43 protein-coding genes and 2 tRNA genes (1 of these 45 only partly in view) are annotated in these 57,671 nt (G+C 43.6%); 24 read left to right on the top strand and 21 right to left on the bottom strand.

The window, feature by feature from the left end:
• The 5 genes from BSCG_RS14520 to BSCG_RS14540 form a co-directional block, all read left to right on the top strand.
• Positions 1–1,037, top strand: the 3' portion of a protein-coding gene (locus BSCG_RS14520) for a sigma-54-dependent transcriptional regulator (protein WP_008765500.1). The gene continues 271 nt to the left of window position 1, outside the view; only the last 1,037 of its 1,308 coding nucleotides appear in the window; its start codon lies beyond the left edge, outside the window; its stop codon occupies positions 1,035–1,037.
• A 312-nt stretch (positions 1,038–1,349) separates the two neighbouring features.
• Positions 1,350–1,766 (top strand): hypothetical protein, encoded by a 417-nt coding sequence (locus tag BSCG_RS14525; RefSeq protein WP_004311805.1) that lies wholly within the window; start codon positions 1,350–1,352, stop codon positions 1,764–1,766.
• A gap of 206 nt (positions 1,767–1,972) precedes the next feature.
• Positions 1,973–2,296 (top strand): helix-turn-helix domain-containing protein, encoded by a 324-nt coding sequence (locus BSCG_RS14530; protein WP_004311806.1) that lies wholly within the window; start codon positions 1,973–1,975, stop codon positions 2,294–2,296.
• A 12-nt stretch (positions 2,297–2,308) separates the two neighbouring features.
• Positions 2,309–2,602 carry a helix-turn-helix domain-containing protein gene (locus tag BSCG_RS14535; protein ID WP_004311807.1) on the top strand — a complete coding sequence of 98 codons (294 nt, stop codon included), beginning with the start codon at positions 2,309–2,311 and terminating at the stop codon, positions 2,600–2,602.
• On the top strand, positions 2,599–2,910 hold the full coding sequence (locus BSCG_RS14540) for a helix-turn-helix domain-containing protein (RefSeq protein ID WP_004311808.1): 312 nt from the start codon (positions 2,599–2,601) through the stop codon (positions 2,908–2,910). Before BSCG_RS14535 ends, BSCG_RS14540 begins: the two co-directional genes overlap by 4 nt.
• Positions 2,911–2,934: 24 nt before the next feature.
• Here the strand turns inward: BSCG_RS14540 and BSCG_RS14545 are convergent, their stop codons facing one another.
• Complete coding sequence (locus BSCG_RS14545) at positions 2,935–4,260, bottom strand: site-specific integrase (RefSeq protein WP_004311809.1); 1,326 nt, start codon at positions 4,258–4,260, stop codon at positions 2,935–2,937.
• Positions 4,261–4,280: 20 nt separating this feature from the next.
• Positions 4,281–5,504 carry a site-specific integrase gene (locus tag BSCG_RS14550; protein ID WP_032849512.1) on the bottom strand — a complete coding sequence of 408 codons (1,224 nt, stop codon included), beginning with the start codon at positions 5,502–5,504 and terminating at the stop codon, positions 4,281–4,283.
• Between the two features lie 405 nt (positions 5,505–5,909).
• Here BSCG_RS14550 and BSCG_RS14555 point away from each other — a divergent pair, with 405 nt between their 5' ends.
• A complete protein-coding gene (locus tag BSCG_RS14555; RefSeq protein ID WP_008775980.1) occupies positions 5,910–8,654 on the top strand; it encodes a SusC/RagA family TonB-linked outer membrane protein in 2,745 nt (914 codons plus the stop codon).
• 11 nt (positions 8,655–8,665) lie between these two features.
• The gene (locus tag BSCG_RS14560) at positions 8,666–10,384 is read left to right on the top strand and encodes a RagB/SusD family nutrient uptake outer membrane protein (RefSeq protein ID WP_004308802.1); all 1,719 of its coding nucleotides are present in this window, start codon (positions 8,666–8,668) and stop codon (positions 10,382–10,384) included.
• 86 nt (positions 10,385–10,470) lie between these two features.
• On the opposite strand, the gene BSCG_RS14565 is transcribed toward BSCG_RS14560, so the two are convergent.
• The 3 genes from BSCG_RS14565 to BSCG_RS14575 form a co-directional block, all read right to left on the bottom strand.
• Positions 10,471–11,610, bottom strand: coding sequence for a DNA alkylation repair protein (locus BSCG_RS14565; protein ID WP_004308801.1), 1,140 nt, complete (start codon positions 11,608–11,610; stop codon positions 10,471–10,473).
• Between the two features lie 138 nt (positions 11,611–11,748).
• Positions 11,749–12,933 (bottom strand): molecular chaperone DnaJ, encoded by a 1,185-nt coding sequence (gene dnaJ, locus BSCG_RS14570; protein ID WP_004307195.1) that lies wholly within the window; start codon positions 12,931–12,933, stop codon positions 11,749–11,751.
• Positions 12,934–12,972: 39 nt separating this feature from the next.
• Positions 12,973–13,554 carry a nucleotide exchange factor GrpE gene (locus tag BSCG_RS14575; RefSeq protein WP_004297892.1) on the bottom strand — a complete coding sequence of 194 codons (582 nt, stop codon included), beginning with the start codon at positions 13,552–13,554 and terminating at the stop codon, positions 12,973–12,975.
• Between the two features lie 265 nt (positions 13,555–13,819).
• Between BSCG_RS14575 and BSCG_RS14580 the strand changes: the two genes are divergently transcribed.
• The gene (locus tag BSCG_RS14580) at positions 13,820–15,439 is read left to right on the top strand and encodes an ABC-F family ATP-binding cassette domain-containing protein (protein WP_004297887.1); all 1,620 of its coding nucleotides are present in this window, start codon (positions 13,820–13,822) and stop codon (positions 15,437–15,439) included.
• Positions 15,440–15,545: 106 nt separating this feature from the next.
• A complete protein-coding gene (locus BSCG_RS14585) occupies positions 15,546–16,103 on the top strand; it encodes a YdeI/OmpD-associated family protein (protein ID WP_004297886.1) in 558 nt (185 codons plus the stop codon).
• A 167-nt stretch (positions 16,104–16,270) separates the two neighbouring features.
• Here the strand turns inward: BSCG_RS14585 and BSCG_RS14590 are convergent, their stop codons facing one another.
• From BSCG_RS14590 to BSCG_RS14600, 3 genes are all read right to left on the bottom strand, one after another.
• Entirely contained in the window at positions 16,271–18,493 is a 2,223-nt protein-coding gene (locus BSCG_RS14590) for a VapE domain-containing protein (RefSeq protein WP_008775978.1), read from the bottom strand.
• Between the two features lie 209 nt (positions 18,494–18,702).
• Entirely contained in the window at positions 18,703–19,044 is a 342-nt protein-coding gene (locus tag BSCG_RS14595; protein WP_008775976.1) for a hypothetical protein, read from the bottom strand.
• A 551-nt stretch (positions 19,045–19,595) separates the two neighbouring features.
• Entirely contained in the window at positions 19,596–19,841 is a 246-nt protein-coding gene (locus tag BSCG_RS14600) for a DUF4248 domain-containing protein (RefSeq protein WP_008775975.1), read from the bottom strand.
• 391 nt (positions 19,842–20,232) lie between these two features.
• Between BSCG_RS14600 and BSCG_RS14605 the strand changes: the two genes are divergently transcribed.
• The 6 genes from BSCG_RS14605 (at position 20,233) to BSCG_RS14630 (ending at position 29,915) form a co-directional block, all read left to right on the top strand.
• The gene (locus BSCG_RS14605; RefSeq protein WP_008775974.1) at positions 20,233–20,733 is read left to right on the top strand and encodes an HU family DNA-binding protein; all 501 of its coding nucleotides are present in this window, start codon (positions 20,233–20,235) and stop codon (positions 20,731–20,733) included.
• A 50-nt stretch (positions 20,734–20,783) separates the two neighbouring features.
• Entirely contained in the window at positions 20,784–21,251 is a 468-nt protein-coding gene (locus BSCG_RS14610; RefSeq protein ID WP_008775973.1) for an N-acetylmuramoyl-L-alanine amidase, read from the top strand.
• A 109-nt stretch (positions 21,252–21,360) separates the two neighbouring features.
• Positions 21,361–21,462, top strand: coding sequence for a smalltalk protein (locus tag BSCG_RS29995; RefSeq protein WP_149968995.1), 102 nt, complete (start codon positions 21,361–21,363; stop codon positions 21,460–21,462).
• Between the two features lie 104 nt (positions 21,463–21,566).
• Complete coding sequence (locus tag BSCG_RS14615) at positions 21,567–24,590, top strand: hypothetical protein (protein ID WP_008775972.1); 3,024 nt, start codon at positions 21,567–21,569, stop codon at positions 24,588–24,590.
• Between the two features lie 10 nt (positions 24,591–24,600).
• Positions 24,601–28,971 (top strand): RHS repeat-associated core domain-containing protein, encoded by a 4,371-nt coding sequence (locus BSCG_RS14620; protein WP_234116313.1) that lies wholly within the window; start codon positions 24,601–24,603, stop codon positions 28,969–28,971.
• 482 nt (positions 28,972–29,453) lie between these two features.
• Entirely contained in the window at positions 29,454–29,915 is a 462-nt protein-coding gene (locus tag BSCG_RS14630; RefSeq protein WP_032849511.1) for a hypothetical protein, read from the top strand.
• A gap of 63 nt (positions 29,916–29,978) precedes the next feature.
• Here the strand turns inward: BSCG_RS14630 and BSCG_RS14635 are convergent, their stop codons facing one another.
• Positions 29,979–31,028, bottom strand: a complete 1,050-nt coding sequence (locus BSCG_RS14635) for a leucine-rich repeat domain-containing protein (RefSeq protein ID WP_008770942.1) — start codon at positions 31,026–31,028, stop codon at positions 29,979–29,981.
• Positions 31,029–31,131: 103 nt separating this feature from the next.
• On the opposite strand from BSCG_RS14635, the gene BSCG_RS14640 reads away from it, so the two are divergent.
• Positions 31,132–32,028: a CPBP family intramembrane glutamic endopeptidase gene (locus BSCG_RS14640; RefSeq protein ID WP_008775967.1), complete on the top strand. Its 897-nt coding sequence runs from the start codon at positions 31,132–31,134 to the stop codon at positions 32,026–32,028.
• On the opposite strand, the gene BSCG_RS14645 is transcribed toward BSCG_RS14640, so the two are convergent.
• Entirely contained in the window at positions 32,000–34,132 is a 2,133-nt protein-coding gene (locus tag BSCG_RS14645) for a Tex family protein (protein ID WP_008644202.1), read from the bottom strand. The genes BSCG_RS14640 and BSCG_RS14645 overlap by 29 nt on opposite strands.
• 118 nt (positions 34,133–34,250) lie before the next feature.
• Here BSCG_RS14645 and BSCG_RS14650 point away from each other — a divergent pair, with 118 nt between their 5' ends.
• The 3 genes from BSCG_RS14650 to BSCG_RS14660 all read left to right on the top strand — a co-directional run bounded on the left by BSCG_RS14650 (position 34,251) and on the right by BSCG_RS14660 (position 38,922).
• Positions 34,251–36,185 carry a sensor histidine kinase gene (locus BSCG_RS14650; RefSeq protein WP_008775966.1) on the top strand — a complete coding sequence of 645 codons (1,935 nt, stop codon included), beginning with the start codon at positions 34,251–34,253 and terminating at the stop codon, positions 36,183–36,185.
• The gene (locus tag BSCG_RS14655) at positions 36,182–37,924 is read left to right on the top strand and encodes a bifunctional metallophosphatase/5'-nucleotidase (protein WP_008775965.1); all 1,743 of its coding nucleotides are present in this window, start codon (positions 36,182–36,184) and stop codon (positions 37,922–37,924) included. Before BSCG_RS14650 ends, BSCG_RS14655 begins: the two co-directional genes overlap by 4 nt.
• A 95-nt stretch (positions 37,925–38,019) precedes the next feature.
• Positions 38,020–38,922 (top strand): helix-turn-helix domain-containing protein, encoded by a 903-nt coding sequence (locus BSCG_RS14660; RefSeq protein ID WP_008022062.1) that lies wholly within the window; start codon positions 38,020–38,022, stop codon positions 38,920–38,922.
• Positions 38,923–38,924: 2 nt separating this feature from the next.
• Here the strand turns inward: BSCG_RS14660 and BSCG_RS14665 are convergent, their stop codons facing one another.
• The gene (locus BSCG_RS14665) at positions 38,925–39,509 is read right to left on the bottom strand and encodes a Crp/Fnr family transcriptional regulator (RefSeq protein WP_004316331.1); all 585 of its coding nucleotides are present in this window, start codon (positions 39,507–39,509) and stop codon (positions 38,925–38,927) included.
• A 15-nt stretch (positions 39,510–39,524) separates the two neighbouring features.
• Between BSCG_RS14665 and BSCG_RS14670 the strand changes: the two genes are divergently transcribed.
• Complete coding sequence (locus BSCG_RS14670) at positions 39,525–40,346, top strand: DUF3845 domain-containing protein (RefSeq protein ID WP_032849499.1); 822 nt, start codon at positions 39,525–39,527, stop codon at positions 40,344–40,346.
• Positions 40,347–40,373: 27 nt separating this feature from the next.
• On the opposite strand, the gene BSCG_RS14675 is transcribed toward BSCG_RS14670, so the two are convergent.
• The 4 genes from BSCG_RS14675 to BSCG_RS14690 all read right to left on the bottom strand — a co-directional run bounded on the left by BSCG_RS14675 (position 40,374) and on the right by BSCG_RS14690 (position 44,005).
• Positions 40,374–40,445 (bottom strand) — tRNA-Glu (locus tag BSCG_RS14675).
• Between the two features lie 67 nt (positions 40,446–40,512).
• Positions 40,513–40,599, bottom strand: a tRNA-Ser gene (locus BSCG_RS14680).
• A 429-nt stretch (positions 40,600–41,028) separates the two neighbouring features.
• Complete coding sequence (locus tag BSCG_RS14685; protein WP_032849498.1) at positions 41,029–42,456, bottom strand: hypothetical protein; 1,428 nt, start codon at positions 42,454–42,456, stop codon at positions 41,029–41,031.
• Positions 42,431–44,005, bottom strand: a complete 1,575-nt coding sequence (locus BSCG_RS14690; protein WP_008775962.1) for an AAA family ATPase — start codon at positions 44,003–44,005, stop codon at positions 42,431–42,433. The genes BSCG_RS14685 and BSCG_RS14690 overlap by 26 nt, the downstream gene beginning before the upstream one ends.
• A 213-nt stretch (positions 44,006–44,218) precedes the next feature.
• Between BSCG_RS14690 and BSCG_RS14695 the strand changes: the two genes are divergently transcribed.
• The 3 genes from BSCG_RS14695 to BSCG_RS14705 all read left to right on the top strand — a co-directional run bounded on the left by BSCG_RS14695 (position 44,219) and on the right by BSCG_RS14705 (position 48,778).
• Positions 44,219–44,665, top strand: coding sequence for a hypothetical protein (locus BSCG_RS14695; RefSeq protein ID WP_008644218.1), 447 nt, complete (start codon positions 44,219–44,221; stop codon positions 44,663–44,665).
• 388 nt (positions 44,666–45,053) lie between these two features.
• Entirely contained in the window at positions 45,054–46,718 is a 1,665-nt protein-coding gene (locus BSCG_RS14700) for a putative transporter (RefSeq protein ID WP_008022070.1), read from the top strand.
• A 65-nt stretch (positions 46,719–46,783) separates the two neighbouring features.
• On the top strand, positions 46,784–48,778 hold the full coding sequence (locus BSCG_RS14705) for a fructose-bisphosphatase class III (RefSeq protein WP_008775961.1): 1,995 nt from the start codon (positions 46,784–46,786) through the stop codon (positions 48,776–48,778).
• Positions 48,779–48,898: 120 nt separating this feature from the next.
• Here BSCG_RS14705 and BSCG_RS14710 read toward each other — a convergent pair whose 3' ends face one another.
• The 6 genes from BSCG_RS14710 to BSCG_RS14735 form a co-directional block, all read right to left on the bottom strand.
• On the bottom strand, positions 48,899–49,345 hold the full coding sequence (locus tag BSCG_RS14710) for a GNAT family N-acetyltransferase (protein WP_008644227.1): 447 nt from the start codon (positions 49,343–49,345) through the stop codon (positions 48,899–48,901).
• A gap of 25 nt (positions 49,346–49,370) precedes the next feature.
• Complete coding sequence (locus BSCG_RS14715) at positions 49,371–50,519, bottom strand: LA_2272 family surface repeat-containing protein (protein WP_008775960.1); 1,149 nt, start codon at positions 50,517–50,519, stop codon at positions 49,371–49,373.
• A 54-nt stretch (positions 50,520–50,573) separates the two neighbouring features.
• Positions 50,574–52,232 carry an AMP-binding protein gene (locus tag BSCG_RS14720; protein ID WP_008022073.1) on the bottom strand — a complete coding sequence of 553 codons (1,659 nt, stop codon included), beginning with the start codon at positions 52,230–52,232 and terminating at the stop codon, positions 50,574–50,576.
• Between the two features lie 292 nt (positions 52,233–52,524).
• Complete coding sequence (locus tag BSCG_RS14725) at positions 52,525–53,595, bottom strand: GDP-L-fucose synthase family protein (protein WP_008775959.1); 1,071 nt, start codon at positions 53,593–53,595, stop codon at positions 52,525–52,527.
• Positions 53,596–53,702: 107 nt separating this feature from the next.
• Positions 53,703–54,773: a GDP-mannose 4,6-dehydratase gene (gene gmd, locus BSCG_RS14730; RefSeq protein WP_004316341.1), complete on the bottom strand. Its 1,071-nt coding sequence runs from the start codon at positions 54,771–54,773 to the stop codon at positions 53,703–53,705.
• 93 nt (positions 54,774–54,866) lie between these two features.
• A complete protein-coding gene (locus tag BSCG_RS14735) occupies positions 54,867–56,036 on the bottom strand; it encodes a dicarboxylate/amino acid:cation symporter (protein WP_004316342.1) in 1,170 nt (389 codons plus the stop codon).
• Between the two features lie 109 nt (positions 56,037–56,145).
• On the opposite strand from BSCG_RS14735, the gene gnd reads away from it, so the two are divergent.
• Entirely contained in the window at positions 56,146–57,621 is a 1,476-nt protein-coding gene (gnd, locus tag BSCG_RS14740) for a decarboxylating NADP(+)-dependent phosphogluconate dehydrogenase (RefSeq protein ID WP_008775958.1), read from the top strand.
• Positions 57,622–57,671: the final 50 nt, after the last annotated feature.

The raw sequence follows: 57,671 nt of genomic DNA, 5'->3' as shown, positions 1-57,671 counted from the left end.
AAGCCATAAAACTGGGAGCCAAAGACTATCTGGCAAAACCGGTACAGATGGACGAATTGCAAAGACAACTGAAAGATATTTTCCGTCCCAAATCTGTGATATGCGACAAAAACAAGGATTTGCTCCCCAGAAACAGCCTTCAGATGCAGGAGGTCGAACATCTGGTCAGTACAGTCGCCCCATTTGACATTTCTGTGCTTATACTTGGTCCTAACGGTGCCGGAAAAGAATCGGTTGCACAGCGTATCCACTATATAGGAGAGCGGAAGGATATGCCGTTTGTCGCCGTGAATTGTGGAGTCATACCCAAGGAGCTTGCACCCTCCCTCTTTTTCGGGCACATAAAGGGAACATTTACCGGTGCCGACGCCAACAAGGACGGATATTTTGAAGTGGCAAAAGGCGGAACACTCTTTCTGGATGAAATAGGGATCTTGTCCCTGGACGTCCAAGCCATGCTGCTGCGGGTTTTGCAAGAAGGCACATACATCCCAATAGGTGGTAACAAAGAAAAGCGGGCTAATGTAAGAATTGTAGCCGCCACCAATGAAGATCTCCAACTTGCAATACAAGAAAAACGGTTCAGGGAAGACCTATACCACCGGCTATGCGAATTTGAGATTGTCCTGCCTTCCTTGCATGAATGCCCCGATGACATTCTGTCTTTGGCTCATCATTTCAGAAAAAAGTTTTCCGGAGAACTGAAAAGACCGACAGAAGGCTTCAGTTCTGAAGCGGAACAATTGCTTCTCTCTTACCGCTGGCCTGGGAACGTACGGGAACTGCATAACAGGATAAGAAGGGCGGTACTTATGGCTAAACAGCCGCTCATTGAAACCGCCGACCTGAATATCAAACAGGAAGCGGCGACCGAGGAAATCAATCTTTTTCCTGAAAACGATGCGGAAGAGAAACACTCGATAATACAGGCATTGAAAACCAGCCATGGGAGTCGCAAACAAGCAGCAGGCATACTGCATATTGATCCGTCCACACTATATCGGAAAATGAAAAAATATGGATTGAATGACAAATAACCGTCATTCCATATTTCTGTTTGGAATAAAATGCCTACATTTGCATATGATTGGAAATCTTTGTAATATAGGAATGACAGTCACAACATAAGGAGAAAATATCGGCATTGCTTTAAGCCTTGCCGAACATTACAACATAAGTCGCAAGACGTCTCAGGTAGAAATCTGGTAAATTGATATTGTAGAGGCTTTTGCGTGTAGCTTATGCTATGTCCTATAGCGTGAGCTCATGCATGATTCTACAATGGGCTTACCAGAGCCTCTACCTGATAGTGCGTGAGTTTCACGCTTTTCATTTAGAGGAAAAAAGGTATGGCCAAGTTACAGGTTCTGATAGCAATGACATTAGACGGTTCCATTCCGGCGGAAGACGACCCCTTATTACAATGGATGAGAGACGACAAGGACGGATTCTCATACGGGCGCGACAAATGTACCCGCCGGCTCTATCCGGGTTATCCGCTTGTGGATTTCATGTGCGAGAAAGACATGTCAGACCCATCCATCCTTTATCAAGCCGAGATACATGACGAAGAAAGCATAGAACTTTTGCGTGGTCTCTCAGTTTATCATCTCATAGATGAAATGATCATTTTCCTGTTTCCTTCCACTCGTCCGAACCATAAATCCGTCTCAAAACATCTGCCACGTGGAGAGTGGAAAACCGTAAAATCCAAAACATTCAAAAACGGAATTTGTCGCCTGGTTTATTGCAAGACATTGCAATAAGGCATTGCAACATATTGCATTTGCAATACTTCCATCAGTCTCATTTTTATGGGGCTGATTTTTTATTTTCCTATTACTCAATGACTTGTCATGCTTTTATGTGGCGATATGTTCCGTTGGTCTATGTTTTGGCCTATATCATAATGAAACCTGTTGCGCAACACGGTGTAAAAAATGGAATTATTACACTAAAAACAGAATTCATTATGATACAGATAAACAGGGAGACATTCCAGATGATGCTCCATCAGATAATGGAACGGTTTGACAGGATAGATGACAGGCTGAACCGCATGAACAGGCAGACGGCCGCTCTTGAGGGTGACAAGCTGCTTGACAACCAGGATATGTGCGAGCTCCTTGGTGTTACCAAGCGTACACTTGCACGCTACCGCCAGAAGAAACTCGTCACCTACTACATGATTGACGGACGTACCTATTACAAGGCTTCGGAAGTCCAGGACTTCCTGAGCAGGAAAGGAAAGGTACTTCCGGCAAAAATTAAAAAGGAACTCGGTATTCAATTCTAACAAAACGGCAGTATGGAAATTATATGTATAGACAAACGGACATTTGACGAACTGGTTGTCCGATTCAGCATGATAGAGAAAAAAGTCACTGGTATATGCAATCCGGCCAAAGATGCAGGACTGAAAAAATGGATGGACAATCAGGAGGTATGCGGGATTCTCCGCATATCAAAGAGAACGCTTCAGGTATATCGTGAGAAAGGGCTGTTGCCTTTCACCCGGGTCAAGAACAAGTTCTTCTACAAGCCGGAAGATGTGCAAAACATGTTGGAATCAAGTTATCACCCACAAAAAAGAAAGCCATGAGTTACGATCTTATAGACAGAAAGGACCAGCGGATTGATACTATTTTCAAAGGGCTGGAAAACATGGAGCGTATGATAGACGCAATAAGGACGGCTCCGAGACCCGCATTCCACAGTGATTATTTCCTCACGGACGAGGAACTTTCAAAGCTGTTGAAAGTAAGCCGGCGTACCTTGCAGGAATACCGGACCCTCGGTGTGATACCTTACTACCTTGTGCAGGGAAAAGCCCTTTACAAAGAGTCAGACATACAGAAAGTTCTTGACGACGCATATAAAAGATGCAGGGAAGAACAGCGATGGGTATGAAACAATGCAAAAGAAACGGCCTCGTTACAAGGTCGTTTCTTTATTTTCTGATAGCTGGCTTTGGGATTTTCGTCTCTGTTTCCTTACTATAATATCCTCCTCATATAAGCCGGATGTTTGGCTTAGACCAGCTGCCTTCAGACGTTTCATGTCTTCATCTACTTTCTTGTCGGTGACTTTAGCATAAAGCTGCGTAGTTTCAATTCGCATATGGCCCATCATTTTACCGACCGTTTCAATTGGAATGCCCATTGAAAGAGTTATATGAGTTCCGAAATTGTGTCGCGCCTTATGGAATGTGAGTTCAAAACCGTATACCTCACCTAACTTACGGGTAAGCATAATGAAATACTCACGCTTGTATAAATTGAAAACCTTGTCATCATGACGCTGTTCCCGATACTTTTCAATTATCTTCAACGGAATATCCAACAGCCGTACAGAAGACAATGTCCCTGTTTTCTGACGTTGGATATGAATCCACCACGAACCATCCTCAGATTGTATAATATCATTAACAGTCAGTCTTTTCAAATCTGCATAGGCAAGTCCGGTAAAGGTGGAGAAAATGAACATGTCTCGGACAAACTGAAGCTGTGGCTTCTCGACCGGGGTTGTAAGCAGTGTCTTCAGATCTTCCAATTTCAGATGACGACTTTTCCGTTTGGGTAATTCCGGATGAAGACGACAGTAAGGATCGCGGCGTATTGTTCCCTGACTGACAGCCCTCATAGTCATCTTCTTCAGTCTATAAAGGTGTTCATGTACTGTCTTCGGACTTAAGTTCCTGTTCGTCCTGAGAAACAGTTCAAAGTCATCATAAAAAACACGATCAAGATTCCGTAAAAGAACATCCTCTATACCACGTTTTTCCTGCACAAAAGCAGAAAGGTGCTTATATGAGCGCAAGTAGGAATCATAACTTTCCTTTATCCGATCCACCCCGATACGCTTCTTGAACTCCTCGTTATGCTCTCTGAAAAGAGCCAGCAGAGTTAGCGGTTTCTGACCGACTCCCATCACAGCATTCTTTACCTGCTCTGCCGTAATAAATCCCAGACTGTTCTTAATCCGCCTATAATGCTCCTTGATTTCTTTTGTCAGATCATCAATGGCCCGGTTGACGGTAATAGCATTCTCACTGCGGCCGTCAGCCCGTCCCTTTTCCGGATTCCAAACGGCAGGATTGACAGACACTTTCGTTCCTATCTGTTCCCATTTGGCATCTATGCTTATCTTGCACAGCAGCTGACATGTTCCGTCTTTACGGATTTTGGTACGGTTTATATAAAACAATATCGCAAATGTACTGCGACGTTTGATTTCCATATTATCAGTATTTCTTTTCATAATCCTATTTTTTGCCATTATCAAATAACTACAGAAAACCTCTCAGCAATTTTTTTATCCAATGCTTTTGTATCTGTATCTATCTTATTGTCTGTAACCTTTGCATAAAGCTGTGTAGTACCAATTCTGCTGTGTCCCAACATCTTGCTGACCGTTTCAAGTGGTACACCATGGGAAAGGGTGATTTCGGTCGCATAGGTATGACGGGCAGTGTGGAAGACCAGCTTGCGTTCTATGCCACAGAGTACGGCTATCTGTTTCAAATAATGGTTCAACGAACTGTTGGAATACATAGGAAGAAGCTTTCCCTCAGGAGCCACATCCCGGTACTTTTCAATGATATGAAGCGGCAATTCCATAAGCGGTATTTCAAAATCTACACCGGTTTTCTTGCGTGAACTCCTAATCCACCAAATGCCATCTTCAGCAAGGGAAAGATTCTCATTTGTCAGCATACACATATCGCTATAAGGAATACCAGTATAGCAGGAAAACAAAAACAAATCCCGTACATGATAAAGGGTGCGACTATGCAAAGGGGTGGTCATGATTCTGTTCAATTCCTCTGTTGTAAGATATTTTTGTTCCGGTTGCGGATGCGTCGGTTCATAACCCACAAAAGGAAACGCTGTAATGATACCGTCCGCAATCGCTTCTCCGACAATTGTTTTCAGCCTTACAGTAAGATTTACAATCGTTCCTGGAGCCAAATGACATTCCGTACGCAAATGCAAATCGAATTTTTCAATGAAAGAACGGTCTAATGCTGCAAAAGGAATGTCTGACAACTTGTATTGTGACTGTAAGAAACGAACCAGATGATCATAGGAATTTCGATAACCGTTCAAGCTGCTTTCCGTCCGGTTAATCCCAACACGTTTCTCGAAATTTCTCATGAAAAGCCTGAAATAGCTTAACAAGGTTTCCTGTTCCGAAGCCATTCCCAAAAGCTGGTGTTTTACTTCTTCTGCAGTAACAACTTCACGGTTTGCGGATTGTTCCGCATAGATACTGAAAGCAGCTGCACGTATTTCATCCAGCCTGTTATTTATGTCTCGGGCCGCAGCGCTTTTCCCACAGGCACGTCCAGATAACCACAAAGACTGTGGCACACGAAGCTTAACACTGAATGCTGTTTCAGAGTACTTGCCGACAATAAGCCGTGCCATTACGGGACAATTTCCCTTGGCATCCGTCTCGCTCTTTTTAAGGTAGAACGAAACCTTTACATCTGTTTGATTCATAATCTGTTCCATTGTTTGCAAAATTAACGGAGACAGAGTTAATCATCGGCATGTAAAATATCGTCAAACATAGACAAAGCTATCACCATTGACTTCCGGAACCTATATTTTTCATATCTCAAAAAAAATAAGTACCTTCGCTAAGCCAAAATGATAAAACTGCGTTCTTTATGGTCGGAGCAAAAAGGATTTTCAAACAACTCCATACAACTGGAATGGGCAACGGATAGGTAGCAATTTTTCCGCTTAACTATTCAAAAAACAGCTTCAAAGCACACGTTTACAAATGCGGAATAATGCTGCGTATCTCCCTGAAAACCCAATAGTTTACATTATTTTTCCTGAATCCATCCATAATCGGGCGAGTTTTTGTATATTTGTATTATTACCTTAAAAACTAAGAATATGGTACAACACGCTAGACTCATTTTCTACACCCTTCTTCTTCTGGTAATCCCGTGCGAGAGCACCTTGGCGCAGAAGATTCCCGTCACGCCCATAGACTCATTGATAACTGTTGGATATGCCACCGGAAGTTTGAAAACCCTCTCCGGTTCCGTAGAGAAGATTACGGAGACACAGATGAATAAAGACCAGATAACGAACCCTTTGGAAGCAATCCGCGGACGTGTGCCGGGCTTGACTATCCAACGCGGGTCAAATGGTCCGGCAGCCTTGGATGCAGTACGCCTGCGGGGAACTACCTCACTGACCAGTGGCAATGACCCTTTGATAATCGTCGACGGAGTATTTGGTGACTTGAGTATGCTCACCTCCATTTACCCTACGGATATTGAGAGCTTCACCATTCTGAAAGACGCTTCCGAAACCGCACAATACGGTTCACGAGGAGCTTCCGGTGTGATCGAGGTCACCACTAAAAAAGGAATGAGCGGCAGAACACAGGTAGCCTACAACGGTAGCTTCGGAATTTCCACCGTCTACAAGAATCTGAAAATGCTGTCCGGCGATGAGTACCGCCGTGTCGCCTCGGAACGCGGGATTTCCATTCTGGATAAAGGAAATAACACCGATTTTCAGAAAGAGATTGAACAGACAGGACTACAACAAAACCATCACATCGCCTTTTATGGCGGTTCCAGTGAGTCCAGCTATCGCGTTTCTCTTGGTTTCATGGATCGTCAGGGAGTGATTCTGAATGAAGACATGAAAAACTTCACTTCGAATATGAACATGAATCAGAAAATGTTCGACGGCTTCCTGAACTGCGAGCTGGGAATGTTCGGTTCCATTCAGAAGAATCATAATCTGGTGGATTATCAGAAAACGTTCTATTCGGCAGCCACATTCAACCCCACCTATCCCAACCATAAAGACCCCGTCACCAATTCTTGGGATGGAATAACGACCGCCAGTCAAATCACCAATCCATTGGCATGGATGGAAGTGCAGGACGATGATGCCACTTCGCACATCAGCACGCATGCCCGTCTGACTTTCAATCTACTGGAAGGGCTGAAACTTAACCTCTTCGGTGCCTATACCTATAATATCGTGGAAAATTCGCAATACCTCCCCACCTCCGTCTGGGCGAACGGCCAGGCTTACAAAGGAACCAAAAAGCGAGAATCCTTGCTGGGCAACATGATGCTGACCTATAAGAAAAACTGGAAAAAACATTTCTTTGACGTGTTGGCACTTGCCGAACTTCAAAAAGAAACCTACACGGGATATTATACAACAGTAAGCAATTTCAGCACCGACAAATTCGGGTATAATAATCTTCAGGCAGGCGCACTCCGTTTGTGGGAAGGCACTAATTCTTACTACGACCAACCCCGTCTGGCATCCTTCATGGGACGTTTCAACTATACATACGCCGACCGCTACGTACTGACGCTGAACGCCCGTACAGATGCTTCCTCCAAATTCGGGGCGAACCACAAATGGGGATTCTTCCCCTCCGCATCTGCCGCATGGGTGATTAGTGAAGAAGAATTTATGAAGCAGTTGCCGATGGTGGATAATCTGAAATTCCGTATTGGCTACGGTCTGGCAGGTAATCAGAGTGGGATTGACTCATACACTACATTGAACCTTGTAAAGCCGAACGGTGTAGTCCCCGTCGGAAACTCCGCCGTCGTATCTTTAGGAGACTTACGGAACACGAATCCCGACCTGAAATGGGAAGTGAAACATACCTTTAATACCGGTATCGACGTAGCTCTTTTCGGCAACCGCCTGCTGCTTTCCGCCAACTATTACAACTCCCGAACCACAGACATGCTTTACCTTTACAACGTAAGCGTACCGCCTTTCACCTATAACACCTTGCTTGCCAACATCGGTTCCATGCGCAACTGGGGTACGGAAATCGCCATCGGCATCACCCCCTTGAAGACCAAGGATATGGAACTGAATATCAATGCCAATATCACTTTCCAGCGCAACAAACTGCTCTCATTAAGCGGTATGTACAACGGCGAAATGCTTTCTGCTCCCGAATATAAAAGTCTTGCTGGCCTCGACGGAGCCGGCTTTCATGGAGGATACAACCACATCGTATATCAGATGGTGGGTCAACCGTTGGGCGTGTTCTATCTTCCCCACAGTACGGGACTGGAATCCGACGGAAACGGCGGATACACCTATGGCATCGCCGATCTGAATGGCGGAGGTGTCAGCCTTGAAGATGGTGAAGACCGCTACGTGGCAGGACAAGCCGTACCTAAAACGATTCTTGGCTCCAACATCAGTTTCCGCTACAAGCGTTTCGACCTGTCTTTGCAGGTTAACGGAGCTTTCGGACATAAAATTTACAACGGAACCTCCCTGACCTATATGAACATGAATATATTTCCCGACTATAACGTAATGAAGAAAGCCCCGAAACAGAACATCAAGGATCAAACCGCCACCGACTATTGGTTGGAAAAGGGAGATTATGTCAACTTCGACTATGTGACGCTGGGTTGGAACGTGCCGATTGAGAAAGTGCAGAAACTGAAGAAATATGTCCGCTCCCTGCGTCTGGCATTTACAGTCAACAACCTGGCAACCATTTCCGGTTATTCGGGACTTTCACCCATGATTAACAGTTCAACAGTGAACTCCACTTTAGGCGTGGATGATAAACGGGGATATCCGTTGGCGCGGACGTACACACTGGGATTGAGTATTAACTTTTAATGGAGGAGGAGATGATGAAACAATATATGAAAAATAAAAGTCTTTTTTTGCAGAAAGAAGAACTGCTTTCAAGGATAGCGGAACTGTTTTCAAAGAAGATCTTACGTCCTTCGGGAGTGCTGGTATTCCTTCTTATAACGTGCCTGGGTTTATTCTCATGTAGTAAGTTTTTGGAGGAAAATCCGAAAGATAAGTTACCCGAAGATGACGTTTACAATACAATCTCGGAAGTATATCTCAATGCAGTAGCTTCGCTTTATACATACGTAGGCGGTTATAGTGATAGTCAGGGATTGCAGGGAACGGGTAGGGGAGTCTACGACCTGAACACCTTTACCTCCGACGAAGCCATTATCCCCACCCGTGGAGGTGACTGGTATGACGGTGGTTTTTGGCAAGGACTTTACCTGCACGATTGGGGAATAGAGAATGATGCCATTCAGGCTACATGGGAATATCTCTATAAAGTCGTCATGTTAAGTAACAAATCACTGGAACGGATAGACAAATTCGCCGAAACTCATTCCGCTACGGAACTGCCGGCATACCGTGCCGAAGTACGTGCCATGCGGGCTATGTATTATTATTACCTGATGGATTTGTTCGGACGCATCCCGCTAGTTCAATCCTCTTCCGTAGCAATGAAAGATGTAGTGCAAAGTGAACGAAAAACGGTCTTTGACTTTGTTGTCAAGGAATTGCAAGAGGCGGCTCCTTTGTTGAGCGATGCACATAGCAACCAGTCCGGCCCTTACTATGGCCGTATCACTCGCCCCGTGGTAACTTTCCTACTGGCCAAACTGGCTTTGAACTCCGAAGTTTATACAGACAATGATTGGACGGACGGACAACGCCCGGATGGAAAAAATATAAAGTTCACAGTGAACGGCAGCGAACTAAATGCCTGGGAAACAGTTATCTACTATTGTGACCAACTCAAGACTATGGGCTACAAACTGGAACCGGAATACGAAACGAATTTCTCTATATTCAACGAACCGTCCGTAGAGAATGTCTTCACTATCCCGATGAACAAAACTCTGTACACCAACCAGATGCAATATCTCTTCCGTTCCCGCCACTATAATCACGCCAAGGCTTACGGACTAAGCGGTGAGAACGGTCCCAGCGCCACCATTGAAGCCCTCGAAGCTTTCGGTTATGAAACCGCGGAACAAGATCCCCGTTTTGATATTTGCTATTTTGCAGGAATTGTCCACGACCTGAAAGGAAACATAATCAAACTGGATAATGGAACGGTACTGGAATATCTGCCCTGGAAAGTATCTCTGGATATAACAGATACCCCATACGAACAAACCGCAGGAGCCCGCATGAAAAAGTATGAAGTCGACCCGACTGCCACAAAAGACGGTAAGTTGATGGAGAATGACATTGTATTGTTCCGCTATGCAGACGCTTTGTTGATGAAGAGTGAAGCGAAAGTCCGGAACGGAGCAAACGGAGATGAAGAACTCAATGAAGTTCGTAGCCGTGTCAACGCTTCTCCCCGCACTGCCACTTTAGAGAATATCCTTGCCGAACGTCAGCTGGAACTGGCTTGGGAAGGATGGAGACGACAGGACTTAGTCCGCTTCGGGAAGTTTACAAGAGCTTACAGCAGCCGTCCGCAACTACCGGATGAGGCAAGTGGATATACAACTGTATTCCCTATACCGGAGAAAATACGGGTGATGAATGAGAGGTTGAAACAGAATCCGGGGTATTAGGAAGAAGATAGTAGTAATCAAAATAAAAAATCCTCGATTTTCATCCGGAGAATCGAGGATTTATATTATTTGTTGCAGCAATCGAATTACTCAATCAAAACGAAATCATATTTTTCAAATTCACTCCCATTGATTATTATAGCAATTTGATGAAGCCCGAGATGGAATTTTCTCGTCGTAACCACGCGGAAAGAGTGCTTTCGCGTTATTCGTGTGGTAGAATTCCCGGTATATTCTTTTTCGCTGATTTTATGAACTTTCTTCGTCAGCGTTCCATTTGCTTTTTGGTAATAAATACCATATTCAAGCCGTATTTTGATTGTCTTATTGCTATGATTCAACAAGTTAAAACCAAACTCCAACGAATCACCGACTTTAACCTTAAGACTTGAAATCTGAAAATCCTCCATACTAATATTATTTCTGATAGAATCAAAGCCAAACAACTCCATCACCTCTGGAATCCCTTGTTTTAAGAGCGTCCGGCAACCGTGTTTAATAATCCAGTCTACCTCTTTAGATTCCCCCTTCCATTTCTTTGCCAAATCAATGACAATTTCCGGATTATCTTTCGCAATATCATTCAAATTATTGGCAACGCTCAACCGTACAAATCTTGCCGGATCATTTTTAAGATTCTCTAAAATAGGAATAATAGGTGTCGGGTCTTTCTTCAGATTCGGCAAAGCCATCGCCCAAGGCAAACGCGGACGGCAACCTTCTGACGAAAGCCGCCTGACTCCCCAATGCTCATGTTTCGACCAAACCAACATCTGCTTCATCATTTCATCCGGATATTTTATTATAAAAGGATGAGTCACAAATTCGCAACTTGTGAACTGTGTGATTTTCTCTATCGCCTTGACAGACGTTTCATAATCATCCAACCCATATTGCTCGACATAATTATTCAGAATCACCCCATACTCCAGCATCAATCCAAACTTCGTATCGTCTATCACCGAAAAATCAGGCCGCGTACTTTTTACATGATCCAACAACTCAAGAATCTTAGCGATCGCCTCTTTGTAATCTGCCGGCAAAAACTTTTTCAGAATGCTAGTGATATGTATCCAGCGCTGTTTTAGTTCCCTGCCTTCCCATTCATCATCCATTATTTGAGAAACAAAACCGTGAGCATCAAAATCATCGATAACAAGTCTCAAATCTTTCGTAAACAGATCGAAAAATTGCTTGTTGTACATATTCTTAAAAGGTTCTGCCATACTTGAAGTCTATATTTAGTATCTATTTATTTGCTACACAAATATATGTCTTTTTTTTAAAAGGACAAGCCCTAAAAACAGAAGTGAGCCACAAAAAAGATTGCAGCTCACTTATACCTTATATATTATAGCAAAAAATTAATCGAAGAAACTCTTGAACTTCTTGAAAATCTTCTCCTTCACCGACGTGTTAGGTTTGAAGTTGTCCGAAGCCTCCATCTTTTCGAGTGTGCTCTTTTCCTCTTTATTGAGCGCTTCCGGCACATAGATACTGATGTTGACGAGTAAATCCCCCGTTCCGTACCCGTTCACATTCGGCAATCCCTTGCCGCGCAAACGAAGCACCTTACCTGGTTGAGTACCCGAATCAATCTTCACTTTCACTTTGCCGTCGATAGTCGGAATTTCCACAGCTCCGCCCAGAGCAGCAGTCGGGAAACTAAGCAACAGATTATAAATCAAATCATTCTCGTCGCGAATCAAGTCCTGATGCGGTTCTTCCTCTACGAGAATCAGCAAGTCGCCTGCCACACCATTGTGTTTGCCGGCATTTCCTTTGCCACCCATAGAAAGCTGCATACCCTCTGCCACTCCGGCAGGGATTTTCACCGACACCACTTCTTCACCGTAAATGATTCCGTCGCCACCACACTTCTTACATTTGTTCTTGATAATCTTACCCTCACCGCCACAAGTAGAACAAGTGACGCGAGTCTGCATAGTGCCCAGAATAGTCTGCTGGTTACGGATCACGGAGCCGCTACCCTTACAAGTAGGACAAGTCTCCGAACCGCCGTCACCTTCGGCACCCGTGCCATGACACTGGTCACACGGCACATATTTTTTGAGTTTAAATTTCTTTTCTACTCCGGTAGAGATCTCCTTCAACGTCAGCTTCACTTTCACACGAAGGTCACTGCCGCGATACCGGCGTTGCTGTGAACCGCCACCGCCAAATCCGCTAAACCCTCCGAAGCCTCCCCCGAAACCGCCGCCGCGGCCACCAAAGATGTCGCCAAACATAGAGAAAATGTCATCCATCGACATCCCCTCGCCACCGAAACCACCGAACGGACCGCCATTGCCTGCCGCACCGCTCACTCCCGCATGACCGAACTGATCGTAACGCGAACGCTTTTCCGGGTTACTCAACACGTCATAAGCCTCGGCCGCCTCCTTAAATTTCTCTTCTGCCTCCTTATCCCCCGGATTCTTGTCAGGGTGATACTGGATTGCTTTCTTACGGTACGCTTTCTTAATCTCCTCTACTGTGGCTGTCTTCGTCACCTCCAATATTTCGTAATAGTCTCTTTTTTCTGCCATGCTTCTTTAAAAATTATGAGTTTTATGGGTTGCGAATCCTTATTCCCCTACTACCACTTTGGCGTGGCGCAACACTTTGTCGTTCAGTGTATACCCCGTCTGCACACAATCCAGAATCTTACCTTTCTGTGCTTCCGACGGTGCGGGGATTACCGCGATGGCTTCATGGAAATCAGTATCCAGCGGTTGGTCTTTCGTCTCGATGACTTTCACACCATTTTGAGCCAGAACAGCCATAAATTTATTGTAAATCAGTTCCACCCCTTCTTTTACGGCATTGACATCCGTTGCCGTTTCCATCGTCTTGATGGCACGTTCGAAATCGTCCACTACCGGAAGAATACTGCCAAGACTCTTTTCGCCACCATTCAGGATCAGTTCGGCCTTCTCCTTTAAAGTGCGTTTACGATAATTGTCGAACTCGGCAGACAAGCGCAGATATTTATCCTTTTGCTCTTCAAGCGCTTCTTGAGCCTTTTCCAGTTCCTTTTCCAACTCCTCTTCATGAGTCAGCGGAGCGGTTCCCTCTGCTTGTTCGTTTTGCGGTTGGTCTTCCGCAGGATTGTGAGTTTCCTCCACATTCAGTTCCTCTTCCTTCACTTTTTTTTCTTTCGGATCCATCTTGGTATTTACTATTTTATTATTTACTATTTAGAAACACACGTTATCTATGCAAGATACCGCTTATAAACATACCGGACTGACCGGATGTCACAGATTTCGTCTGCAAAAACTTTGCCAAGTTGGCCGTTTTGCCAAAAAACGCAGCAAAGGTAACACTTTTATGTCAGATTGGCACATATCAGATAGCTCATAATTCATTTTAAATGTCTACCTTTGCACGCTCAAATAGTAAATAGTAACTAGTAAAATAGTAAATAATAAGATGATTACAGTTTCGAACGTATCGGTTCAGTTTGGTAAAAGAGTGTTATTTAATGACGTAAACCTGAAGTTTACGAGTGGTAATTGTTATGGTATTATCGGTGCGAACGGTGCGGGAAAATCTACGTTTCTTCGTACGATTTACGGAGATCTGGACCCGACAACAGGTACGATTGCGCTCGGACCGGGCGAACGTCTCTCGGTGTTGAGTCAGGACCACTTCAAGTGGGACTCATATACCGTCATGGATACCGTCATGATGGGACATACCGTGTTGTGGGACATCATGAAGCAACGCGAAGAATTGTATGCAAAAGAAGATTTCACAGACGAAGACGGACTGAAAGTATCCGAATTGGAAGAAAAATTTGCCGAGTTGGACGGATGGAATGCGGAAAGCGACGCAGCCATGCTATTGAGCGGACTGGGCGTGAAAGAAGATAAGCATTACGTATTGATGGGTGAATTGAGTGGTAAGGAAAAAGTACGTGTCATGCTGGCGCAGGCATTGTACGGAAATCCGGACAACCTCTTGCTCGATGAGCCTACCAATGACTTGGATATGGAAACAGTGACCTGGTTGGAAGAATATCTTGCCAACTTCGAGCATACCGTATTGGTGGTAAGCCACGACCGTCACTTCCTCGACTCTGTATGTACACACACCGTAGACATCGACTACGGAAAAATCAATATGTTTGCCGGTAACTATAGTTTCTGGTACGAATCCAGCCAATTGGCTCTCCGTCAGCAACAGAACCAGAAGGCGAAGGCTGAAGAGAAGAAGAAAGAACTCGAAGAGTTTATCCGCCGTTTCAGCGCGAACGTAGCGAAGAGCAAGCAGACAACGAGCCGTAAGAAGATGTTGGAGAAACTGAACGTAGAAGAAATCAAACCTTCTTCACGTAAGTATCCGGGCATCATCTTCACTCCCGAACGCGAGCCGGGCAACCAGATTCTGGAAGTTTCCGGATTGAGCAAGAAGACGGAAGAAGGCGTAGTGCTCTTCAACGACGTGAACTTCAACGTAGAGAAAGGTGACAAGGTGGTATTCCTGTCACGCAATCCGCGCGCGATGACTGCTTTCTTCGAAATTATCAACGGAAACATGAAACCCGATGCAGGTACTTTCAACTGGGGGGTAACCATCACCACTGCTTACCTGCCGCTGGATAACACTGATTTCTTCAATTCCGACCTGAACCTGGTAGACTGGTTGAGCCAGTTTGGAGAAGGCAACGAGGTATATATGAAAGGCTTCCTCGGCCGTATGCTTTTCTCCGGCGAAGAGGTATTGAAGAAAGTAAGCGTACTCTCCGGAGGTGAGAAGATGCGTTGTATGATTGCCCGTATGCAGCTGCGCAATGCCAACTGCCTCATTCTGGACACTCCGACCAACCATCTGGACTTGGAATCTATCCAGGCATTCAACAACAACCTGAAGACGTACAAAGGAAATATCCTCTTCTCGTCTCATGACCACGAATTTATTCAGACCGTTGCCAACCGCATCATCGAACTGACACCGAACGGTATCATCGACAAGATGATGGAATATGACGAATATATCACTTCCGACCATATTAAGGAATTGCGGGCGAAGATGTACGGAGACAAATAAGTGACCGGACGAATAAAAGCCCCTGACTCCCATACATGAAGTCTGATGAATAACCAATTTAACAGCAACCTATTCTCAACAATGGGTTGCTGTTCTTTTTAGCACTATGGAAATAAAATATTTTGAAAACAGAGAAGATTGGCGAAAATGGCTGGCAGACAACTTTGAAAACGCCAATGACGTTTGGTTTGTATTCCCCTCCAAATCTTCGGGCGAAAAAAGTGTTACATACAACGACGCTGTCGAAGAAGCCCTTTGCTTCGGATGGATCGACAGCACCATAAAGGCGCTCGACAAAGAACATAAAATCCAGCATTTCACACCCAGAAACCCTAAAAGTTCCTACTCGCAAGCCAACAAAGAGAGACTGAAATGGTTGCTGGAACATAATATGATTCACCCTGATAGGGAAGATAATATACGAAAAGTATTGTCAGCCCCTTTTGTCTTCCCGAATGATATTATCGGAAAACTGAAAGAGGATAAAACAGTATGGGAGAATTACCAACAATTTTCCGATGCGTATAGACGTATCCGAATTGCATACATTGAAGCTGCCAGAAAACGGCCCGAAGAATTTGAAAAGCGATTGAACAACTTCATCAATAAAACGAAGGAAAATAAAATGATAAAAGGATTTGGGGGAATTGAAAAATACTACTAGGCATGTCTTCTTGATTCAATTATACCATAAATTCAGGCACGGATTACGCAGAATTACACGGGGGGTAAGTGCGATACACACAAAGCAACCGTGAAATCCACGTAATCCGTGCCTGATAATATAAACTGATAATATAATCTGATTTTACAAGAGTACTGCCGCTTCTCTTACAACTCCAAATTCTTCTGTTCCGCCACCTGTGGCAACACAGAATTCTTATCCCGTTCCTCCTGCGAATATTCCACCACACAGTATTCCGTTACCCTGTTTTTAGTGGTCCGTTTACGGAACCCGTTTTCATCAAGCACCGTGACTAACGTCTTTAATATCTGACTGTTGGACTGAATACGCCCATTCAGACTCAAGGTAGAAAGCAGATGTGAAGCAGGATACCATTTGGCTTCTATATCTCCGGCTTTGCCGGGTCGGAAGTAGAAGAACAAATTCTCTTCCACCGGCTCTTTCTGTCGGAAATTCTCATTCCGACTGTTCAGACTGCTAATCTCGTCACCCTCATACCAGAACCGGAATCCCTGGCGATAGAGAGCCAACGCCTGCGAATAAATCCCCTCATGGTTCACCGGGCGACGATAATCGATGCTCTTAATGCTGTTGAACAGCATACGTCGGTTTTCTCCAATATCCTGCAGGCAGCGCGGATTGTTGGTGCTTGCCGCGAATGAAGCATGCCGGATAAACGTATGCGATTGCGTGTCGTACACCTTGCGTTCAGTTATCTTTTCTTGTGTGATGATACGTTTCAAGTCGGCCAGTCGGTTGGAACTTACTCCGTCAAACTCTTCGAGATTGATAATGAGGCAGGTGGACAACAACAACATGTGGTCTTTGTTTTCCGGAGTAATCATACCGTTGCGGTAATAGGTGCGCAGCGTGTCCGGCAGCAGGTTACGGATGAATGTACTTTTTCCTTTTCCCTGCTTGCTATACAACAATAACATTTCCTGATTTTGCTTCTCGTCGTCCAACGCACAAGCCACCATACCTACCAGCCATCGGCGGAGACTGTCTTCCCAGAAGTCCGGATCGTTGGTAGTCACCGTGGCAGCGAGTTGCTTGATATAATCGGTCTTGCCATCCCAGGGACGCAGTGACAGGAAGTAATCGATAAACGGGTCGAAATCGATTGCAAAATTGGAATCGACTACCGCTTTCAACATAGGCAGCGAGCAATAAATAGACGATAATTGCAAGTGCGTGTAGATGGAATTGAAGTCCTTTCCCCGCATTGCCATAAAGGGCAGGGGAGCTTGAGAACCGGCGAATCGCCGGAATTCCACCCTGTCCAAAATCGTGTTACGCCGGAATTCGTAGTGCTCTTTCAGAAAGTCGATCACTTTCTGTACGAGCGGTTTCTTTAGTTCCTCCTCGTTGGCATCCGTCTTGTTGGTGTAGAGGTAAGCATTGCGCAGAGGCGTCTCCGCGTTAAAATCCGGTTCGCTGCCAAAGTCGTGCAGCGTCATGCATACAGCGTCTTCTTCGCCGATGTGGCGTGTGTAACACTGGTTGCCCAGACAGTAGATAAAACTGTCGCGGCTGTTGGGCTCGAAGCGGAATTTCCGTTTCGTGTATTCCACCGCTTTGCGGTATTCCAGTTGCGACAAAGGATCGATGTTGGAGAGAGCCGAGATGCCGGAGGGGGTGGAAACGGCCACTTCCTTTGGTGGTTCAGCAACGGGAAGTGCTGCTTTCTGATGATTTTCTTTTCGTTTCTTAGGCGATGATTCTTCTGCTGTCGGAACCTTGATTTCAATCTGGAGAGAAGATACGTGCTCCAACCGTTCTCCGGAGAAGAACACGTCCGGGTCATAGGTGGCATACATTCCACGCCCTAAATCACTGCCGCTGGGATCTACTTTGCTATCTAGCAGTTCAGAATAGTAATGCGATGACAGTTCGAACATTCGCTTGTGATACTGCTCCAGTTCGGCATACGCCACACAGCCTTTGGCCTTCAACTCCGTTCGCAGGCGCATTGCCTCCTCCGTTTGTAGATAAACGAGCAGTTTCAGACCGTGGCGGCGGGGACTAAGTGCACAGGCTATCGTGGCGGGATCTTCCTCGGCGAGACGGCGCAGACGCGGAATGTCCTCCTGCCTCATTTCGTCGAAGTCGAGCACCGGCAGGTCGTTGTATGCCGACAAGCTGTGGGGGAGGCGACATTCGGAGTAGTTGGTTGTCAGAGTATAAAAAGGTAATTGGCGTTTGATGCTATCCGCTTTTGTTAAATTATCCTCGTTAAGAGCCATTTCAATTTGTTCGATTTTGCGACGGTGAAGATTGCTGCCTATTTGTTCGAAGAATTTGCAGAATTCGATCTGACCGATGACTTTGGAATACCCGCGATAACAGGTTACATAAAATTGATTCATAATAATAATAATAAATTAGTGAATGATAAGAACTTGTTTATTAACAGATAGCTGTTGCAGAAAAGGGAAAAAGCGTGTTGTGTCACTTTGTACTTTAGATATAGCAGTTCTGTTTCGGTGTCAAAGGTATGATTTCTTTTCAGGGCGGTGAAAGACATTTTCCGCCCTGAAAAGAGGCTCCGGATTGTAGCGGAGCAAAAGAGGCTGTGTTATTCTCCGTAAAGAATGAGACGTACCTTTTGAATGCATCTACTTAGTTGGTGTTCAGAAAGATACCCGTCCTTCGCGTTTGCCTTGCGGAAGTCTGCCATCTGCATGGCCATTTCGGCGATGATGTGAGGAGGAGTTTTCTGGGTCAGGAAGGGATTGTCGTCGAAGAATCTGATAATCGGCACGAGAAATTCATTCCGTTCGCTGGGGAACACTTCTTTCTTCTGCTTTCTAAGGTGTTCCAACAGCCTTTCACCGGCTTTTACCGATTCGGACAACTCGTTTCTATTGTATAAATCTAACTGTTGCGCGTGTTCGCCTGTTATTTGAAATTCGAACACAAAAACTTTGCTTTTTCCATAATTTAATTTGTTTTTATGGGTTAATAATTATTTATAAAAAGCTGCGAATATAGTACTTTTTAGGTTCCAAATAAAGAATTTTTAAGAAAATATATATTGAAGTCCTGATAACGGATATTTTTCTGCTTTTTTCTCTCTGTCTATATATTATATATTCTTTATATATAAAGTACACGCACACACATTTTATGAAAGAGAGGAGGTACTACCACCACCTCCAATTTATAAAACGTGCGTGTACTTATAAGAAAAGAAACATATTGTGTGTATGTGCGGATGCGTACATTATTATATAAGAGACAGTGTATTATTTATGCCACTTCCTTTTCCCAATTCAACTCTATTAGGTTATAGGAAATCTTCTTTTTCATTATAGGTTGCCTTCTTTTTCATCATAGCTACCTTCTTTTTTCATTATAGCTAATTTGGTTATCATTATAGCAAATCCGTTTTTCATTATAGCAAACGTAATCTCCCTATAACTATCTGAAAGCTCTCCTTGATTTAGTCATCCTCTGTTATAAAGCGTCTCATGGCTCATCGAGATATTTCACGATGAGACGTACCTGCCGGGTACTGTAAGCATGATCGTTCTTCCCTTCGCTTCCGCTGTACATGGCTTCATAAAGTTTCTGATTATTCTTGATCCATCCTCTGAATTTCTGCATGGCGTATATCAGTGGCAAATGAGGATTATACAAATGGGCAAGTTCTGATTTCAAATACGGACGGATGACGAACGTTTCTTCTTCTGCCTCTGTTTTTTCAGCTTTCATATTTTTCTGAATTGGTTTTTTCGTACTCCAAATATACTGAAACGGACTGGAATACACAAGTGAATAAGTAAAATAAAATCAATATAAATAAAAGTGGAATCAATCTGAATGAAAGTAAACCCAAATTGAATGAAAGCACACTAAAGTACGATGAAGTACATCTATTGCCGCCATTGCAAAGCCGTACCTTTGATTCGTTGAAAGGAAAGAATAGAGCTCATTCTTCTTATTCAACCCCATTGTGAAACTCGCAATCTGTAATTTAATTTCTAGCTTGTGACCTTTGAATCCCAATTCCTGGCTTTTGACTTCCGGCTTCCGGCCTTTAGTCCCTGGCGTTTGGCTTCCAGCTCCTGGCTTTTAATTTTTAATTCTCTATTTTTAATTGATTATGGCAATACCATTTAAAAGAATCGGTCGTAAAGACCCGAGAAAGGTTGATGGGGTGGTGAAGTATCACCCACAACTTGTGACACAGGGACAGAGTGTTGATTTGGACAATCTCGCTTACAGTATGAAAGAGAAAAGTTCCCTGTCGTTAGGCGATATCCAGAGTGTGCTAACCAATCTTGTTGAAGCGATGCGTGCAGCGCTGTTCGACGGTAAATCCGTCAATATCCGCGACTTCGGTGTATTCAGTCTCTCTGCCACGACGCGGGGAGTGGAAACGAAGGAAGAGTGTACGATGAAGAACATCAAGAGTGTGAATATCAATTTCCGTCCTTCCAGCAGCGTTCGTCCTAATCTGACATCTACCCGTGCCGGTGAGAAAATCGAGTTCCTTGACCTCGATGCACCCAAGAAAAAGAAAACCGAAGGTGGAGATCCCGGCGATGAAGGTGGAGGAGACACCGGTGGAGGCAGTGGTGAAGCTCCGGACCCGGCAGCTTGAGTCATAGAGCGTAGATAATGCTTACAACTGATACGAAAAACAGTGGCACTATGATGAGAAAGATTGATTTGATTGTGATTCACTGTTCCGCCACCCGTGCCGACCGTTCGCTCACCCCGGATGACCTGGAAACGCAACACCGTCGACGTGGATTTAACGGAACAGGATATCACTACTACATCCGCAAAGACGGAACGGTACATATCACCCGACCGATTGAACGCATCGGTGCCCACGTGAAAGGTTGGAATACCAGCAGTGTCGGCATCTGCTACGAAGGCGGTCTGGATTGTCACGGTCGCCCGGCGGACACACGGACACTGGCTCAACGGGCAACACTCCATTTGCTTGTACATCAATTGCTTGAGACTTTCCCCGGTAGCCGGGTGTGCGGTCACCGGGATTTAAGTCCCGACCGCAACGGAAACGGGGAAATTGAACCGGAAGAATGGATCAAAGCGTGTCCGTGTTTTGAGGTGAAAACAGAGTTTGGAACTTCCAGCCACATAGAGGCTTAGTTTTCAATAGGATAACGAGAAAATGAGGTAAGAGGTTTTTCAGGAAGTGACTAGTCATTGGAAGTAATTAATCATTTAAAAAGAGCGTGGAAAGGAGGTGTGTAAAGTTATGGCAGTCAAGAAATCTGTTTGGGATATGATTTTGAAAGTAGTCATCGCGGTGGCTTCGGCAGTAGCGGGCGTATTTGGTGCGAATGCGATGAATCTGTAGTCTACAGGAAGTTAGTTCATTTGAAGAGAGGGTGTATAAGTTTTCTATCTTTTTCACCCTCTCTCTATTTTTTTTACTAATCATGAAATAAATCAGAAAAAGAAATGGAAAAGAAAAATCTTATAAAACAAATGTTGTGCTTTACCCTGCTGTTGGGCATAGGTACACATATACATGCACAAAGCGATTCGGGATTTATTCCGACAGATTTTCAAGGGTACTACTTTTCTCCTCAAAATCTGGGATTCGCCACACCACAGACAGCTGAATTTGTGCAATATGGCAACACAAATGTGAACTATTATAATGGTTTGCTTGATCTGGATATCCCGTTGTTCGATTACAAGGATACAGCTTTTGAGCTGGATATGTCTATCAAGTATATTTCCGATGGTTTCAAGCCGGGCAGACGTCCATCGATGGTTGGCAATAATTGGATATTGAATGTGGGTGGCTCGATAACACGAAATGTAATGGGGAATCCCGATGATATTCGTCAGGAACAGAAGAGTGGACTGTTGGCCGCCATCCGTGATGGGCAGTTCAAGCAGTATAGCAAAGAGGATTTGCTCAACTTGAATATTCCTCATGCTACGAAAAATCGTCCTTATCCGGAAACTGAATATGACATGGCTCCCGATATCTTCGATTTTAATTTCGGGCGGCATAAAGGACGTTTTATTATCGACAATAACGGAAATGCTAAATGTATATCAGGAGGCGGGTATAGGATAGATCTAAGCGAAATGTCTATGCAGGATTATAGTACCATAAATGCTCCTAAACGTTCTGTCATCAACATTACAACCCCGGATGGCTATCTTTACAGTTTTGGAGGGGGAGTCTCATGTTTGGAATACAGCATACCCAATAATCCCAGTAAGTTAAGAAGCAGGCCAGTACAGATTACTTCCTGGTATCTGAATTCTATCAAAGATGATACAAGAAACCAGGCAGTCTATTTTTCGTATCAAACTCGTCTGCAAAAGAATAAATATCATTTATTTATGAATTCTTATGTGACCGGAATACAATGGACATACTATAAACCTGATAAGAATGGATATACTAAACCTACTGAATCAAGAAGTATAAACGATAAAGATACAGATCATTTTTTGATGGAAGATAAAGTGTATGTTCCTATTCTGAAGACAATTAGTGTTGAGGATATAAAAATAGATTTTACCACCGAAACTTTCCCTGTTAATTTTTTCGGAGATTCTGATGGAAACGATTTAATCTATCTTTCAGGGATTACAATGAAACAAGACCTGAACATTCTAAAGTCGTGCAAATTTGATTATCAGACATCGGGACGATATTTCTTCTTGAAAAAAGCCAGATTGTATGACCAGAGTGAAAGTCCTGCCGTTTACTCTTTTGACTATGATATGAGTAGCGCTCTGCCGGACCCATTGACTACAAACGTCGATCATTGGGGCTTTTGGAATGGTGGCTATGAAAACATAGACAATGCTAATACATTTTTCTATGATGGGAATTTTGAACAAAGAAAAGCTGTCAATACGGGTGTTGCTGGCTGTACAATGCTGAAGACAATCACCTATCCCACAAAAGGGGAGGAGAAGATTGATTATGAATACAACCGTTACCGGCATTACCTGACTAAAAAAACTGATTTCTTTGCCTGGGATACTAATATGGCAACTTATGATACTCCTTTGGGCGGAGTACGTGTTAAACATCTGACATTGCATGATCCCGTTACGGGAAAAGACAGGCAACGTTCGTTTAACTATCTTGACCCTGCAACAGGAATGGAAAGTGGAAGAACCCATGAACTGCCACGCTATCGTATGCCCGAAGAAAGTATGAACTACGGTTATTACTATTATGATTATACAGAAAACAGAAATCTACGTGTTTATTCAATCAGCAGTAACTGTATGGGAAGATTCAACAATATATCCGAATATCCGATAGGTTATAGTTATGTTACAGAGACTTTCGACGACGGAAGCTTTTGCCGTTACCATTTTTCTTCATTAGCTAATGTGCCTGATAATGCGGAGTTGGGAGATGGCTACATTAAAACACCGGACAATTTGCACAGCAGAAGCTTTGGTTATTATCAGATATTGGATAAGGCTCTCAACTATGCTCCCAATGATCTAGCTGCATTTAGAGGGAAACTACTGTTTAAGACGACTTATAACAATCGCTATCATAAAGTGGCAGAGGAAGAGTATCATTATAATGTAGAAAATAAAACTGCCGATTATGAAGTTTCGATAAACACTAGTACCGGAGTTTTTCTGGCGAGTAAAATATTTACTGTCCCCTGCCTGTTGATTCAGGAAAAACTGACGGATGAGAATGGAGTGGCAATTCTTCACAATTATGAATATAATGCAAATGGATTTGTTACAGAAAAAGAGACTGTCAACAGTAATGGGGATCATGTGTATTTGAAGTATGTGCATCCGGGAGAATGGTCTATTCTTCCATCTACTATCTATTTTGACAATTTAATTAGTTCAAATAGAATAGAAGAACCGATAGGTATCATAAAGTACTTGAAGAAACCGGAGGATGAAAAACGGAAAATAGTAGATTTTGTATATTTTCATTATGGTCCGTTAGATGGTGTAGGTGTTCAGAAAAGGACTGTATGGGGTAGTAAACTCATAAAAGCATTGCCTGGAGATACGGATCTGGCAGATAAATTATTCCGAGGCTTGGGATGTGCTATCGAAGCTTATGACAACTATGATAGATACGGAAATATTGTAACTCGTAGAGATACTTATGGTAATATTACGATTTATCTATGGTCCTATCACGGTAAATATCCGATAGCTGAAATAAAAGGAAGTACTTATGAAGAAGTAAAATCTGCTTTAAGGAGGCAACCGGAGTATCTTTCAGAAGAGAAGGGTTCTCATATAAAAGGAATGGAACAATTGCGTAACCTTCTTCCTCATGCCCAGATTACGATTTATGATTATAAACAATCAGTAGGTTTGAAATATATTTCGGAACCAGATGGACAAGCGTCTTTTTTTCAGTATGACATTCAAGGACGCTTGAAGCAAAGATTCAGGAAAGGGGAAAAAGGAGAAATGCAGCTGATGGAATATAATAGATATTATTATAATAAATAAAAAGACAGATATGAAAAAGTATTTAACATTACTCTTGCTCTTATTTGCTACACTGACAGTGGCAAGTAGTCAGAATATCCCGCAGTATGTTGATAAAAAAATACATATTGAGGATGTTTATAATCATTTTGCCATTCATCATCCTCACGATGTACCACTCAACAAACTCATTGATGGAAGAATCCGTAATTATGCCATCTATACGTTCACGATACATAATCGTTCTACTTTATTTATGGCTAATCTGATGGGAACTGAACCTCAATATGGTACTAGTCTGGAGCTTTATTATAAACGTCCAACCTCTAACCTGTTTTCGTGTAGGAATAGGGCTAAAAACAATATTGGCGTTAAAGAAACTATTAAAAACCAAGAAAAATTCGGTCTTGAATTTGACGAAGATTTGACCCAAATACCTATTTATTGTCCTGTGTTATATGGTGTTTTGGAACCTGGCGAATATGAACTTTATAGCAAAGGTACGTCTGATATGAAAAACCCTACCAAAGAACTTAGAATCAATGTCTATTTATCTCCGGTGGGAGTTGATGAACGCACTTCCATAGATATAGGTCACTTCAACAATAAATTCTCTAAAGAAGTAAAACCTGGAACTTTTAGTAGTGGAGATATATGGTATAAATTTAATTTGGATAGTATAAATATGATAAGTGTAGTTCCTTTGGATACTATGGGGAAACGTCCTGTCCTGAAAATGAGAACTTATTTTCAACAATTGATTACTAGTAATGAATATCCGTTAAATGAAGATTCTCTACCACAGATTAAAGATTTCAGATGTGGAGTGGGCGAATTTAATATCCAGGTTTGTTATCCGGATTCTGTATACAGGACTCCCAGATTGCGTGTAACGGGTTTTGTTGATAATGCAGGAACCGACTGGGAATACCCTTTGGAAGTAGGTAGTTATTCGGATAGTTTGTATTATAAAACTTTTTATTGTCCACGTATGTTCGTTCCTGCAGAATCTTCTTTAACACCTTATGTATATCACCGTTTTACGATAAAAGAGGCAATGGATATATCTATCACAACAGAAGATTTCTTGAACAATATCACTTTATATGATTCAGCTCATCACATAGTTAGGCGGGTAGTAAAAGATGATTATTTGACAAGTCTGGATGTTTTTGGGTTATCTCCGGGGACCTATTTTTTTGTAACAGAAGGGGGAAGTGGTACTATATACATAAATGTGAAAGGGAAAAAGTCTGCAGTAAAATGGTCTGATACGAAAAACTATATATCAACGATTAAAGCAACCACCAATACTCTTTTTTCATCGGATCTGCAAAATCCATTGCATGCCACTCATGAAATAAATTACCTTGATCCGTTCGGTAGAACAGAACAAACGATACAATACGGTGTGACTCCCGCGTTAAACAGTTTGGTGAGTAGAAAGGAGTATGACAGGATGTATCGTGATAGTTGTTCATGGCTTCCGGCGGTTTGTCTCGGTTCGAAGAATTATGTTTCATCATCCGATTTCAAAAAGCATATCCTTGAATTGTATAATGATGAGTATGCTTGTGAAAAATCTTTTTATGACGGTTCGCCCCTGAACCGATTGACGGAGAAATACAATTCCGGAAAAGACTGGCATACTACAGGGCATAGTGAAAGGGTTTCTTATCAGACAAATTCGGGAGTATCGCAGGTTCGGCTATTTGAGGTGAGCGGAGAAAAGGATAATCCCGTTCTGTCGCAAAAAGGATTTTATGCAACCGGAGAATTGATTGTGGAAGAAAAAAAGGATGAAGCGGGGCTTCCTACACTTACTTATACTAATAAATTGGAACAAAGCATTTTATTACGTACCATCAGTGGTGTGGATACGCTGGATACTTATCAAGTATATGATGATTTCGGGAATCTGGCTTTTGTGCTTCCACCGATGGCAGTCAGCAGTTTACAGACGCTTGGACAGAAAGATGCGTTGGATCTTTATGCTTATCAATATCGCTATGATGAGTGCAACCATTATAGAGGTAAGAAACTTCCCGGTGCGGAATGGATAGATATGTGTTTCGATCAGGACGGAAAGTTATTAAGAATTCGAGATGAGGCGATGCGTAACAGGAATGAATGGAAATGCATCTTTTACGATAAATTGAGAAGAGAAGTGGTGACGGGTATTTATAAAGGCTTGATATCATACAACTTCTCTGAATCGGTTGATTTTGCTCCGGATAAACCAAAAAATCATTATGGTTATCTCTTTAGCAGTTATTTAAAGATGGATAGCCTGAATATCCAAAAGGTGGTATATTATGATACCTATCAATATAAAAAGGCTAATTCTTGCTTCACTGCAGCAATGGATTATATAGATAGCAATGATTATGGGCATCGATTTGGAGACGACTCTGAACAACTGAATTGCAAGAATTTGCAGACGGGAGTGATGACACAGGTTATCGGTACAGATCAAATGCTTTGCACTAGTACCTATTATGATTATTTTCAACGTCCGGTGCAAGTACGCAGCACGGATATAAATGGTAAGATGCACGTTCAGAACATGGCGTATGATTTCTGCGACCACATTACAGCATCCAATGACAAAGTAGAAAATATCTCACTTGTCCAAACTAAAACTTATGACCATGCCGGACGTCTGTTGACAGAAGCTCGTTTGGTGAATGACATACTATCTGATACTCTTAGGTATAATTATGATGAGTTGGGACACATCGCCGATGTCAAAAGAGTGAACGGGAACCATTCACTAACCTCAATCAACCGTTATAACTTACGTGGCTGGCTGACTTCTATCGAAAGTCCGTTATTTTCCCAGAAACTATATTATACAGATGGCATCGGCACACCTTGTTATAACGGAAATATCAGTAGTATGACCTGGAAAACCAGTGCGAACCCGGATATTCGTGGTTATCGTTTTGAATACGATCTGTTATCCCGGCTAAAAAATGCTACTTACGGTGAGGGTGAAGATCTCTCTCTGAATGTCAACCGCTTCAATGAGCAAATAACGGGCTATGACAAAAATGGTAATATCTTGGGATTGAAACGATATGGACAAACTTCTGCCAATGGTTACGGATTAGTAGATAATCTGTCCGTCACCTTGAGTGGCAACCAACTGAAAAGGGTTGATGATTCAGTCTCCGGCTCCGCCTTTGGTGATAATTTTGATTTTAAAGACGGAGCAAAACAGAATACAGAGTACTTTTATGACGCCAATGGTAATTTATCGAAAGATTTGAATAAAAAGATAATCAATATTCAATATAATTACCTAAATTTACCGGACCGTATAGAGTTCGAAGATGGCAGCTCTATTTCTTACCTTTATGATGCAGCAGGCACAAAACTACGTGTTGTACATAGTATCGCAGGAAATACAACTACTACCGATTATTGCGGTAATGTGATCTATGAAAATAGGACTACCAAGACTTTATTGACAGATGCCGGATTCGTATCTTTGAATGATAATAAGCATCATTATTACTTACAGGATCATCAAGGTAACAATCGTGTGGTTGCATCGCAGGATGGAGTAGTGGAAGAAGTGAATCATTATTATCCGTTTGGCGGTATCTTTGCTTCAACTTCCTCTGTTCAGCCCTACAAGTACAACGGAAAAGAACTGGATAGAAAAGGCGGACTGGATTGGTATGATTATGGGGCGAGAATGTATGATGCGGCATTGGGAAGATGGCATGTGGTGGATCCGATGGCGGATAAGGATTATAGTTGGAGCGTGTATGTTTATTGTCAGAACAATACAATTAAATATATTGACCCAGATGGAAAGCAAGTAATACCTGTTCCAATGCCTTATGCACCTCTTCCATTCTATTCTCCGATAACGTATCCTCAAAGTTATAATTTGCTTTCGGATCAACAAATAATGAGACATGCATCAGGAAAGTTTGCAGAAGTTGGACAAATAATAACAGATACTCCTAGGATGTCTTATGCTTTTGGTACTCTTTTATACTATCAAGCGAAGAATGCTATTAGTCCGGAATATGAGCATCAGCGGAATAGAGAAAGGAAAAGTAAAGAAGAACTGGACCGGAATCAGGCGAATGTTGCAAAAAGCATTGATACTAATGTATCGGGGATGATGCCTAATGGAGATCCGGCTCCGAAAAGAGAACTGAAAACTTGGCAGAAAATAGTACTTGGAGTAACATGGGCGGCTGTGACTGCAAAAGATTATTATGATCATTTTTTAATTGACTCTTCTGTTGCTTCTCAATCTAGTGATGGGCAGCAACGAAAAAGCATTGAACTTTATAGAAGTGTTAATATGGAAAAGGATAATAGTTTAATTTTAACTCCAATAAAAAATAGATTAGATGAAAGTTTTAAAAAAAATTGGTAAGTACATGATTTATATGGAATATTTTGTATATTCTATATGTTTGATAAATATAATATTTGTCATATTCTTTAATGAATACATGCCCTCTTTTTTTAGAAGCCCCATATTTTTATCAGTGATTTTAATTTTGCTAATTGCTATACCACTATTAAAGAAAAAAATAAAATGAAAATAGAAAGAATATTATATTATTTATCTGAACGTGTGTATGGTCTATTTTCTACCTTGTTTTTTTAGACTTGTTAGGAATGGGGATTCTTTACTGCTTAGATATCAAGTATAATATGTTTTTTAGAGATCTATTTTTTCTTTTATTGGGATTGTGGATCGGCAGTGGGGTAGCTTTGTCTGCAATAAGTTATATAAAAAGAATAGATCGTAAGGAGTAAAAAAGAGGTAGAGCACTAAAGAGAAAGAAACATATGTTCCAATCGTATGGGGGAGTATTATAATTGGAAAATAAACTTTTAATTTATAAATATATGAGATATCTTTTAATAGCAATATATGAAAAAACAGCTTTGTTAGGTAGTATAATCCTAATTGCCTATCGTATCTTCTTGCCTTATATATATAAGATTCCTTATCTGTCATCCAGTGTACAGATAATATTCTTAATTTTTTGGGCGATTACATTAATAGGCGGAATGATGAGTTATTTATTTCCCTATATACGGACTCCTAAACGACCATTGAAAGCAGAAGGAATCATTCGGACATTTTATTTGAAATCAGATAAAATAATAATGCAAGTCTATTGTTATGTTTTTGGAGCGTATGCAATTTTTTATTTAGATCGGGTATCTGTTTTATTTGATTATCTAATGTTACTTTTATTGGGAATATTTCTCGGATATCGGATGGCGGTGAGAGCGAATGCGTATTCATTGGATGAAGCTAGCAAAAAGAAGCAAGCTGTAAAGAAGGAACCTCATACTAGATAAGATGATTGTTTATCCCTGATATGAATAACTAACTAATTATTTATATCAGGGGTAATTCTTTTTTTATTTCTTATAAACCAACTTACTCGGAACTCCCTCCCCGAATAAATTATCACCCAGTGTCGTAATCTTATTTCCGGTAGCCAACACATAGCGGAGATTATCGCATCCCATAAAAGCACCGAACTCAATAGCCGTCACACTGGCTGGCAGCTCCAACGTGCCGCAAAGGCGACCGCAGTTGCTAAATACACGCTGTCCGATAGATTTCAGATTATGAGGTAATTTCATATTCAACAGATACTTTTTCTGTGCGAAAGTGAAGTCGGGGATAGCCGTTGCGTTCGTTCTGGAAATATCGACAGAAACGAGATTCGGCATATAATCGCGGATCAGTTTGAAGTCGGCGTTATCCAGTTTACCTTCAACGGTCAGGAAGTTGATGTCTCTGGGTTGCAGTCCCGCTTTCAGGATCTCTTCTTCCAGTTTGCCCATGGCGCCCACTTGCAGGGTAGTCTCTACTGGTTCCCCCTCGATAAACGCAAAGTTCTGCCATCTGTCCTTGTAGCGGTAAGAGTCGCTGCTGCCCAGGGGGACGAAGATAGCGGTAACGCTGTCTGCCAACGCTTCCGGCAACAGGTTGGGAGCTGTCTTCTTGCGGATCTGGCAGATTTTCAGGTTCTCGCAACCTTTGAAGGCGGCATCTTCGATATTCTTTGTTTTCTCCGAAAGAATCACTTTCTCCAGCGTGGCTTTGCCTTTGGTCACTCCGTCCACCACGTTCGAGAAAGCGTATGCAGGAATGAAGTTCGGCATATAAATATAGAATTTCCCGTTGGGATAAGTGCCCGCTTTTCCGCTGTACATCTTGATTTCAGCGTTCGAAATATCCAATACTTTCAGATTATCAAATTCGTCACGGAGATGGCGGAAGTCCTCCGCGTTCAGTTTTCCGGTCAGTGTGAGATGGGTGACACTGTTGGCTTCCTCTTCAGTCATCATGGAAATCAGCGTGCCGGGCTTACTCACATAATACGTTTTACTCACTTGGGCGGCTGCTCCTAACGCATTAGCGGCCAATAAGAAACTTATCAATAGTAGTTTTATTTTCATAATTTTGTAGATTTGTTCTGACAAATATAGGAAAAATAGAGAATACATGATGTTTTTTTATGTTTTATATCTAATTTTGTAGCCGGATTAACAAATTGTAAAAATGGAGGCAGACAACATTGCTGGGGGCAAAGAACCCAAAAGACTTCCTGTGTGGGCTTGTATCCCGCTGTTTATTGTGATACTTTTCATCCTTCTTGGATTGTATGGTACGCTGGCCCGCGGATGTTTGTCGTTGGTGTTGGGTGTGGAAGCCCGCCATCCGGGAGTGATGGGATACATTATCCTCGAAGCCAGTATGCTGCTCGCCGTTCTGACCGCCGCCATTCCTATGCTCCGCTTCGAACGCCGTCCGTTTTCTGATTTGGGGCTCTCCTTAAAAGGACACGTTAAGGGACTGTGGTATGGCTTCCTGATGGCAATCCTGCTCTATCTGTTCGGCTTCGGAATCTCGTTCGTTTTGGGAGAGATAGAAGTCACCGGTTTCCAGTTCAAGCCGTTGGATCTGCTGGGCTCGTGGGTGTTTTTCCTGCTGGTCGCCTTGTTTGAAGAGATACTGATGCGCGGCTATATCCTCGGACGCCTATTGCATACCACCATGAATAAATTCCTGGCACTTTTTGTCTCGGCAGCGTTATTCGCCTTTATGCATATCTTCAATCCCGAAATCGCTTTCCTGCCTATGCTTAACCTGTTGCTGGCAGGTATGCTGCTGGGAGCTTCCTATCTATATACGCGGAACCTGTGTTTCCCTATCTCGCTTCATCTTTTCTGGAATTGGATTCAAGGCCCCATCCTCGGTTATCAGGTAAGCGGAAACAACTTCACCACCAGTATGCTGACTTTGCGTATGCCCGAAGAAAACGTACTGAATGGCGGAGCCTTCGGTTTTGAAGGCTCGCTCATTTGCACAGTACTTATGATTGTATTTACGATTCTGATCGTGTGGTGGGGAGAGAAAAGAGAAGCAATCAGTCTTGCGGTACCCCGATCATACTAAGTTGAATCCGTTTCCGGTCATAATCTACATTCATCACCCTCACCATGACGTGCTGATGGATGGACACCACTTCTGTCGGGTCGGAAATGAACCGTTCCGCTAATTGAGAAAGGTGTACAAGACCGTTCTCCTTAATTCCTATATCGACAAACGCCCCGAAATTGGTGATATTGCCTACAATGCCCGGAAGAATCATCCCTTCGCGCAAATCGGCTATGGTGCGTACGTTCTTGTCGAACTCGAAGACTTTGATAGCCTTGCGCGGGTCACGTCCCGGCTTGTCGAGCTCCTGCAGAATGTCCTGTAAGGTAGGCAGGCCGACGGTAGGAGTGATGTAGTCGGAAATATTGATCTTCCGGCGAAGTTCCTTGTCGGCTATCAACTCGTCGATGGTGCATTTCAGGTCTTTGGCCATTTGTTCTACGATGTGGTAACTTTCCGGATGCACGGCGGTATGATCCAACGGATTTTTAGCTCCGGGGATGCGAAGAAATCCTGCACATTGCTCAAAGGCTTTGGCGCCCATGCGCGGCACTTTCATCAGTTCTTTCCGCGAACTGAAAGCTCCGTTCTCTGCCCGGTAATTGACAATGTTCTGTGCCAGTTGGGGGCCCAGACCGGATATATAGGTGAGCAGATGACTGCTTGCCGTATTGAGATTTACCCCGACCAGGTTCACGCAATTCTCTACCGTCTGATCGAGTGCTTTCTTCAGCTTCGTCTGGTCTACATCGTGTTGGTATTGACCCACGCCGATGGACTTTGGATCTATCTTCACCAATTCTGCCAACGGGTCCATCAGGCGGCGTCCGATGGAGACTGCCCCACGCACCGTTACGTCGTAATCCGGAAACTCGTCACGAGCAATTTTGGAAGCCGAATAAATGGAAGCCCCCTGCTCGCTGACTACAAACACAGGTATCTGACGGTCGAAACTCTGACTGTTGATGAAATCTTCCGTCTCCCGGCTTGCCGTTCCGTTGCCGATGGAGATGGCTTCTATCTGGTAGGCCTCAATCATCTTGCGAAGTTTCGAAGCAGCCTCGCCGGTCTTGTTGATCGGAGGATGCGGATAGATATTCTCATTATGCAACAGATTGCCTTGCGCGTCGAGACAAACCACTTTACATCCGGTACGGAATCCGGGGTCGATGGCGAGCACCCGTTTTTGTCCCAATGGCGGAGCGAGAAGAAGTTGGCGGAGGTTTTCGGTGAATACGCGAATCGCTTCATCGTCGGCTTTCTCTTTGGATTGGGCGGCAAATTCTGTCTCAATGGAAGGCTTGAGCAACCGTTTGTAAGCATCCGTTGTAGCTTCGCCCACTTGACGGCTACATTCGTTGTTGCCACGTACGAATTGGCGTTCCAAACGTTCGATGCATGCTTCGTCGTCGGGATTGATAGACACTTTCAGCAACCCTTCCGACTCTGCCCGGCGGATGGCGAGCAGACGGTGGGACGTGCAACGTTTCAGTGGCTCGGAGAAATCGAAATAATCGCGGTATTTCGCTGCTTCTTCCTCTTTTCCTTTGACTAGTTTGGCTGTAATCTCTGCCTGGCGCCCGAACTGGTTACGTACCGCGTTGCGGGCACGCTCGTCTTCGTTCACCTGCTCCGCGATAATGTCACGCGCACCTTTCAGCGCATCTTCCACATCTTTCACTTCGCCTTTCACAAAGGAAGCGGCTTTGGCGCTAAGGTTGTTTTCCCGTTGTAACAGCAGGATGGTGGCAAGCGGCTCCAGTCCTTTCTGGCGGGCCACTTCGGCACGTGTCTTCCGTTTGGGTTTGTAAGGGAGGTATATATCTTCCAGTTCCGTCGGGTTCCAGGTGTCGTTGATGCGTTTCTCCAGTTCGGCAGTCAGTTTACCCTGTTCGGTGATGGTGCCGAGAATCGTTTCTTTCCGTTTGGCTATGTCGCACAACTTATCGTGTTGCTCTTTGATCTGCTCTATCTGCACCTCATCCAGCCCGCCAGTGGCTTCTTTGCGGTATCGGCTGATGAAAGGAATCGTAGCACCTTCGCCCAAAAGATGGAGCGTGCTGCTTATTTGTCTTTCCGGTATGCCCAGAAATCCGGAAATCATCTTGTGAAATAATTCCATAATTTGTATTTTTTGACAGTAAATGAGCGACAAAAATACATATAAATCTGTTAAACCCGACAAGTTTTACTATATTTGCAACTCAATTAATGAATTAACACATCAAAACTGCATTATTATGCTGGGACGTCTTGGATATTTTTTTATCTGTTTTCTTTGGCTCCTGCAGTCATCGAAGGTCTTGGCTGTCTCTAACGATAAGAAACCTATTCTGATTATCTGTTCTTATAATCCGGCAGCGCACCAAACATCGGTCACTATTTCTGATTATATGGATGAATATAGTAAGTTGGGAGGACAGCGCGACATCATCATCGAGAATATGAACTGTAAAAGCTTCTCGGAAGCTCCGCTATGGAGCAAAATGATGACACAGATTCTTGCTAAATATCAAGGGGAAAAGCATCCGGCGCAGATTATCTTGTTAGGTCAGGAAGCATGGGCCGCTTATTTGTCGCAGCGGGATGAAATGCAGGTGAAAGTGCCCGTGATGTGCAGTCTGGCCAGTAGCAACGTGGTGATATTGCCGGAAGATACCGTGGAAAGCCTGGATAGCTGGATGCCCGAATCAGTCGATCTCTTCGACGACCATCTGAATATCCCCGAACTCAAATCGGGATTTATCAACCAATATGATATAGAGGGTAATATTCAGATGATTCAAGCCTTCTATCCGAAAACGAAACACATTGCCTTTATTTCGGACAACACGTATGGCGGAGTGACCATGCAAGCATTGGTGCGAAAAGAAATGAAGAAATTCCCCGATCTGGATTTGATTCTGATGGATGGACGGAAACATTCTATTTATACCATCGCTGAGGAGTTGAGGCAACTGCCCGAAAACACGGTGATCCTGGTAGGAACGTGGCGGGTGGATATGAACGAGGGGTATTTCATGAGAAATGCCACGTATGCCATGATGGAAGTTACCCCTACCATTCCGGCTTTTACCCCTTCATCGGTGAGTCTCGGTCATTGGGCGATAGGAGGGGTGTTGCCCGACTACCGGAAAGTGGGTGGAGAAATGGCTATGGAGTCTGTACGGATGGATACGCACCCGCAGGATACGGCGAAACATCTTTCGGTAATCGGCTGTAAAGCGGTATTGGATAGCCGGAAGGTGAAGGAATGGGGGCTGGATCCGGCGGTATTGCCTTTTAAAGTGCAGCTTGTCAACCAGCCGGTTTCGTTCTATCAGCAATATACTTATCAGATATGGTCTGCCTGTGCTTTGTTTGTGATACTGGTGCTCGGCTTGTGCATCTCTCTCTTCTATTATTTCCGTACGAAACGCCTGAAAGATGAGCTGCTGAAATCGGAGAAGGACTTGCGCGTAGCAAAAGACAGGGCGGAAGAGTCTAATCGTCTGAAGAGTGCTTTCCTTGCCAATATGAGCCATGAGATACGGACACCGTTGAATTCGATTGTAGGATTCTCGGATGTATTGGCCGTTGGCGGTAGCACGGAGGAGGAACAGCAGTCTTATTATCAGATTATCAAAACCAATTCGGATTTGTTGCTTCGACTGATTAACGATATTCTCGACCTTTCACGTCTGGAGGCCAACCGGGTGACGCTGACTTGGGAGGAATGTGACGTGGTGCAGTTGTGCAGCCAGGTGGTGGCGTCTGTTAGTTTTTCGCGGCAGTCGTCGGAAAACCAGTTCTTGTTTACCACTTCTTTCGAATCTTTCCGGATGGTGACGGATGTGCAGCGTATGCAGCAAGTGATGATAAACCTGCTGTCCAACGCCAACAAGTTTACGAAATGCGGTAAGATCACATTGGACTTTTCTGTGAACGGGGAAACGCAAATGGCTGTCTTCTCGGTGACGGATACCGGATGCGGCATCCCGAAAGAAAAACAGGGACTTGTGTTCGAGCGTTTTGAGAAACTGAATGAATATGCCCAGGGTACCGGACTGGGATTGTCTATCTGTAAATTGATTGTGCACAAATGGAAAGGAAGTATATGGATCGACCCTGACTATACCGGTGGGGCGCGGTTTGTATTCTCTCATCCGTTAAATCTAAATATAGAAAAAGAATGAAACGAATCGTATTAATTTATGGCTTGCTTCTCTGCCTCGCTCTGTCTGTTGCGGCGCAGGAAAAGGTGGTGAAACTGAAGATTGTAGAAACAAGTGATGTACATGGCAATTATTATCCTTATAATTTTATAACCCGCCACGAGTGGAAGGGGAGTCTCGCACGGGTTTATTCTTTCGTGCAGAAAGAGCGCGAACAATATAAGGAGAATCTGATATTGCTGGATAACGGCGATATTTTGCAGGGACAGCCCACTGCCTATTACTATAATTATATAGATACGGTGTCTCCCCATCTTTGCTCGGAAATGATGAATTACATGAAGTATGATGCCGGCAACATGGGTAACCATGACGTGGAAACGGGACGTGCCGTTTTCGACCGTTGGATCGCCACTTGTGATTTCCCTGTGTTGGGGGCCAACATCATAGATACATCTACGGGACAGCCCCATCTGGCTCCTTACAAAGTGTTGGAACGTGATGGCGTGAAGATCGTGGTATTGGGAATGATTACCCCTGCCATCCCTGCATGGCTCTCCGAAAACCTGTGGAAAGGATTGCGTTTCGACGATATGGAAGAGACGGCACGCAAATGGATGAAGGTTATCCGTGAAAAAGAGAACCCGGATTTGGTGATCGGCTTGTTCCATGCCGGACAGGAGGCTTTCAAAATGTCGGGCAAATACAACGAGAACGCTTCTCTCAACGTAGCGAAGAATGTGCCGGGATTCGATATCGTATTGATGGGGCACGATCATTCCCGCGAATGTAAGAAGGTGATGAATGTTGCCGGAGACTCGGTGTTGATTATCGATCCGGCTAGCAATGGGATTGTTATGTCTAATGTAGATGTGACCTTGAAACTGAAAGATGGAAAGGTGCAGAGCAAGGATATCAAGGGTGTCTTGACGGAAACGGAGGCTTACGGAATCAGCGAGGACTTTATGAAGCGTTTTGCCCCGCAATATGAAACGGTGCAGAAGTTCGTTTCGAAGAAGATCGGCACTTTTACCGAAAGTATCTCCACTCATCCTGCTTTCTTCGGCCCTTCTGCCTTTATCGACCTGATACATACCTTGCAGCTCGACATCACCGGTGCCGACATCTCGTTTGCCGCTCCGCTTTCGTTTGACTCGGAAATAAAGAAGGGGGATGTATTTGTGAGTGATATGTTCAATTTATATAAGTATGAGAACATGCTGTATGTGATGACTCTGTCCGGAAAGGAGATTAAGGATTTCTTGGAGATGTCTTATTATATGTGGACGAACCGGATGAAATCACCGGAAGATCATCTGCTCTGGTTCAAAGAGAAACGTCGTGAAGGCGCGGAAGATAGAGCGTCTTTCCAGAATTATAGCTTTAATTTCGACTCGGCTTCGGGCATTATTTATACGGTGGATGTCACTAAACCGCAGGGCGAGAAGATAACGATCAAAAGCATGGCTGATGGTTCTCCTTTCCGTATGGATAAGATATATAAGGTGGCCTTGAATTCTTACCGTGGCAATGGTGGCGGAGAATTGCTGACGAAAGGGTCGGGCATCCCGCAGGAGAAGTTGAAAGACCGCATTATTTTCTCTACGGATAAGGATCTCCGTTTCTACCTGATGAATTACATTGAGGAGAAAGGAACGATGAACCCGAAAGCGCTCAATCAGTGGAAGTTTGTCCCGGAAAAGTGGACGGTGCCGGCTGCCAAACGTGATTATGAATATCTGTTCCGGTCTGTTCGATAAGTATCTAAAAGTGTTCATTATGTCCGATAATGCTCCCGATTGGCTTGTATATCTGATTAAATGCTGGTATATTTGTCGCCAAAAAAAGAGAGAGTATGGATATTCAAAGTGTTCCGAAAGTAGGTATTTCTTCGGTAGTTCATTCTAAACATATAGATGCCGACAACATTGATGTTGTTGATAATGATATAGCGCTTTTCGATACGGAGAGCGTTATATCGTTGTATAACGGGCCTACCAAACTGGAAGTGTTGACGGTGGGGCTTTGTCTGGAGGGTACCGGTACTTTTAAGATCAGTCTGCGTGAATTTCAATTGTGTCCCGGATTGATGGTGATAGCACTGCCTAATCAGATTATCGAGCAGCGGTATTTCAGTCATGATTTTAAAGGCATTTTCTTTGCTGTGTCGAAGAACTTGCTGGAAACGTTGCCTAAGATCGGAAATGTGCTTTCTTTGTTTTTCTATCTGAAAGATTATCCGTGTTTCGACCTCACTCCGCACGAGCAGGAGGTGGTGAAGGAGTATCACGCGTTTATCAGGAAACGGTTGAGGAATAAGGAAGCTTTATATCGTAGGGAAGTGGTAATGGGACTGATGCAGGGGTTCTTTTTCGAGCTTTGCACTATTTTTACTAATCATGCACCTGCAAACGCTACTACGATGAAGAATAAAAGCCGGAAAGAGTATATCTTCGAACGCTTTTATGAGTCTCTGGTGGAGTCTTACCAGTCTGAACGCAGCGTAAAATACTATGCCGACCAACTGTGTCTGACGCCGAAACATCTTTCGGGAGTCGTGAAAGAAGTCAGCGGAAAAACGGTGGGAGAGTGGATTGACGAGTTGGTGATTCTGGAAGCGAAAGCCCTCCTGAATTCTTCAAGTATGAATATACAGGAGATTGCCGACCGGCTGAATTTTGCAAACCAGTCTTTCTTCGGGAAATATTTCAAGCATTACACCGGTATGTCTCCAAAAGAATACCGGAAAAGCCGCTAAAATCATAGAACACCGGAGCGTACACGACTTAGTGTCTCCGGTGTCATTAGAAGATAGGAAGCGATGTGTGCCAGAGGCGCGCGTTTGATGATTTCCGGATGTGTTTCGAGCAGGAGGTTATAACGTTCGCGAGCGGATTCGAAACGCCAGGAGTCTGCTTTAACCTGTGATACAATTAAAGAGTATTCCAATATCTTTTGATAGAACATGTTGATTTCCCAGTTCTCCCTCGCTAATTTTTGTATCATGTCGCGGGGGAATAAGTAAATAATGGAAGGTTCAAGAGTTTCTACGATTAGCCGGGTGGGTACTTGTTTCAGAAAACTTTCAATGCACATCACGATACATCCTTCGTATGAGAAATGTTCGGTCACGTCTTTCCCGTTTTTGTAATAGTACTGCCTAAGCATGCCTTTTCCGACAAAAACAAGTTCGTGGGCTACTTCTCCTTCGTTTAGCGCTATGGCTCCTTTGGGGAATTCTTCACGAATCAGTATGCTTTCTATCTGCCGTCTTCCTTCTATACTCATCTCCGGAAAGCGGGAATTGACAACAGCATTTACAGTCTCTCTTAATAGTGTATCCATGTCTTTTCTGTCTTGATGTGTGCAAAAATACTAAAAACGGTTGACATAAATCAAGGGTGGTATAAAAAAGATGTATCTTTGTCCGCAAAATCAAGAAGTAAGGTGATTATGAATAAGATAATAGGCTTGGCAGTGTTGCTGTTTTGTTTGAGTGGTTGCGTTAGGGATAATGATGCTATTTATTATCCGGTTGGCAACGTGGATGTGGAAAGAGGCGGTCCGGCTTTGGAGGCAGGAAAGGGAGATTTGATAGCCCGAAGTTATAATACCGAAGATTATGTGTTGGACACGCTTGCGCAATATCCGGGTGACCCGACTCTCGGTAAACTGACATTTATGATTAACCTGAAAAATCAGTCGGCGGATCAGGAAGTAGATGGATTTAATGGCGTCGGCCGGTCTAAACTAACGATGAGCCTTGGATATAAAGACGGTAACTATCCGGTAGAAAGTCAAGTCCCTGTTTATACCTCGTCTGATGTGACTGCCAGTTATGCAATCAAACTCCGCTTGAAAGGGGAACTGACCTTGACGGGAGACGAATGGATGATTGACTATGTGTATGCCCAATTAGCGGGCTTATTCCAGCCTTATCCGCCTACGTCTTTCCCGGAAGTGTTTATGTGTAAAGGAGGTGAGCAACCATTCACTACTTTCGATTCTTTCCGTAGAACCTGGACGTTTGATATAACCTATGATCGTTCCAACCTTTCTTTCAGTCAACTGTATTTCAACTTGTTCGTAAACCTGGCCGGGCAGAAGAGGGAAGAAAGAGTCCGGTTGAGAATAGATAAAGAATCTTACTTTGAGATCTATAAAGAAAAAGAGGAAATGTAGTTTAGCTGCATTTCCTCTTTTTCTTTGTAGTGGGTACGAGAATCGAACTCGTATTACATGCGTGAGAGGCATGTGTCCTAACCGTTAGACGAACCCACCGGAGTTTGATAGATTAAAAAGAGCCAAGTCTTTAAAACTTAGCTCTTTTTTATATTGAGATTTTTTGCGGAAGCTGGGGGATTCGAACCCCCGGTACCCTTACGAGTACGTCAGTTTAGCAAACTGGTGGTTTCAGCCACTCACCCAAACTTCCTTGAACCCGCATTCTCTCTCAAATGCGGTGCAAATATAGGGGGAACTTTTGGACTACGCAAATCTTTTAGCAAGATTTTTTTTACCTGTTTTTTGTAAAATGAGATAACCTGCTATGTTTCAAATGTTAAACGGAAGAATTTTTTTTCGAAAGCTTTTAATTTTTATCGATGGAATGGGAACTTGAAACATATTGACGCTATCCGCTTATTATAGTGACGGTATCTTCATGGGATAGGGTAAACATCCGGATGGGATAGTGACGGTATATTTGACGTAAGAAAAGGACATAAAAAAAGGCTATCTATCCCAGACAGCCAATCTTTTTGTTAACCTTAAATCTAATACTATGAAAAACACAGTACAAATATACGGACTTCTGTCAACTTTGCAAATAAAACAAGAAAAAAGAGATGTTTTATAACATTGATTAAATATTTGATTCCTCAATTCTATTTTTATTAAGACTTTCGGTGTTTTGAATGGTATATTCCCAATATTTATCACATAATTTCAGATAGCTGGTCCCGGCACTCTTGCCACCTAAAGAAATAGCGTACATCTTTGTCTGTTTCGCTTTTGCGTGTTCGATGGTCCGGGATAGTAGTTGATCGACAGGACGCATCTCAAAGTCCGATACGGTGATAATGTCCGCTTCCATATATCCTTCTTCGCTGATCTTTCGCAAAGCATGTGTGATAACAGGTTCCATATCGGTTCCGCCATGAAAGGATTGGCATAAGAAATCGACCAGGCGATCGAAACTGCTGCCTAAGTCTGTGATTTCAATGCACTCGATATCATCGGAAAACAGGATGACGTAACATTTTCGATGTTGCACTTCCGTCAGTTCGGCAATGGCAAGTAGGGTGGATTTCGCGATTCTTTCCCGTTCGCCTGCCATGGAACCGGAAGTGTCCAGGCAAACAATGAAAGGGCCTTCGGCTTCTTCGGAAACTTCGTTCCCTATTGTTTTCTTGTCGTTGATGGTTTGCTTTTCGTGTGATTGATAGTCGATGACTTGCAATCTCTTCTCAATGAAACGCTCAAAGAAAATGGGTTGCAGACTTTTTTCGGCCAGATAACAATATTCCAAGGGAAGAAGGCTGTTTAAGTCGTTTCCTTCGCAAATACCTGCAATATCGCTTCGGGTGGCATGAGATATAATTTGTTCCCGATGAATACCGGCAGTCATTTTGAAACGTTTCCGGCTGCTTTGGTGTTTCTTGCCCAAGATTTCTACCAGTTCACGGATAACGGGATTTCGTTTGATCGTTTCTTCGTATTCTAAAATCTGTTCTGCTATCTGTTTATGGTTGCGGAGTAACCAGACGAGGCGTGAGCCGCCACGCACCGGAAGGTTTTTGGCAAGTGATAGCTGAAGACGGTAGAAATCATCACAAAGCCGCTCGATATGTTCCATCTGATAGTTGAACTCGTTGTTTGAGAGCAGTGTGTGCCATTTGTCGAAGAAGAGAGTCCGCAACGCTTTCCATTCTTTAGAGCGCGGGCTGATTGCGTCAAAACGCTGGAGGTAGTATTTTACGTTGAGGTCTACCAGGTGATATTTCATCGAGAATGGGTAGGCGCTGTTTTTCAGGAATTGGAGAAACTTGGCGTCTGATGCTTCATCCATTTCATGAAAGTATTCCCATTGCGACGCGTAGTGGGAGTAGAAATCTTGCAGGGAGGGTTGCGTGTGACGAAAATACCGGTGAATGTCCGCATCCAGTTCTTCGGGACGGATAATCAGGTTGTGCAGTTGTTCGTCGTACACATCGTAGGCTATTCCCTGCAATTTTTCGTAATAAATGTCTTGCAGGTGTTTGAGCCTAATACTCTCTGTTCTCTTGTTCATGGGCGTGAGCGATGATGCGGAGTTCGTTTCGGTAATTCTCTATGATATGTGCAGTCTCTCCTAAAATTCGTTTGATCTTGCTTTTTTGCGATGAGCTTAAGAAAAGATGCTCCTTTGTATATGCTGTTTCCCGCTCGGAGATTGTTTTATATTCCACTTCCATTTGATGCAGCAAGTCGATCACTTCCTGCAATGTAAATTCGAACGGAGTGTTGCCATCCTGTTGTGTGGGCAAAGGGTCGCAATTGTCATAACATAGTAACGGATATTCCTGATTGTTGACGAAAACAGACCGTCTTCCTTTTCGGAGGGAATAGATATTCTTTTGCGCGATATTTCTGTTCTTTACAAAATCGTAGGCTTTCAGGATTTTGTTGACCGGACGGAATTTATCCTGCTGGATATAAAACAGCCGGTTGCTGTCTTTCTTCAAAGACTGGTAATCGGAAGCAAAAATGAGTAGATTTCCGGCAATGTGATAACCTTCTATGCGATGATAGAAGGTGTCTACTACCTGGATTCCCGGATCGCTAAGTTCACGCAGGCTGTGTTCGGACTTCATGTTTTCTTTCAGTGTGTCCAATTTTTGCTCCAGCCGTTTTTCTCCTAACAGATAGGTATTGATGCCCCGTGCTATCGACTGTTCTACAATCTCTTCGATAATGGGGAGCTGCGAAATTTCATCCCACAGGCAGGCGCTCATCAACAGGCAGTCGGAGAAATGAATTCCCGGAGATTCATTCAGATAGGCCGTTGTGCGGAGCAGACCTACTATTTTCTTCCAGCGGCGGTCGGATACATAGATAGGAGGGGTGTTCTCATCCCGTCCTGTGTTGTATTGTTCAATTTCTCGTTTGATATTGTGAATCAGCTCGAAGATAGTATAGTGAATACCTACTTTTTCGCTTTCAGCTTGTATCTGGTTGTATAATTCATCGTTCACCTGGAGCTTTTCCGGGATTTCAGGTTCTATCTCCCGCGTAGAAGAAATCATCTGATCGAACGCATATTCCTGTTCGATACATCCGACAAACTGACGGATCAGGAAACGGTCGTATAAAGCTTCCAGTCCTTCACCTTTTGCCGGCAGTTCGTTGGAAGCGGCAATCAATGCTTTCAGGGGTACACGCACTGTAAATTGTCCGTTGCGGTATATCTTTTCATTGATTACCGTCAAAAGGGAATTTTGGATAGCAGGGCCGGCTTTCCATATTTCATCCAGAAAGACGATTGATGCTGTCGGCAGGTATCCTTTTGTAATGCGTTCGTACGTATCTTCATCCTTCAATTTTGAAATGGAGACGGGGCCGAATATTTCGTCCGGTGTACTGAAGCGGGACATCAGATACTCAAAAGCATCTGCGTCTTTAAATGCCAGTTTGAGCCTGCGTGCTACCAAACTTTTAGCTACTCCCGGAGGGCCCAGCAGAAAGATACTTTCCCCTGCCATGGCGGATAGCAGAGACAGTGCGATGGTATGCTCTTTTTCGAATACTCCCTCATTGAGAGACTTCAATAATTGGGTGATATGTGATTTGATAGACTTCATGCGACGGATAATTTCATGTGTTGTTAGCAAGAGGCAAAGATACAAGAATTCTTTGAAATAGACTTCGCCGGAGGGATTTACTCCTAGATTTAGGCAATTTCCTCCTGATAAGTAGGAGTTTTCAGTTTCATGGGGAAAATTCATTCTCTACTTTTGTTCTATCGAAAGATAAATGATATATAATAATTAGAGAACCATTAAAAATAAAGGAATATGAAAACGAGCACATTTAAATACTTCGGTTTGGCGTTGATGGCTATATTGATGGTAAGTTTTACCTCTTGCGAAGTGGAAATAGACAGTTTCTATGATGATGATAATAATGGTGCAGGGTACTATAACCGTTCGGCTGATTTATGTAGCCGTACCTGGGTTAGTTTCTACCGCGACATGGACGGTAACTATTGCCGTCAGGAACTGGATTTCTTTTTAGACCGTACCGGAATCGACTATATACGGGTGGAATATCCTAATGGAACAGTCGATCAATATGAATATAATTTCCGTTGGAGTTGGGAAAATTATGCACAGACTTCCATTCGTATGTCATACGGACCGAATGATGTTTCATACCTGGATGATGTATATATCGGTGGAAACAGATTGAGCGGTTATCTGGACGGACGAAATAACTTTGTGGAGTTTCAAGGGAAAAGATGAGACGTGAAACAAGATGAAGCGTAAAGCAAGATGAAGCGTAAAGCAGGAAGAAACGTGAAGCAGGAAGAAAAAAGAAAAGGTTAAGAAATTAGGAGAGATAAAGAAATTAGAAAAAGATAAAGAGATAGGTAAGCGTAAAGGAAGAAACAGGTAAAAAAGCATCGTTGGAAGGATAACAAGATGCGGGTAAAAAGAGAAAGGATAAGATTGTTAAGATAGAAATATAACAGATATTAGAAACAAAATAACAGGTAACAGTGTAAAAGGGTAATCAATAAGATTTCAGGATATATGAATCAGGGTATAATTAGGGCGCGAAATGAAAGCTTAAAAGTTTTGAACCGGACTAAATAGTTTTTATCTTTGCGCCCTATTAGTTTTTATATACATGGAGTGGTTATATAGTCTATTTATCGAACATTCTGCCTTACAGGCTGTTGTGGTACTTTCACTGATTTCTGCCATTGGTTTGGGCTTGGGAAGAGTGCATTTCTGGGGAGTTTCCCTGGGAGTCACTTTTGTTTTTTTTGCGGGTATCCTGGCCGGCCATCTCGGGCTTTCGGTCGATCCGCAGATGTTAAACTACGCAGAAAGTTTCGGACTGGTCATTTTCGTTTATTCCCTCGGGCTACAAGTCGGTCCCGGTTTTTTTAGCTCTTTCCGTAAAGGTGGGGTAACGCTGAATATGTTGGCGTTGGGAGTCGTTCTGCTGGGAACGTTGTTGACGGTGGTGGCTAGTTATGCAACGGGTGTCTCTCTTCCTGATATGGTGGGCATCCTTTGTGGAGCAACGACAAACACTCCGGCATTGGGAGCTGCGCAACAAACTCTGAAACAGATGGGAATAAACAGCAGTACGCCTGCTTTAGGATGTGCGGTGGCCTATCCGATGGGAGTAGTCGGCGTAATCCTTGCCGTTTTATTAATCCGTAAAGTATTGGTTCGCAAAGAAGATTTGGAGATAAAAGAGAAAGACGATGCGAACAAAACTTATATTGCAGCGTTTCAAGTACACAATCCTGCTATTTTCAATAAAAGTATCAAGGATATAGCTCGTATGAGTTACCCAAAGTTTGTCATATCCCGTTTGTGGCGTGACGGACATGTCAGTATTCCGACTTCAGACAAGATTCTGAAAGAAGGCGACCGTCTGCTGGTGATAACTGCGGAAAAAGATGCTTTGGCCCTGACGGTACTTTTTGGTGAACAGGAAAATACGGATTGGAATAAAGAGGACATTGACTGGAATGCGATTGACAGCGAATTGATCTCGCAGCGTATCGTTGTCACCCGTCCCGAACTGAATGGTAAGAAACTCGGTGCACTCCGGTTGAGAAACCATTACGGAATTAATATCAGCCGTGTTTACCGGTCGGGGGTGCAACTGCTTGCTACTCCGGGATTGATACTTCAGTTGGGCGACCGCCTGACAGTGGTGGGCGAGGCTGCTGCTATCCAGAATGTGGAGAAAGTATTGGGAAATGCCGTGAAAAGCTTGAAAGAACCCAATCTGGTTGTTATATTTATCGGTATCGTGCTTGGTTTGGCACTGGGGGCTATTCCTTTCTCTTTTCCGGGTGTCAGTACTCCTGTGAAGTTGGGATTAGCGGGCGGACCGATCATTGTCGGTATCCTTCTGGGGACTTTTGGACCACGGATACACATGATTACCTATACCACCCGTAGCGCGAACCTGATGTTGCGTGCCTTGGGACTTTCCATGTACCTTGCTTGTCTGGGACTGGATGCCGGAGCTCACTTTTTCGATACCGTATTCCGTCCGGAAGGCTTATTATGGATTGGTTTGGGAGCCGGATTGACTATCATTCCAACAGTGTTGGTTGGATTCGTGGCCTTCAAGATGATGAAGATCGATTTCGGTTCTGTATCCGGTATGTTGTGCGGAAGTATGGCAAATCCGATGGCACTGAACTATGTAAACGATACAATCCCCGGCGACAACCCATCCGTAGCCTATGCGACTGTTTATCCGCTATGTATGTTCCTGCGGGTAATTATCGCCCAAGTGTTGTTGATGTTCTTGTTAAATTGAGAATAGTATATTGCTGGATCGTAATTAGTAACTAGTAAATTGTAAATAGTAAAATAGTAAATAAAATGACTGCTCAAAGTAACATAACTCCTGAAAGCATTGTGGGCGATCTCCGTTACCTGCAACTGCTTTCCCGAAGTTTTCCTACGATTGCCGATGCTAGTACGGAAATAATCAATCTGGAGGCTATCTTAAATCTACCTAAAGGGACAGAGCATTTCCTGACTGACATTCATGGAGAATACGAGGCTTTTCAGCACGTACTGAAAAACGCTTCAGGTGCGGTAAAACGTAAAGTAAATGAAATATTCGGCAACACTCTCCGCGAGGCTGAAAAGAAAGAAATCTGCACGTTGATTTACTATCCCGAAGAGAAACTTCAATTAGTGAAAGCCCGTGAAAAGGACCTGGATGATTGGTATCTGATTACCCTGAACCAACTGGTGAAGGTCTGTCAGAATGTATCTTCCAAATATACCCGTTCGAAGGTTCGTAAATCGCTGCCTGCCGAGTTCTCTTATATTATTCAGGAATTATTGCACGAATCGTCCATCGAGCCGAACAAGCATGCTTATATCAATGTAATTATCAGCACGATTATCACTACCAAGCGTGCCGACGATTTCATTATCGCTATGTGCAATCTGATTCAGCGTCTGACTATTGACTCTCTTCATATCGTAGGCGATATTTACGACCGTGGTCCTGGCGCGCATATCATCATGGATACGTTGTGCAATTACCATAACTTCGATATTCAATGGGGAAATCATGATATTCTCTGGATGGGGGCAGCTTCCGGTAACGATAGTTGTATTGCCAACGTGATACGTATGTCCATGCGCTACGGCAACCTGGGCACGCTTGAAGACGGATACGGAATCAATCTGCTTCCATTGGCTACTTTTGCAATGGATACGTATGCCGATGATCCTTGCACCATCTTCATGCCGAAGATGAATTTTGCCGACGCTCATTATAATGAGAAGACTCTGCGCTTGATCACTCAAATGCATAAAGCCATTACCATTATCCAGTTTAAGCTGGAAGCCGAAATTATTGACCGTCGTCCGGAGTTTGGGATGACCAACCGCAAACTGCTGGAGAAGATTGATTTTGAGCGTGGCGTCTTTGTATACGAAGGAAAAGAATACGCTTTGCGCGATACCAACTTCCCGACCGTAGATCCTGCCGATCCTTACCGGTTGACGGAAGAAGAACGCGAATTGGTAGAAAAGATTCATTATTCATTTATGAATAGTGAAAAGCTGAAGAAACACATGCGTTGCCTGTTTACATACGGCGGAATGTATCTGGTTTCAAATTCGAATCTTCTTTATCACGCTTCTGTCCCTCTGAATGAGGATGGCAGCTTTAAGCATGTCAAAATACGTGGTAAGGAATATTGGGGGCGTAAATTGCTGGATAAAGCCGATCAACTGATTCGTACTGCGTACTTCGATGAAGAAGGGGAGGAGGATAAGGAATTTGCTATGGATTACATTTGGTATATGTGGTGTGGTCCGGAAGCTCCCTTGTTCGATAAGGATAAGATGGCGACCTTTGAGCGTTATTTCGTAGAAGATAAAGAATTGCATAAAGAGAAGAAAGGTTATTATTATACATTGCGTAACCGGGAAGATGTCTGCGATCAAATTTTGGCAGAGTTTGGAGCTTCCGGTCCTCATTCGCATATCATCAACGGTCATGTGCCTGTGAAAACGATTCAGGGAGAACAGCCAATGAAAGCCAATGGCAAGCTTTTCGTTATTGATGGCGGATTCTCAAAAGCTTATCAGCCGGAAACGGGAATTGCGGGATATACGCTTGTTTATCACTCTCATGGTATGCAGCTTGTGCAGCACGAGCCGTTCCAGTCTCGTCAGAAAGCCATAGAAGAGGGACTTGATATCAAATCTACCAACTTTGTCTTGGAATTCAATTCGCAACGGATGATGGTGAAAGATACCGATAAAGGAAAAGAACTGGTGACCCAAATACAGGATTTGAAGAAATTGCTCGTTGCTTATCGTACTGGTTTGATTAAAGAAAAGGTATAATAGATAAAAGTGAACTGCACTCCTAAAGTTTTGTATCTAACTTTTAGGAGTGCAGTTCAACTATAATAAGGGGAGATTTTCTTTTTAGGGACCATTCGAGTTCCCCTTTTTTATTATAAATCAATGGCCATTGTATTCCATACTATACATATCATAACCCTTGGCCCAATAGTCTTTTCTTATTTCTTTCAATGTAAATCCCTGTTTTTCGTAGAATTTATAAGCTAATTGTGAAGTTCTAACAGTTATTTTTTGAATACCATTAATAGACTTTATTTTTTCAATTCTGTATTTTAGTAATTGTGCTCCTAGTGATTTGCCTTGGTGCTGGGGATGTATGATATCCCAACTTATTTTTCCAGTGGTTTTGTCATCTGTGAAGTTTATTCCACCACATCCGACAATCTCCTTGTTAAGCAAAAGAACAAAATACAGCTCACGTTCACTATCCAGATAATTGCTGAAATCAGCTTCTTCTTCCAGTGCAAAATATTCAGGTGTGTTCTGTCTGATTAAATCTATTACGGCATTTTTGTCTGTTTCCCGGTATTCTCTAATTACAGTCATGTACATCTCACGTTAATTGGTAAGTTTAGAAAAGAACAATACCCGCTTCGATAATAGCTCCCTTATCGTAATTGCTCGATTTATTATAGAATCTGGTTACCCCATATCCACCTGTTGCAAAGATGCCGAACTTCTTGGTAAATTGATATTCCAGATTTGCACGTGCCTGCAATGCGTACAGGCGTTTCGGGATGACCTCATCTTTGTTATCAAAAGCCTCGATATGCTGGTATCCGAGGTCTCCGCTGATGGATAACCCCTTGTAAAGGGGGAAAGACAGACCGGCACGATAGGATGCGCTCGCCGAAAACTTATCATTCAATCCCTGATACATGGAACCCACTCCCAATATGGTATAAAACAACTGGTTCTTGAACCGTACCCCGATATTGGCAGGCGTTGCATTTCCTCCGTATACCATCATTTGCACTTTTGTGTCAGGATTTGCATTCACCAAACCAAGTTGGAAACCTTTCATATCTTCTTTGTAGTAATTGACAAGACCAATTTGAAGTCCGCGCGCTTTCGTTGCGTAGTTGCATAATGCTACTTGCACTCCATTCAGCTTTGATGCGGTTATATTGGCAATTCCTGCTATCTGCAAACCGTTCATGTGTTCGCCTACTACATTTAAAAGTCCCGAAGCCATCAAACCACCGAAGATCTGTCCGGTTATATTTGCTATTCCGGAAAAGTGTAAGCCCGAAGCCATATTGCCCGTCACATTCATGAAACCACTAATCATTAACCCCGAGTTGTTGTCTCCTCCGATGCTCGTTAGCCCGGATATGACTACTCCCTGTGCTCTGTCGCCGGTGATATTTACCAATCCGGCAGCAGAAAGCCCTACGGTGTTATCGCCGCTGATATTACTGATACCAGCCAGCTGAACGCCCCGCATAGTACCCCCTGCCAAGTTGGCTAATCCGGTGATTTGTACTCCGTTCATGTCATCATGAACCACGCTTCCCAACGCATTGATACCCACACCGTTCAGACGGTTCATGGTAGACAGGAGGCCGATGTTTATGTATGTCGTCTGTGTACTATCATGCGGTTGCGTGCATATATCTTTCCAGATGGATATATTGATCCCTGCACTCTTGTTCTGTGCCGGTAAAGAAACGGCAGCCATTAGTATAGCTGCCGTAAGTATTGTTTTCTTTATCTTCATTCCTTTCTCTTTTTCGGTTTAAGTTATATCTTTCTCTATGCAGCTGACAATCTATCAGCCTTTTGCTTCCTGATACAAATAACGCTTGATGCTCTTCTTCGGTGTCTTTTCAAATTCTTCCGGATAGATTTTCATCTTGGATATCTGGCTGTATGCCGGTAACATAGTGTTCAGTGTCACGCGGTTTTCTTCCATTACTTGTTCGATGTCTTCAGTCTTCAGGCCGTGGGCGAACGCATCGTCAAAGTCGGGATAAACAAGTCCGACAAGTTTCTCGTTTTGCTGAACGATAATGCTTTCAGCCACGTATGGCAGGTTGTTCAACTTATCCTCAATTTCTTCCGGATAGATATTCTGTCCGCTGGAGCTCAATAACAGGTTCTTGCTGCGTCCTTTGATTGTAACATTACCTTCTTCATCCATCAAAGCCAAGTCGCCGGTATGCAACCAACCGTCCTTGTCGATGACTTCTTGAGTGGCTTCTTCGTTTTTGTAATAGCCCAGCATCACATTCGGGCCCTTACATACGATTTCACCAACAATATTTTCGGGATCAGATGACAATACCCGTACATCCATCCGTGGCACAGCCTTTCCGCAAGAACCCGGTTTGAACTTTCTCCAATCTTCGTAGCAGATAATCGGGCCACATTCCGTCATTCCATATCCAACCGTATAAGGGAAATCAATCATTTTCAAGAACTGTTCCACTTCTTGATTGAACGCTGCACCTCCTACGATGACTGCCTTGAAGTTTCCGCCAAATGCCTTAATCATCTCTTCGCGCACTGTTGCCTTTATCTTGTCATTGATAATAGGCACTTTCAGCAATATCTTCATCGCCGGAGTTTCCAACTTCGGAAGTACGCTTTTCTTGATTATCTTTTCGATGATGAGTGGTACTGCAACAATCAGACTGGGTTTCACTTCTTCAAAAGCCTGGAAGATAATCTTAGGGCTTGGCATACGGGTGAGGAAGTAGATGTGGCAACCTACGGAGAACTCATAAAGGAATTCAAAAGCCAATCCGTACATGTGTGCCATAGGAAGCATGGAAACGATTTTATCTCCGGCTTCCAGTTCCAACACTTCAAAAGCAAATTTGGTATTCGACCACAGACTGCGGTAGGGGAGCATTACTCCTTTGGAATAACTCGTTGTTCCCGAAGTATAATTGATAACTGCCAGTTCTTCCGGTTCGTCTTTGTGATAAGCGACATGCTCTTTACGGAAATTCTTCGGATATTTTTTGCCGAACATTTCGTTCAGATGTTCGCGTGCATACGTGAGTCGTTCGCTGCGTGACACTAATAGGGTGAAGTCGTTCATCATCAGGATACCTTCCAGTAGCGGCATTGCCGACTCGTTCAGGTTTTCCCATACCATATCTCCTACAAGCAGTAATTTAGCTTCGGAGTGGTTGACGATATTATGCACGTTATCTGCTTTAAATTCATGGAGAATAGGTACAATGACGGCTCCATACGTCAGTGTGGCAAGGAAAGTAACTCCCCAGTGAGAGCTGTTTCTTCCACAAACGGCAATCTTGTCTCCCTTGCGGATTCCGCTTTCTTCAAAGATGATATGGAGTTTCTCGATTTTACGAGCTACGTCTTTATACTGTAAAGTTGCACCTTTATAATCGGTCAGGGCATCCAAATCCCAATTATTCTTGATGCTATTCTCAATATAGGCTATAAAACTTTGTTCCATTGTTTTTGCACATTTGGTATTAAATTGTGCAAATATAGCAATTATATTAAGAATGAAGAATTAAGAGTGAAGAATTTTTGGAAATGGGGGAGAGAGTAGTGGGGGAGATTGGCTTGTAGTATAAAAAAAGATTATGCTCATAGCTCAACAGATTATGCTTATAGCTAATTGGATTATCATTATAGCAAAACTGATTATCATTATAGCTAATTTAATTATCATTATAGCTAAAAAAAATATGCTATTAGCAAAAAACATTCAGCTAATAGCATATTTACAGTAACTTCATTTCTTATTTCAAGTACCATTCGTACATTCTTTGTACGCCTTCCTCGATTTCAATTTTGTGGTGCCAGCCCAGTGCATGCAGTTTTGAAGGATCGGTTAGCTTGCGCATTGTGCCGTCCGGTTTGCTGCTGTCGAAGGTCAGTTTACCTTGATAACCTACTGTTTCAACGATCCGTTCAGCCAGTTGGCGGATGGTGATTTCCTTACCGGTTCCGATGTTGATATGGCAGTTGCGGATATCTTTGCTACCTTCTTTATAGGTATCTTTAAAGTCCACATGCTCCATAACGAAGACACTGGCATCCGCCATTTCTTCGCTCCAGAGGAATTCGCGGAGAGGAGTACCCGTACCCCAGAGAGTGACCTCTGTTTCGCTGATTCCGTATTTTTTCAGAATAGCCAGAATGTCCTCTTTCGAGCTGTCGCCATTGACACCTTCCACCGGACGCTGGTTCATATCCTTGCGTACAGCTTCCCAGTTTCCTTCTTTCAGACAGTGTGCCAAATGAATCTTGCGAATCATGGCAGGCAATACATGGCTGCGTTCCAAATCGAAATTATCATTCGGCCCGTAAAGGTTTGTCGGCATCACGGCGATGTAGTTCGTTCCATATTGCAGGTTGAAGCTCTCGCACATTTTCAGTCCGGCAATTTTAGCGATTGCATACGGCTCGTTGGTATATTCCAACGGTGAAGTAAGCAATACATCTTCCTTCATCGGCTGTTCGGCATCGCGTGGATAAATACACGTACTGCCGAGGAAGAGCAGCTTTTTCACATTGTGACGGAAACTCTCTCCGATAATGTTCTGTTGAATCTGCAGATTCTTGTATATAAAGTCGGCACGGTAGATACTGTTCGCCATGATACCACCCACAAAGGCAGCGGCAAGGAATACATATTCCGGCTGTTCTTCATCGAAGAATTTACGGACAGCCATTCCATCCTGCAGGTCAAGCTCTTTGTGCGTGCGGCCTATCAGATTGGTGTATCCTTTATCCTGCAAATTCTTCCAGATAGCAGATCCCACAAGTCCGCGGTGTCCTGCTATATATATCTTTGCATTCTTTTCCATTCTATCTTTTATTATTTTCACCACAGATTAACACAGATTTCCACAGAATTTTTTTATATCTATAATCTGTGGAAATCTGTGTTAATCTGTGGTGAAATGAAATTCATTTAATGTTTGGTAGCAATCATCCGCTTCACCTTTTCCATATCGTGGCGAACCATGATACTTACCAGTTCTTCGAATGATGTTTTGCATGGATCCCATCCTAACAATGTTTTTGCTTTAGTCGGGTCACCCAGCAGTTGTTCCACCTCTGACGGACGGAAATATTTAGGATCAACCTCTACCAAAGACTTTCCGGTAGCTACGTCGATACCTTTCTCATTCACGCCTTCACCTTCCCAACGAAGTTCGATGCCTGCTTCCTTGAATGCCAGCGTTGCGAATTCGCGTACTGTGTGCATTTCTCCGGTAGCAATTACGAAATCTTCGGGAACGTCATGTTGCAGGATCAGCCACATACATTCGATGTAATCCTTGGCATATCCCCAGTCGCGACGTGCATCCAGATTACCCAGATACAGTTTGTCCTGTTCGCCCTGTGCGATACGTGCGGCAGCAAGCGAAATTTTACGGGTAACGAATGTCTCGCCACGGCGTTCACTCTCGTGATTGAACAGGATTCCGTTTACGGCAAACATACCATAGCTTTCGCGGTAGTTTTTAGTAATCCAGAAACCATATTGTTTGGCTACCCCATACGGAGAACGGGGATAGAATGGAGTTGTCTCTTTTTGTGGAACTTCCTGCACCTTACCGAACAATTCGGAAGTAGAAGCCTGATAGATGCGGGTTTTCTTTTCCAGTCCCAGGATGCGTACCGCTTCGAGCATACGCAACGTACCGATAGCATCCGCTTCGGCCGTGTATTCCGGAACGTCGAATGAAACCTTCACGTGGCTTTGAGCAGCGAGATTGTAGATTTCATCCGGTTGCACCTGTTGAATAATACGAATTAACGAACTAGAATCTGTCATATCCCCATAATGCAGATTGATCGTACGTTTCTGTTTCATGTCGCGCACCCACTCGTCAAAATACAAATGTTCAATACGTCCTGTATTGAACGAAGAAGAACGACGGAGTATACCGTGTACTTCGTAACCTTTTTGCAATAGAAATTCGGCAAGATAAGAACCATCCTGCCCGGTGATGCCTGAAATTAGGGCTTTTTTCATACGCTATTATTTAATATAATTGAAAATGTGGGTGCAAATGTCGGCATTTTTTGTGAGCCAGCCAAGCTACTACCCAATTATTTTTCAGCACAGTCATTCAGCACGGTTTTTCCCCATTATTTTGTCGATAATCAAAGCGATAGCTCCGTCGCCCGTCACGTTGCAGGCTGTGCCGAAACTGTCCATTGCGATGTAAAGCGCGATCATTAAAGCCTGTGCCGATTCGTCGAAGCCGAGCATGGATTGCAGAATTCCCAGAGAGGCCATGATAGCTCCGCCCGGAACTCCCGGAGCGGCTATCATTGTGATGCCCAGCATGAAGATAAATCCGGCAAACAAGGGGAAGTCGAACGGTATTCCCTGCATCATCATCAATGCCAGTGCGCAGGCTACGATTTTCAGTGTGCTGCCCGACAGATGAATGGTGGCGCAGAGCGGAATCACGAAACCGGCCACTTCGGCAGATACCCCGTTCTTTTTGGTCTGTTCCAGCGTTACAGGGATGGTGGCTGCCGAAGACTGTGTGCCCAATGCCGTGAAGTAAGCCGGCAGCATTTTATTAAGTAATTTAAACGGGTTTTTGTGTACAAACAGTGCCGCAATGGAATACTGAAAAACTAACAGGAAGATGTGAAGAGCAAAGATGACTCCGATAATTTTAATAAACACCATCAGGATGGAATATACTTGTCCCGAATGTGTCATGTTGAGGAATATGCCAAAGATATAAAGCGGCAGCAAAGGCAGAATGACTGCGCTAATCATTCGTACGATAATTTCCTGAAAATCACGTGCCACGTTTTTCAATGCGTCGCTGTTCAGTGACGCCAGTCCCAAGCCCAAGGTGAAGGCTAATACCAAGGCCGTCATGACGTTCATCAGCGGTGGGATGGAGACGGAGAAGTAGGGGAGGATTCCTTGTGCTTCACTCACTTCTTCAAGCGGCGCTCCCGGTTCGATGAGTGACGGAAACACGGTGACTCCTGTGAAGTAGGAGAGGAATCCCGAAAACAGGGTGGCGAAATAAGCAATCAGAGCCGTCACGAGCAGCATTTTTCCTGCACCTTTTCCGATGTCGGCAATAGCCACCGTTACCAGTCCGACGATAATCAGCGGGATAGAGAAATTGAGAAACTCGCTGAAAATGCCGTTGAAAGTAACGAATATTCGCACTAGCGGAGCCGGGAAAAAAGTGCCGATGGCAATACCCAAAATGATGGCGATTACGATGCGTGCCAACAAACCGATTTTGATCTTCTTCATCCTTGATTTTATTTGTAGACCACAAAAATAATATTTTAATCTAAAATATTGCGAACAAATGTGCATTTCAACTGTTACTAAGATAAAGAATATTCAAAATATATAAGTTATGGCAAATCAGAATAAAACAGATATCGGACTTATCGGCTTGGCTGTGATGGGCGAGAATCTTGCTTTAAACATGGAGAGTAAGGGATGGCATGTATCGGTTTATAACCGTACAGTTCCCGGAGTAGAGGAAGGAGTGGTAGATCGCTTTATGAATGGTCGTGCAAAAGGTAAAAACATCGAAGGATTCACAGATATAAAAGCATTTGTAGATTCGATAGCTATTCCCCGTAAGATAATGATGATGGTTCGTGCCGGAAGTCCGGTTGACGAACTGATGGATCAGCTGTTCCCGTTGCTTTCACCGGGAGACATTCTTATTGATGGTGGTAACTCCAATTACGAAGATACCAACCGCCGCGTCAAACTGGCGGAGTCGAAAGGATTTCTCTTCGTTGGTAGCGGAGTGTCAGGCGGTGAAGAAGGAGCCTTGAATGGAGCTTCTATCATGCCCGGCGGTTCGGAGCAAGCATGGCCGGAAGTGAAACCGATCCTTCAAAGCATTGCGGCAAAAGCACCGGACGGCACTCCCTGTTGCCAATGGGTAGGTCCTGCCGGATCGGGTCATTTTGTGAAGATGATTCACAACGGTATCGAATACGGTGATATGCAGCTGATCGCTGAAGCCTATTGGGTGATGAAAAAGTTACTGGATCTGACCAATGAGGAAATGGCTGATGTCTTTGCCCGTTGGAACGAAGGCAAACTACGCAGCTACCTGATCGAAATCACCGCCAACATCCTGCGGCATAAAGACAAATCCGGAGGGTATCTGATTGATAAAATCTTGGATGCGGCCGGACAGAAAGGAACCGGCAAATGGTCGGTCATCAACGCTATGGAACTCGGCATGCCGTTGGGATTGATTGCCACAGCGGTATTCGAACGAAGCCTTTCTGCACAGAAAGACTTGCGTCATCTGGCTTCCAGACAATATCAGTGTCAACATACACAACCTATATATAATAAGGTGGAACTCGTAAAGAATATATTTTCTGCTCTTTATGCTTCCAAACTCGTCTCTTATGCCCAGGGATTCGCCGTGTTGCAACGTGCTTCCGACGCTTTCGACTGGCATCTCGACCTGGCTTCCATTGCCCGTATGTGGCGTGGAGGATGCATCATCCGCAGTATATTCCTGAACGACATTGCTGCCGCCTTCGAAGCCACCGACAAGCCTAAACACTTGTTGTTGGCTCCTTATTTTAAAGAAGAAATGAAAACATTGCTTCCCGGATGGAAGAATCTGGTGGCGGAAGCCATGAAAGAAGAACTTCCTGTTCCTGCTTTCTCTTCTGCGCTGAACTATTTCTATTCGCTCACATCTGCCGATCTGCCCGCCAATCTTGTGCAGGCACAACGCGATTATTTCGGCGCGCACACTTTCGAGCGCAAAGACGAGTTGCGTGGACAGTTCTTCCACGAGAACTGGACAGGTCACGGAGGAGATACGAAATCGGGTACATATAATGTTTAAATAGAAAACAGTTTTGAAATGATAAATGGGAATTTGAAATGATAAATGGG

It is taken from the genome of Bacteroides sp. 2_2_4 (assembly GCF_000157055.1).
Taxonomy (GTDB): Bacteria; Bacteroidota; Bacteroidia; order Bacteroidales; family Bacteroidaceae; genus Bacteroides; species Bacteroides ovatus.
Note: the sequence above shows the minus strand (reverse complement) of the source record. Positions and strands in the feature narration are given on the sequence as shown.

Coding starts and splice junctions, on each gene's coding strand:
- BSCG_RS14525 (WP_004311805.1), top strand. CDS start 1,350: ATGGCCAAGTTACAGGTTCTGATAGCAATGACATTAGACGGTTCCATT.
- BSCG_RS14530 (WP_004311806.1), top strand. CDS start 1,973: ATGATACAGATAAACAGGGAGACATTCCAGATGATGCTCCATCAGATA.
- BSCG_RS14535 (WP_004311807.1), top strand. CDS start 2,309: ATGGAAATTATATGTATAGACAAACGGACATTTGACGAACTGGTTGTC.
- BSCG_RS14540 (WP_004311808.1), top strand. CDS start 2,599: ATGAGTTACGATCTTATAGACAGAAAGGACCAGCGGATTGATACTATT.
- BSCG_RS14545 (WP_004311809.1), bottom strand. CDS start 4,260: ATGAAAAGAAATACTGATAATATGGAAATCAAACGTCGCAGTACATTT.
- BSCG_RS14550 (WP_032849512.1), bottom strand. CDS start 5,504: ATGAATCAAACAGATGTAAAGGTTTCGTTCTACCTTAAAAAGAGCGAG.
- BSCG_RS14555 (WP_008775980.1), top strand. CDS start 5,910: ATGGTACAACACGCTAGACTCATTTTCTACACCCTTCTTCTTCTGGTA.
- BSCG_RS14560 (WP_004308802.1), top strand. CDS start 8,666: ATGATGAAACAATATATGAAAAATAAAAGTCTTTTTTTGCAGAAAGAA.
- BSCG_RS14565 (WP_004308801.1), bottom strand. CDS start 11,610: ATGGCAGAACCTTTTAAGAATATGTACAACAAGCAATTTTTCGATCTG.
- dnaJ (WP_004307195.1), bottom strand. CDS start 12,933: ATGGCAGAAAAAAGAGACTATTACGAAATATTGGAGGTGACGAAGACA.
- BSCG_RS14575 (WP_004297892.1), bottom strand. CDS start 13,554: ATGGATCCGAAAGAAAAAAAAGTGAAGGAAGAGGAACTGAATGTGGAG.
- BSCG_RS14580 (WP_004297887.1), top strand. CDS start 13,820: ATGATTACAGTTTCGAACGTATCGGTTCAGTTTGGTAAAAGAGTGTTA.
- BSCG_RS14585 (WP_004297886.1), top strand. CDS start 15,546: ATGGAAATAAAATATTTTGAAAACAGAGAAGATTGGCGAAAATGGCTG.
- BSCG_RS14590 (WP_008775978.1), bottom strand. CDS start 18,493: ATGAATCAATTTTATGTAACCTGTTATCGCGGGTATTCCAAAGTCATC.
- BSCG_RS14600 (WP_008775975.1), bottom strand. CDS start 19,841: ATGAAAGCTGAAAAAACAGAGGCAGAAGAAGAAACGTTCGTCATCCGT.
- BSCG_RS14605 (WP_008775974.1), top strand. CDS start 20,233: ATGGCAATACCATTTAAAAGAATCGGTCGTAAAGACCCGAGAAAGGTT.
- BSCG_RS14610 (WP_008775973.1), top strand. CDS start 20,784: ATGATGAGAAAGATTGATTTGATTGTGATTCACTGTTCCGCCACCCGT.
- BSCG_RS29995 (WP_149968995.1), top strand. CDS start 21,361: ATGGCAGTCAAGAAATCTGTTTGGGATATGATTTTGAAAGTAGTCATC.
- BSCG_RS14615 (WP_008775972.1), top strand. CDS start 21,567: ATGGAAAAGAAAAATCTTATAAAACAAATGTTGTGCTTTACCCTGCTG.
- BSCG_RS14620 (WP_234116313.1), top strand. CDS start 24,601: ATGAAAAAGTATTTAACATTACTCTTGCTCTTATTTGCTACACTGACA.
- BSCG_RS14630 (WP_032849511.1), top strand. CDS start 29,454: ATGAGATATCTTTTAATAGCAATATATGAAAAAACAGCTTTGTTAGGT.
- BSCG_RS14635 (WP_008770942.1), bottom strand. CDS start 31,028: ATGAAAATAAAACTACTATTGATAAGTTTCTTATTGGCCGCTAATGCG.
- BSCG_RS14640 (WP_008775967.1), top strand. CDS start 31,132: ATGGAGGCAGACAACATTGCTGGGGGCAAAGAACCCAAAAGACTTCCT.
- BSCG_RS14645 (WP_008644202.1), bottom strand. CDS start 34,132: ATGGAATTATTTCACAAGATGATTTCCGGATTTCTGGGCATACCGGAA.
- BSCG_RS14650 (WP_008775966.1), top strand. CDS start 34,251: ATGCTGGGACGTCTTGGATATTTTTTTATCTGTTTTCTTTGGCTCCTG.
- BSCG_RS14655 (WP_008775965.1), top strand. CDS start 36,182: ATGAAACGAATCGTATTAATTTATGGCTTGCTTCTCTGCCTCGCTCTG.
- BSCG_RS14660 (WP_008022062.1), top strand. CDS start 38,020: ATGGATATTCAAAGTGTTCCGAAAGTAGGTATTTCTTCGGTAGTTCAT.
- BSCG_RS14665 (WP_004316331.1), bottom strand. CDS start 39,509: ATGGATACACTATTAAGAGAGACTGTAAATGCTGTTGTCAATTCCCGC.
- BSCG_RS14670 (WP_032849499.1), top strand. CDS start 39,525: ATGTGTGCAAAAATACTAAAAACGGTTGACATAAATCAAGGGTGGTAT.
- BSCG_RS14685 (WP_032849498.1), bottom strand. CDS start 42,456: ATGAACAAGAGAACAGAGAGTATTAGGCTCAAACACCTGCAAGACATT.
- BSCG_RS14690 (WP_008775962.1), bottom strand. CDS start 44,005: ATGAAGTCTATCAAATCACATATCACCCAATTATTGAAGTCTCTCAAT.
- BSCG_RS14695 (WP_008644218.1), top strand. CDS start 44,219: ATGAAAACGAGCACATTTAAATACTTCGGTTTGGCGTTGATGGCTATA.
- BSCG_RS14700 (WP_008022070.1), top strand. CDS start 45,054: ATGGAGTGGTTATATAGTCTATTTATCGAACATTCTGCCTTACAGGCT.
- BSCG_RS14705 (WP_008775961.1), top strand. CDS start 46,784: ATGACTGCTCAAAGTAACATAACTCCTGAAAGCATTGTGGGCGATCTC.
- BSCG_RS14710 (WP_008644227.1), bottom strand. CDS start 49,345: ATGACTGTAATTAGAGAATACCGGGAAACAGACAAAAATGCCGTAATA.
- BSCG_RS14715 (WP_008775960.1), bottom strand. CDS start 50,519: ATGAAGATAAAGAAAACAATACTTACGGCAGCTATACTAATGGCTGCC.
- BSCG_RS14720 (WP_008022073.1), bottom strand. CDS start 52,232: ATGGAACAAAGTTTTATAGCCTATATTGAGAATAGCATCAAGAATAAT.
- BSCG_RS14725 (WP_008775959.1), bottom strand. CDS start 53,595: ATGGAAAAGAATGCAAAGATATATATAGCAGGACACCGCGGACTTGTG.
- gmd (WP_004316341.1), bottom strand. CDS start 54,773: ATGAAAAAAGCCCTAATTTCAGGCATCACCGGGCAGGATGGTTCTTAT.
- BSCG_RS14735 (WP_004316342.1), bottom strand. CDS start 56,036: ATGAAGAAGATCAAAATCGGTTTGTTGGCACGCATCGTAATCGCCATC.
- gnd (WP_008775958.1), top strand. CDS start 56,146: ATGGCAAATCAGAATAAAACAGATATCGGACTTATCGGCTTGGCTGTG.